Genomic DNA, 57,479 nt, shown 5'->3' with positions numbered 1-57,479 from the left:
GAATGGGCGATGAAAGGATCTGAGACAGGACTTCTACGCTTTATGGGGGGATATAGCGACCGCTATATCATTCCCGTGTACCAGCGACGGTACAATTGGCGGAAGGAAGAGTGTCGCCAGCTGTATCAGGATCTGCAGAAGATCGTTACGGAGAGGCGTGCAATTACAATGGAATCGTTCGGATGACGGGAAAGCATCAACGGTAACGATCTCGCTGGGAGATGTCAATCTCGAGGATGAAAAAGATTGGCCGACCATAGCAAATTTTCACGTGGAGTGGAGTCGCAAGTTCATGGATGTTCTTGTGCCAATTGTTAAGGACTATGTCAACACGGTCGCACTTCAGTCATAACGTAGAAAATGAGAATAGATATCGACATATTAAGCGAGCTGTCAGATAGCAGCTCGCTTAATATGTAAATTAGTGAATTTACTCTTGACAGTCTATGGCAAGAGGAGTACTATAAGAGCGTAATCAGAGTAAATTAGTAAATTTACATGGAGGTGGGCGATATGGTCCAGCTTGGTGAGCTGGCGGAGATTGTGTCTGGCAGCAACATTGTACGGTTGTCAGAGAGTCAGCAGGATCGGAAGTACACGACAGCGGACTTTGAGCATGACTTCTATACGATGAAGCTGGCGGATCCGCAGAATGCAATCATCTATCAGCAGTCCAGCAGCATGCCGCACATGTCGGCAACTATCTTGTCGGATGCGAATAAAGAGAAGGTTATTAGTCAAATCTTCGCCATCATACGGATTGACGTATCTCGACTCAATCCCTGGTATTTGTGCTATCTGCTGAATCAGTCTCAAGAGGTAGCACATAAATGCAGTCAATGTTTGCAGGGGTCTGTCATAGTGCGCCTATCTGCTCAGCTAATGAAGAGCGTGAGGATTCCGTTACCTGATATGACTGTGCAACAAAACATAGGGGAGCTGTATGCAACAGCACTCTACCAGAATCACTTAGAGATTATGCAGGCCAACCGTAAATTGACGGGGATTCTCGCTGTCCTGCGTAAAAAGATCGAACAGAAAAAGGAGATTATCAATCATGAGTAATGAAGAAAAGACCCTCGAACAGGTTCTCTGGGATTCGGCCAATGTCATGCGGCAGACGATGGGCGCTGCGGATTATATGGATTATGCCCTCGGCATCATCTTCTATAAGCATTTGTCGGATAAAGTATTGGAGTCGGCTGCCATGACGCTGGTAGATGCTGGCGAAGTGGAGGAAAGCGATGTTGAAACGGAGGCACAACGCCAGGCCGTCTATCAGAAGTACTACAGCGATGAGTCCTTCCGCGACGATCTGCTCGACTCGATGGACATGGACTATACGATCAAGCCAGAGGCGACGTTTACTGCCTTGATGGATGAGATTCGGGCGCAGAAATTTCAGCTGGAGCATCTGAACCAGGCGTTCACGGATATTGAGCAGTCGAATTCAGACTTGCTAGGCCATCTCTTTGACGATGTGGACCTGCACTCGACCAAGCTTGGCTCTACGCCGCAGAAGCGCAATGAGCTGATCGCCGATGTCATGACGGCACTGGCTCCGCTGAACCTCGACAGCCACAGCGGCGATATCCTCGGCGATGCCTATGAGTACATGATCAGTAACTTTGCATCGGACATGGGACAGAAGGCCGGTGAATTCTATACGCCGCAGTCCGTATCGACGCTCTTGACGCACATTGTCACGAGTGGCAACGAAGAGAAGAAGGGCTTCAGCGCCTACGATCCGGCGATGGGCTCTGGCTCACTGCTTCTGAACGTCAAGCACTATATCCAGGATGCGGACTCCATCGAGTACTATGGGCAGGAGATCAAGACCTCAACCTACAACTTGGCTCGCATGAACATGATCATCCACGGCGTCGCTGCGACGAATCAGCACTTGCACAATGCTGACACGCTGGACAAGGACTGGCCGGCTGATGAAGTCACGGACTTCGATGCCGTCATGATGAATCCGCCATACTCGCAGAAGTGGAGCGCCGACAAGGGTTTCTTGAGCGATCCGCGCTTCTCAGACTACGGTGTGCTGGCACCGAAGTCGAAGGCCGACTATGCCTTCCTGCTGCATGGCTTCTACCATCTGAAGTCAACGGGCACGATGGGCATCGTCCTGCCGCATGGCGTGCTGTTCCGCGGCGGCACGGAGGGCAAGATTCGTCAGAAACTCCTGGAAAAGGGCTATATCTATGCCGTCATCGGCCTGCCAGCTGGTATCTTCTATTCGACAGGTATCCCGACCATCATCATGGTCTTGAAGAAAGATTGTCCGGGCCGTGATGTTCTCTTCATCGACGGCAGCAAGGAGTTTGTCAAAGGCAAGCCGCAGAACACTTTGGCTGCTGACAACATCAAGCGCCTATTCGATGCCTATCAGGCAAGAGCAGATGAAGATAAGTTCGCCCATGTGGCAAGCTTCGACGAGATCAAGGAGAACGACTACAACCTGAACATCCCGCGCTATGTCGATACCTTCGAGCCTGAACCAGAAATCGACCTTGCCGAGCTCAATAAGGAAATGGCAGAAACCGATGCAGAGATTGCTAAGAATAAAGCCAAGCTATTAGCTATGATGCAGAAACTGACGACAGATGACGAGAAAAAAGCTAAAGACCTGCAGGATTTCCTTCGTTTGATGAAGTGAGGTAGTTCGTATGAAAAAGGTAACGAAAACAACGCCATCTGTGCGCTTTAATAGATTTACTGTTCCTTGGAAGTTGCGTAAATTCAGTGAACTGTATAGAAAGTCTAGTGAAAAAAATGATGGTAGCATTGGAATGGATAAAAACATAACTGTTGCAACCATGCAATACAAAGATGATGTCAAAGTTTCAACTCAGGAGTACTTAAAAACGTATTATACATTCAATGTGGGAGATATTGCATTTGAAGGACATCACAGCAAAGAATTTAAGTTTGGTAGATTTGTAGAAAATGATATTGGAGATGGTATTGTATCCCATATATTTATGGTGTTTAGACCTGTTTGTAACTATGATATTTGTTTTTGGAAATATGCCATTAATAATGAAAGAGTTATGCAGAAAATATTGTCACGATCTACTAAAGCTTCTACAATGATGCATGATTTAGTTACAAACGATTTTCTCAATGAATCTATTTTTGTTCCGTGTATAGAAGAACAAAAAGATATAGGATTCTATTTACGTAATATTGAAAAACTCATCACCCTTTATAAACAAAAACTAGAGCAGCAGAAGAAGATTAAGAAGTATTTTCTGCAAAATATGTTCCCGGCAAAGGGAGAAAAAGTGCCTAAGATTCGCATGAAAGGATTTATTGGTGATTGGAAGGAACAAAAAATAAATAATGTTATTGAGGTTTATACTAAAAAAACAACTATAGAGGATCAGTATCCAGTCCTCACATCTTCGCAACAAAAAGGGATTATTCTTCAAAATAAATACTTTTCTGGAGAATGGGTCAGTAAGAATGGTAATGTAGGTTATTTTATAATTCCGCGTGGATACTTTGCTTATCGTAGTAGAAGTGATAATGATGTATTCGTATTTAATCGAAATGATGCCGTAGACATAGGAATTATTAGTTACTTTTACCCTGTGTTTAAGCCTAAAGGTGTAGACTCTAATTTTTTACTTGAGAGATTAAATTATGGAATAGAAAAACAAATAATGCTTAATTCAGAAGGAACGGGACAACATGTCTTATCTTTGAAAAAATTTAAGAATATAAGTGCCCTATTTCCCTCGTATGAAGAACAGAAATTAATAGGATGTTATTTTCAACGAATAGAAAAAATTATTGAACTTTATCAATACAAGTTGGATGAGATTTGTACTTTGAAGAAGTATATGATACAAAACATGTTTATTTAAGGGGGCATAGACATGACTTCATATGAACCGGAGCTAAATATCGAGGAGCATCTGATTCAGCAGCTCACGGAGAAGCAGTCGCAGTGGACGCTTCGCGATGATATTCGCACAATGCAGGACCTCTGGGAGAATTTCCGTCATATCCTTGTCCTGAACAACAAGGAGCTCTTTGATGAGCATCCTTTGACGGACCTCGAGTTCTTGCAGATTCAGGACCAGCTGCGTTTTCCGACGTTCTACGATGCGGCCAAGTGGCTGATGGGCGAGAATGGCATTGCCCGTCTGCGTGTGCAGCGCGAAGATGCGGCGCTTGGAACGGTGTATCCGGTTGTCTTCAAGCGCGTGGATATTGCCGGTGGTTCGTCGGTCTATGAGGTCGTGCATCAGATTGAGTTCCCGCGCAAGGAGCAGATGAACCGCGACCGTCGCGGCGATGTGACGCTGCTCATCAATGGCCTGCCGATGATCCACATCGAGCTCAAGAATCGTCACCATCCGTACAAAGAGGCTTTCAACCAGATCAAGAAGTACCTCAAGGAAGGCGTCTTCCGTGATATCTTCTCGACGCTGCAGATGTTTGTAGTGTCGAACGGCTCAGATACGCGCTATATCGCAGCTGCGGCAGAAAGCGGCCTCAATGAGAAGTTCTTGTCGTCCTGGCTCGATGATGCCAATCAGCCGATCACGGATTACTTATCTTTTGCCAAGTCGGTCTTGTCGATCCCCGCTGCGCACAAGATGGTGTCGCAGTATACGGTTCTCGATAGTGAGCGCAAGGCCATCATCCTGCTGCGTCCGTACCAGATCCATGCGATTGAGTCCATCCGCAATGCCGTGAACCCCTACACGGATGGCGGCACGCAGTCGGGCTTCATCTGGCATACGACGGGCTCTGGCAAGACCTTGACCTCGTACAAGGTGGCGCACTACCTCACGCAGATTCCGAGCGTGGAGAAAGTCGTCTTTGTCGTAGACCGCAGGGACCTCGACAACCAGACGACGGGCTCGTTCCAGGCTTATGCAGAGTACGACACGATCGATGTCAATGAGACGGATAACACGGGCGACCTCGTGAAGAAGCTGCAGTCCGACAAGGGCGATGTCATCGTCACGACGATTCAGAAACTGCAGATCATCATGAAGCGCTATCCGGCTGGCTCCAAGAAGTATGAGAAGCTGCACAAGCTGCGCCTCGTCTTTGTCGTCGATGAATGCCACCGCGCTGTATCGCCGATGGCACAGGACCAAATCAACCACTATTTCACGAATCCGCTTTGGTATGGCTTCACCGGGACGCCAATCTTCAGCGAAGATGCCAAGGATAGCCCTGGCAACCTGCCCGCTACGACAGAGGAGCAGTACGGCGCGTGCCTGAACAAGTACACGATCAAGGAGGCCCTTCATGATGGTGCTGTACTGGGCTTCCAGGTGGAGTATCATAACACCTTTGACATGCGGGTGCTGGCCAAGCAGAACAACATCGAGAAGTGGACGCAGGACGATGATGGCTTCGGCCTCGAGACGGCGCTGCTGAAAGCGAAAGTCATCGATACTGCCTACGAAGATGAAGAGCACATGCTGCGCGTCGTGGACTTTATCGTCAATAAGGCGATCGGTAAATTCGGCTTGAAGCGTGGCAAGGGCAATACGTATACGGCCATCCTCACGACGAGTTCCATCAAGCAGGCACAGCGCTATTACCAGCTGTTCAAGCGTGTGAAAGCAGGTGCGGAGCCGCGCGTCACAATCAGCGATGACGTCAAGCGCCAGCTGGCCGACTTCCCGAAGGTCGCCATCACGTACTCCGTCAGCGAGAACGGCGATAACGACTCCTTCAACCAAGACCAGATGAAAGAGTCCATGAGCGACTACAACGAGATGTTTGGCACACAGTACACGATGGAGCAGATTGATGCCTACAACTGCAACGTCAACGACCGCTTGGCACGGAAGAAGAAACTGTATCAGGTACGTGAAGCACAGCTGGACCTCGTCATCGTCGTCGATCGCCTGCTGACGGGCTTCGATGCACCGTCTCTTTCGACCCTCTTTATCGATCGCAAGCCCATGCGCTCCTATGGCATCATCCAGGCATTTTCGCGCACGAACCGCCTCTATGACAGCCAGAAGCGCTTTGGCCAGATTGTCATCTTCCAGATGCCCGCTCACTTCAAGCGCGCCGTCGATCACGCGATGAAACTCTATTCCAGCGGTGGCGGCAGTTATGTCCAGGCACCGTCGTGGGAAGAAGCAGAGAAGAAGTTCCGTGAAGCCCTGCAGAAGCTTCGTGCCATTGCCAAGACGCCAGAAGAAGTCGATGCCCTCAGCAAGCAGCAGAAGCTTCAGTTCTTGAAGGCTTATCGAGCGCTTGACGATGCCTACTCCGATTTGCAGGTCTACTCGCAGTTCCAGGACAAGGATCTGGCGAAGGACTACAAGATTGACGAGAAGACCATCGAAGAGTACAGCGGGAAGTTCAACAACGTCAAGGAAGAGCTCAAAGAAGACAACGAAAGCGATGATCCAGAGGTCAACACCGCGATCAACTACGAGCTCCGCTGCTACCATGTCGACCAGATCGATGAAGATTACATCCTGAGACTCATGGAGGCCACCCGCTCGGATGAGTCGGCTCTCGTCATGGATGAGACCGCCAAGAACCAAAAAATCATCAAGGAGATCAACGAAGAAATTACCCGCTTCCGTAAGACGAATCCAGCACGCGCCGAGATCCTGGAGACCATCTGGAAGGAATATCAGGAGAGCCCAGCGAACTTCGTCAACAAGAACTTCGTCGACGTCCTCAACGACCGCGTCCAGGCCAAGGCAAGAGCCATGATCTCCGTCTTCGCCAAAGAGTGGTGTGTCGATCCAGACGCCCTGGCCTTCTTCGTTGAGACCTACGACGCAGCCAAAGACCCGCAGGACAAACAGGTCAACCAGGACGCCCTCAAGAAAGTCAGCAACGCCAAAGAGTACCGCAAGACCCATCCAAACATCGGCCTCAAGTACTGGCGCCTGCTCCTCGAAGGCATCCGGAAACTGTATATCGAGAAGCTGCAGAAGCTTATCGAGCGGTGAGGGAAAAATATCATATCTTGGAAGCTGGCAGACTCGCTCATTTTGTCAAATAAACGAACCGATGAGGTGAAAAGATATGAACTTAAGGGAAAACATTATCATCCCGGCTATTTTGTCAGGAATGCTGATCAGTGGTTTATGGGGAGATTACGTTTTAGCAAGACCTGTTTCCACAAATAAAACTGTCAGAATGAGAACATCTGATGGACCGGAACTTTATACCGTATGGGATAAGATTCCGGCCGAAAATGGATTAGAAAGATACGTTGCAACGAAAAAGATAGATTTAGTCAGTAAACCGCATGGCCTTAATGTTGTTAAGACAATCTATCCAGGGTATAGGATAAAAGGAATTTCTTGTGTTGTATATACGACTCCATCAAAACATGCGATAGAAGTCACCAGAAAAACGCGGGTTTTAAAAGCTTATGGAAGGTATGAAAATCAACAAGATTACGTTACATTGTATCCAGGAGAGCATCTTTATTTGGTCATGTATGTTGGAGAAGGATACTATTATGCCTTATATAGAAGCCAATTGCTTTCAGTCCCACCATGCATTGAGAATCTTGACGGATATCAAAATCCATGGGCAAAATATATTGGAGAGCAAACCGATAAAGCTCTTGGCGCTGATTTTTGGATGTGCTATCGAACTGATGATGGTACAGTTGGTTGGTCAACAGGCCTATATGGAGTAGAGCCTGAATGGCTGTATAATTCTCATCGCAAATATGGCCGGTAGATTTTATCAAAAGACTCCCAGTGAAAACGTCCTGAGAGTTTTTTGTTTGGCTAAAAATAAAAGTAATAGGAGGACTATTAATTACTGCTTCTTTGATGTATAATAAAAGTAGAATAGAAAGGGCGCTAAAGATGATTTAGGCAATGAGATTTTTTTAGTATAAGCCCTGTAGGTGTGAGGATGATTTCTGCTGGCTGCCTATCAGAATCGGGGATTAGGATAAGCCCGCATGTGCGGGGGTAATCCCTGTCTTGACGATTGATCAAGCAGAGTTCGAGAGTGAGCCTTGCATTTGCGAGGATGCCGGAATCCTATGTTAATCATGAGTTTTGACAAGAGTGTCAAATTTTGGGTTCGATGAGGGAAAACTGGTGCAAGTCAAGCAGGATAAGGATAATCGCACAAACAGCTCCTGTTAACTGCCGCATAGGCAGCTTAGAAATGAAACCAAAAGGATAGCCACCCTTGCACATAGTTAACTGCCGCATAGGCAGCTTGGAGGTTTCTATTTGTGAGAGCGTCGTACGACTGAGTACGAAATGGTAGACGACAAAAGAGAGGCTGCGGACAGTCAAAATAAAGTTGTAAAACAATATAAATAGCCTTGCTTAAAAACAATTTATCGGTAAAATAGTATTGAGGTGATACCATTGAAATACTATACAATCAATAAATTTGCTAAAATCATCGGGGTCACCCCACAAACTCTTAAAAACTGGGATAGAAGCGGCCATCTTCATCCTCATCATACTTCGACGAATGGTTTCAAGGAAAACGAGCGCATCAGGCAAAGAAGATGATTCGAGAGTTGGCAGGAGATGATTCAGATGATAAAGTCAATCCGAGTACAGCTGTTGCCGAATAACAAACAGAAGACGAAGCTATTTCAATTTGCTGGTGCTGCAAGATATGCTTACAATTGGGCGCTGAACAAGCAGATGAATCATTTCTGTGAGGGACACAAAATCCAGACGGACAGCGCACTTCGTAAAGAGTTCACTGTCCTGCGCCATGCAGAGGAAAACAAGTGGCTGCAGGATGTATCGAACAACGTCACGAAGCAGGCCATCAAAGACTTGTGCATTGCCTACAAGAACTTCTTCCGCAAGCAGAAGCAGCCTGGCTACATCAAGTACGCTTCAAAGAAGATTGCGCATTGTAACCGCATTGGCAAGAGTTTAACCGTCTATGACATGAACGGTCATCCCAAGTTCAGGAGTAAGAAGAACGGAGACTTCCGTTTCTATCAGGACAATGTCAAGATCCAGTTCACAGAGACACATGTCAAACTAGAAAGCCTTGCAGGAAGCAGGCGGAAGAACCGTCAACGGCTTAACTGGATCCGACTGGCCGAAAGGAATAGGATTCCTGTCCGGGCGAAATACACGAATCCACGGATTGCGTTCGATGGGGAGCGCTGGTGGCTGTCGGTAGGGATACAGACAGCCCGGAAATTGAAGCCTTTGCGCGGGCTGTCTTTTGCTTATAGGAAACGTCGATATACTCGCTCAGAAGGGATTGGCATTGATTTAGGCATCAAGGACTTGGCGGTACTCTCTGACGCCACTAAGGTCAGGAATATCAACAAGACCCGTGCAATAAGAAGACTCAAGAAGAAAAGACGCAGGTTGCAGCGTCAGGTATCTCGAAAATACCAAATGAATAAGAAAGGAGATCGTTACTGCAAAACGAGCAACCTTATAAAAAGTGAAAAACAGCTTTTACGGATTAATCACAGACTGGCAAATATTCGTCAGAACCATGTGCATCAGACTACGACGGCAATCATAAAGCGAAAACCAAGCTTTGTATGTCTCGAAGACTTGAATATCCGTGGCATGATGAAGAATCGATATTTATCCGAGAAGATCCAGGAACAGAATCTTTATGAATTCCGCAGACAGATTGAATATAAGGCACATTGGGCCAAGATATCTGTTATCATAGCAGATAGATGGTATCCGAGTTCCAAAACTTGTGTCATCTGTGGCTATGTAAAGAAAGACTTGAACCTGTCGGAGAGGATGTACGTTTGTCCCGTATGTGGCAATGTAATCGATCGTGACTTTCAAGCAGCACTGAACCTCAAACGTTATGGGGACGCAGAGCAAATGACATCTGCAAGCTGATAGAAAGAAGTCCATGTAGATAAGTACCGATTCGTTAGTCGGGAACAGACTTACTTCCTTGCGAGAGCAAGGAGTGTCATGTCAAAGCCTCCGGAGCATTATATCAAACGTAAGTAGCTTGTCCTTCGGGAGGGCAAAAACGGATGCGATGAACGAGGAACGAAACATAAAAGTCAGTTTTTCATCAACAGGATGTGGCTTTTTATAAGTTTTCAGTAACGGAATGTGAGATGTTTCGTGATCTGGCGCGCATGACAGCCAGCCTGAAGGGTGCGCGATATGAGGGGGCTTTGATTGGCCGGGCGGTCTGGCAGCGCAGGCGGGGGCGTGTGGGAGATGGCCTGCACATCCTGCGCGATCATCATGGCCTTCTGGACATTGTGGCTGCAGATGATTCGGGAGAACTGCGGCTCACCATGCTGCTCGGGCGCCGCGCTCCGCAGAGGGACGAGCGGGCCAGGCGGCCGTTGCAGATGCTGGCGGAGGGGGTGCCGGATGAGATGCAGCTATCCTTCTGCTTTTCGGCGGAGGAGGTGCACGCCTTCGTGGAAGATGTCGGGGACACGAATCCGCTTCATGCCGGTGATGCGCCGCTTGTCCCCGGTCTGGAGATCCTCGAAGCCGCTCTGTCCCGCGAGGAAATCTGCCGTGCGGCGCGCGTCGAGCTGCGCTTTCATGGCGCTTCGTTTGCTGGGGAAATGGTCTCGGTGCAGGTTCGCTCTCTTTAACGTTAACCTAATTACTGACATTGGTTGACATGACAGGATGGCCGTCCTATAATAAGACACATGCGCAGCACTGTCGCTGCCTTGATGTTTGAGCCCTCCGCGGGGATCGGGGAGGGGATTAGGGGGAATTCGTATGGATTTAACGGCAAGAGATATGACGAAGATGGCGCTCTGCGTGGCGTTCTGCTGCGTGACGGCGTATATTTCTTTTCCGCTGCCTTTTACACCCGGCATGGTCACGGCGCTGACGCTGGCGCTCGGCGTGACGGCTTTCGTGCTGCCGCCGAAGCAGACGTTCATCGCGCTCTTCATCTATGTCCTGCTCGGCTGCATCGGCCTGCCGGTCTTTGTCGGCGGCACGGCCGGCTTCGGCAAGCTCTTTGGGCCGACGGGCGGCTACATCATTGCCTGGCTCGTCGTCTATCCGATCATCAGCGCAGTGAAGGGCGCTACGCCGAACTTTAAGCGCTATGCGCTCGTCGACATCGTCGTCGGCATCCCGCTGACGTATGTCGGCGGCCTGATCTCCATGATGCTCGTCATGGATGTCAGCTTGGGCGCGGCGCTTGTCATGGCAGTGCTGCCGTACATTCCCGGCGACATCATCAAATGTCTCATGGCGGCGTTCCTCGGCGTCAAGGTCAATGAGGCGCTGGAGCGGGGCAGATGAGTCCGGCGGACGGCCCTTTGAGCCGGGCCTGTATTGCCGGCGGACTGCGGACGCCCATTGCGCATCGGGGTGGCGTGCTTTCGCGCATCCTGCCGGAGGATCTCGGCGCGTTCGTCATCCGGGCGATCCTGCAGCGGTATGGGATCGCGGGACGGGAGGTCTGCGGTGTGCTGGCGGGGAATGCCGTCGGGACGGGCGGCAACCTCGCGCGGCTGATGGCGCTGAAAGCGGGCCTGCCGGAGGAAGTCCCCGCCGTCACGATCGATGTGCAGTGTGCCTCGGCTGCGGCGGCTCTCTCGATAGCGGCCGCGAAGATCGCGAGCGGCCAGGGGGACTGCTATCTCGTCGGTGGGATGGAGAGCGCCTCGCTTCAGCCGCTGCGCATCTATGCGGAGCATGACCCGCGCCGTGCGCTCGTGCCGGACGGCGCGTACCGGACGGCGCAGTTCGCGCCTGGGGATGTGTCGGGCGATGCGATGCTGAGGGGCGCGGAACGCGTCATGGAGGCGGAGCAGGTGAGCCGGGCTGAACTCGATGCGTTCGTGCTGCGCAGCCATCGTCTGGCTGGGAAGGCGCGTCGGCTGCTGGCTGATGCGATCGTGCCGGTCGGGGACTGCCGACAGGACAGCGGTGTCCGCCCGCAGATCACGCAGCGCCTTCTCGACCGCCTGCCGCCGCATTTCGGTCCTGGGACGCTGCTCAATGCGGGGAATGCCTGTGCGGTTCACGATGGAGCGGCCTTCCTGCTGATGGCGAGCGATGCATTCCTGCAGCGGCACGGACTGCCACCTGAGGCGCGCGTCGTGGATGCGTGTGCGCTGGGCGGCAATCCGGCAGAGAGCCCGCGCGGCGCGATGCGCACGGCGGACTTCCTGCTCAAGCGGCGGGGCCTCTGCTATGAAGACTTGTCGGCCATCGAGTTCAACGAGGCGTTTGCGGTCATCGACGTGCTGTTTGACCGCGCACATCACGGATGCCTCGACCGCTACAACCGGCTCGGCGGAGCACTGGCCTACGGCCATCCGTACGGCGCAACAGGTGCAATCCTAGCCATTCACCTGCTGCGTTCCCTGCAGACGGCGGGCGGCGGACTGGGCATTCTCTCCATTGCTGGAGCAGGCGGCATGGGCGAAGCCGTTCTCCTGCATATGTGATGCGGGGCGGTATGGAATCGGACAGAGGGGAAGGTCATAGATGCATGAGGGCATGAGAAGACAGGACGTGCAGGAGGCAAAGGGCTGCCTGCACGATTATGCGGCACTGCTTCGCTGGCAGGCTGCCTGGCAGCCGCAGAGGGTGTTCCTGGTCGTGGATGAGGAGAAGCTGACGTACGATGCGCTGTGGCGGCGCGTCGCTGCTATGGCGGTTGAGGCGTCTTTTTTGGGCGTCCGCGGCGACATCCTCGTCCTGGCGGATGATTTTATCGGCCAGCTGGTCTCGTTTTTGGCGCTGCAGGCCATCGGGGTGCGCCCTATCCTGCTGCATCACGGGATGGCGTCTGAAGAAGTGCGGGCCGTCCAGCGGGAAAACGGCCTGCAGGGCATCTGGCGCTGTGCGGGCGCCTCGCATCTCTTTGAGCCGTCGGGGCTGGCGGAGCGCGCACATGGGGAGGCGGATGTCCTCGGCGTGCTGAGCTCCGGCTCGACCGGGACGCCGAAGGTCATGTACCGGACGTATGCGAGCTGGGCGGGCTTTTTTCCGGTGCAGGACGATATCTTCCGGGTCTGTGCGGACACGGTGATGTTCCTGCACGGCAGCCTGAGTTTCACGGGGAATATGAACAGCCTGCTCTCGGTGCTCTATGAGGGCGGCACGGTGGTGACGAGCGGTTTGATGCGCTGCCGTCATTGGGAAGACCTGATGCGCTGCCATGGCGTGAACTGCCTCTACCTCGTGCCGACAAAGCTCCATCTGCTGGGGCGCGCCATACACGAGCCGTATGCGGGTGTTTCGACGATCTTTACGGGGTCGCAGCTCCTGACGCCTGACATGCTGCGCCAGCTGCAGGCGGTCTTTCCGGTGGCCAGGATCTTGCTCTATTACGGGGCAAGCGAGCTCAACTACATCACGTACGCCGTCTGTGATGATCCGGAGCGCGACAGCGCCAATCTCGGGCGGCCGTTCCCCGGCATCGGGGTGAGCATCGGCGCAGATGGGCTCATCTACGTCACGACGCCGTACCATGTCAGCGGCATCGAGATACCGTTTTCGGTCAAGGACACAGGATCGCTGAACGAGCGGGGTGAGCTGATTTTTGGCGGCCGGCGCGAGGCGTGGATAAACAAGGGCGGCGTCAAGATCAGTACGGTGCATCTCGAGTTGGCGCTCAAGGCGCTGCCGGGCATTGCCGATGCGGTCGTGCTGCCGGTCTGCGATGCGCGGCGCGGTGATACGGCCGCCGCCTTCCTCGTTCCGGAAGACGGGGCAGAGCGCCCGCTGATCCGCCACATGGTCCGGCACGCAATCAAGCCGGTTGAGGTCCCCGACGTGATCGTGCTTCTCCCGCACTTACCGCTTAATGACCGCGGCAAGATCGACCGGACGGCACTGCACCGCATCCTCGGCACGCTGCAGAAAGCGGCGCGGGCCGGATGCGATTCCGATGCGAAATGTGAAGAAAAAACATGATCGGAGGCTTGACAAGGTCAGGGGAGGCTCCTATAATAAAGCCATCGACAAAAGCGATGCGGAAGACATGACCGCGGGGACGCTGCCTCAAGAGAGGGATGCATTTGCTGTGAGCATCTCAGGTGAGCGCCGGGGCTACCCCTTCTAAGCTGCTGTGCTGAACGAGAGTAGGCACTGCCGGAGCACATTCTCCGTTACGAAATGCTGAGTGGCTGTTTCCTGTCTGGCGATGGGGAGTGGCAATCAGGGTGGAACCACGATGCATGAGCTTCGTCCCTAAGCGGGACGGAGCTTTTTTGATTTCCTGAATTTAAGGAGGGCATATTATGTTAAAGATTACCATGAAAGACGGTGCGGTGCGCGAGGCAGAAGCTGGCATCAGCATCCAGGATTTCGTGAAACAGGTAAGCAACAGCCTGGCCAAGAAGGTGCTGGCTGCTAAGGTGGACGGCGAGACGAAAGATCTCACGACGGTCCTCGATAAAGATTGCAAGGTAGAGTTTTTGACGTTCGACGACGAGGATGGCCGCTGGGCACTGCGCCACACGGCTTCCCACATCCTCGCACAGGCCGTCAAGCGCCTCTACAAGGATGCCAATGTGCGCCTGGCCATTGGACCGGCCATCGAGAATGGCTTCTACTATGACTTCGACATCGACCGCCAGCTGACGGAAGCCGATCTCGCGGATATCGAGAAAGAGATGAAGAAGATCGTCAAGGAGAACCTCAAGCTCGAGCGCAAGGAAGTCAGCCGTGAAGAGGCACTGAAGTTCTTTGAGGAGAAGGGCGAGACCTACAAGGTCGAGCTCATCAACGATCTGCCGGAAGGCGAGAAGATCATGATGTACACGCAGGGCGAGTTCACGGATCTCTGCGCCGGCCCGCACGTCGTCTCGACGGGCAAGGTCAAGGCACTGAAGCTCATGAGCATTGCTGGTGCTTACTGGCGCGGTGATGAGCACAACAAGATGTTGCAGCGCATCTACGGCACGGCCTTCGAGAAGCAGGCTGACCTCGATGCGTACCTGCACATGCTCGAGGAGGCCAAGAAGCGCGATCACCGCAAGCTCGGCAAGCAGCTCGACCTCTTCAGCCTGCATGAGGAAGGCCCGGGCTTCCCGTTCTTCCATCCGAACGGCATGGTCGTTCGCAATGAGCTCATCAACTACTGGCGCGATGTCCATCGCCGCTACGGTTACCAGGAGATCAAGACGCCAATCATCCTGAACCGTCAGCTTTGGGAGACGTCCGGTCACTGGGATCATTACAAAGAGAACATGTACTTCACGAAGATCGACGGTGAAGACTATGCGATCAAGCCGATGAACTGCCCGGGCGGCATGCTCGTCTACAACTCCAAGCAGCACAGCTACCGTGACCTGCCGCTGCGCCTCGGCGAACTCGGCCTCGTCCATCGCCACGAGAAGTCCGGTGAGCTCCACGGCCTCTTCCGCGTCCGCAACTTCACGCAGGACGATGCGCATCTCTTCGTCACGCCGGATCAGGTAGAGGAAGAAATCCAGCACACGATCGACCTCTTCGATGAAGTCTACAACACGTTCGGCCTGACCTACGTGGCCGAGCTCTCGACGCGCCCAGATGATTCCATGGGCACGGATGAGGATTGGGAACTCGCGACGAATGGCCTGCGCAAGGCTCTTGAGCACCGCGGCCTCGACTACATCGTCAATGAGGGTGACGGCGCGTTCTATGGCCCGAAGATCGACTTCCACCTCAAGGATTCGATTGGCCGTACGTGGCAGTGCGGTACGATCCAGTACGACATGCAGATGCCAGAGAAGTTCAACCTGACGTACGTCGGCGAGGATGGCGAGAAGCATCGTCCAATCATGCTGCACCGCGTCGTCTACGGCTCCATCGAGCGCTTCATCGGCATCCTCATCGAGAACTACGCCGGTGCATTCCCGACCTGGCTCGCCCCTGTACAGGCACGCATCCTGCCGATCACGGACAAGCAGGCAGATTATGCCTACGAGCTGCGCAAGAAGATGTTCGACCTCGGTCTGCGCATCGAAGTCGATGACCGCAGCGAGAAGATCGGCAAGAAGATCCGCGAGAGCCAGATGCTCAAGACGCCGTATTCGCTCGTTGTCGGCGACCAGGAGATGGCCGATGGCACGGTTGCTGTCCGCAAGTATGGCGAGCAGCAGAGCGAGACGATGAAGGTCGAAGACTTCATCGCTTACCTGCAGGAGCAGATTGCGACGAAAGCAAAGAAATTCTGATCCGGAAAGAAATTCGGACGGATGACGAGATGAGGGGTTGACACGGTATCCATACCGTGTTATACTCATCAAGTACGCAACAAGAAGGAGCCACCGCTTCTCACCTGATGATGAACAGTCAGCCGGGTTTATAGTATGAATTGATGGAGGTGGCTTTGTGCCGCCTCCTTTTTAGTTATTTCTATTATAAGGTTGCAGACGTGATAATTGATCAGGAGGTGTTTCCACTATTAGCAGGGAATCGTTAAGAATCAACGAACAGATCCACATCCGCGAAGTCCGCGTGACGAGCGCTACGGGTGAGCAGCTCGGCATCATGCCGACGCGCGAAGCGCTGCGCATGGCCGAGGAACAGCATCTCGACCTCGTCGAGGTTGCGCCAAAGGCAAAACCGCCGGTCTGCCGCATCATGGATTTTGGCAAGTACCGCTATGAACAGCAGAAACGGGAGAAGGAAGCCAAGAAGAAGCAGAAGACCATCAACATCAAAGAGGTCAAACTTCGCCCGAACATTGAGCAGCATGACTTTGATGTCAAGCTGAAGAACGCACTTCGCTTTGTCGAGGAAGGGAATAAGGTCAAGGTCACGATCATGTTCCGCGGCCGCGAACTCTCGCATCCGGAGCTCGGCAAGGAAGTTCTCTCGCGTGTGGCTGCGGCCCTTGGAGATGCTGTCTCCATTGAGCGCAATGCCAAACTTGAGGGTAAGAATATGACGATGATCGTTGCACCGAAGGTACAGAAGTCATCGAAAAAGAAGTCGCAGAAGACGCAGACTAAGGGAGGAAATAGCAATGCCGAAAATTAAGACTCGCAGAGCTGCCGCAAAACGCTTTACCGTAACGGGCAGCGGTGAATTCAAACGCAACAAGGCTTTCAAGAGCCACATCCTGGAGAAGAAGTCCCCGAAACGCAAGCGCAACCTGCGCAAAGCTACGCTCGTAGCTGGCGCTGATTTTGGCCGCGTCAAGAACATGCTCCCGAACGGCTGAGCCGCGGGACAATCGATATAGATATTTAGGAGGATAAGAACATGCCAAGAGTAAAAGTCGGCGTGACTGCACATAGACGTCATAAGAAGATCCTGAAGCTTGCTAAGGGTTACAAGGGTTCCAAGAGCAAACAGTTCAAGAAGGCAAACGAGACTGTCATGAAGGCTCTCTACTACGCACGCCGTGACCGCCGTGCGAAGAAGGGCAACTTCCGTCGCCTCTGGATCGCTCGTATCAATGCTGCTGCACGTACGAACGGTATCTCCTACAGCAAGCTCATCAACGGCCTGACGAAGGCTGGCGTTGAAGTCAACCGCAAGATGCTGGCTGACCTCGCTATCTCCGATGAGAAGGCATTTGCTCAGCTCGTAGCTGTTGCAAAAGAGAATCAGTAATTCTTGAATTCTTGATTCCATGGCCCGACGGGCGGCACGCAGGTGCTCCCGCCGGGCTTTTGTATTAGGTCGTTTCAGGTTTCTGGTTTCGGGTAAGGGTAGAGCAGAGGAGAGAACCATGGTCATCGACAGTGCATCCAACAAGAAAATCAAGCTCATGGAGAGCTTGCGCCTGCGCAAGCACCGAGAGAGAGAAGGGCTTTTCCGCATCGAAGGCGTGCGCCTGGCGGAGATGGCGGCGGAGTCCGGCTGGGAACTGCGCTTTGGCCTCTACACGGCGGAGCTATTGGAAAAGGAGCGCGGCCGCCAACTGCTGGCAGGCCTCCGGGAGCGCTGTCCGCTCTATGAGATCAGCGCGCCCCTTGGGAAGAAAGTCGCAGCGACGGATACGCCGCAGGGCATCTTCCTCGCTGCAGCCCAGCAGAAGACGGACCTTTCAGAGCTGGCAGGCGGGGGGCAGAGCGGCCGGAAGCAGGATGGTGCAGAGCAGCCGCTCTTCGTCGTGCTCGACGGCGTGCAGGACCCCGGCAATGCAGGCACGATCATCCGCACGGCTGATGCCGTCGGTGCGACGGCTGTTATCCTGACGAAGGGATCGGTCGATGTCTTTGGCGACAAGGTGGTGCGCGCGACGATGGGCTCGCTCTTCCACCTGCCCATCGTGGCAGATGTCAGCGCGGCGGAGGTCGCTGCCTTTGCAGAGGCGGCAGACTGCCAGCTCCTCGCGACGGCACTCGATGCGCTGGCCAAGCCGCATTTTACGGTTGACTTCCGCAGGGGCTCATTGATTGCCTTCGGCAATGAGGGCAATGGCGTCTCGGAGGCCCTGCTGCGCGCGGCGGCGAAGGTCTACATCCCGATGTACGGCCGGGCGGAGTCGCTCAATGTCGGCGTATCGTCAGCCGTCGTGCTCTACGAGGCCGTGCGTCAGCGCCGCTTCTGCTGATCTTGTCATTCGCGCCAGACGAAGTAGACGCCGAGCAGGCCGTCTGTGAGTGAGACGGAGAGAGAGCTGCTGCCCTCGGCGAGCACGTTGCTGACCGCCCGCATGCTGCGTGCTTCCAGTGTCGCGCCCGCAAGCGGCCAGTGCATGCCCGTGAGGTTCACGCCCCGGCAGCTTCCTGTCAGCGGCAGCAGGGAGATGGCCTTGGGGGCTGATTCCGGGGTACATGTAACGGATTCCCCGCCGTGCACAAAGAAGATAGCCTCGCGCTCATCGGCGAGCAGGCACGGCAGCGGCGCAAAGGCGCAGCTCATCACGGTGGAGAGCGCGTGGTCGAAGCGCCCGCCGAATGCGCCGGTGACGATGGCTGCCGGGAATCCAGCTTCTTTTGCAATCCTGAGTGCAAGCTGTGTGTCGGTGTCGTCTTTCTCGGGCGGGAATTTCTCGATGGGGATGCCTTTTTTCTCGGCGAAGTGCCAGGCCGCGGGTGCGGCGCTGTCGCCGTCACCGATGAGGCGCTGCGGCACGATGCCGGCAGCTAGACAGGCATCAAGGCCGTGATCGACGGCCCAGACAATGCGCCCCTCAGATGCCTTGCGGAGCCATTCGACTTCCGGTGCGCGGCCGCCAACGACGAGCAGGCAGGCTTGCTGGAAACAGGAGAGGGCGCCCTGCAGGCAAAGCTGCGGCAACTGCAGGATGGCAGGGCGAGTAGCTGCGTTATCCCTGCCGTTCACGTCGTTCATATTGTTCATGTTGTTCATGGTAAGACCTCGATTTCACTAGGGGTGTGTGCTATAATCATAGCATAGATTGAAAGGAGTTGGAACAGATGCTCACGCTTACATATTATGGCCATTCTTGTTTCCTGCTGGATGACGGTCAGTACAAGGTACTCTTCGACCCATTCCTGACGGGCAACCCAAAAGCTGCTATCGCTGCCGCTGATGTGGACTGCGACTACATCCTCGTCAGCCATGCGCACAGCGACCATCTCGGCGATGCGCCGGAGATCGCGGCCCGCACGGGAGCGGCCATCGTCGCCATCCCCGAGGTGCTCGCGCTCTGCGAGGAGTGCAAGCCCGGCCTCAAGCAGTACCCGATGAACCTCGGCGGTTCGCTGACGCTGCCGTTCGGCAAGGTCCGCATGACGCTCGCGCAGCACAGCGCAGGCGTTGCAGGTGGTGTGGCCTGCGGTTACGTCGTCTACATGGGCGGCAAAGTCGTCTACTTTGCCGGTGATACGGCGCTGTTCCGCGACATGGAGCTCATCGGCCAGAAGGATGCGCTCGACTATGCCTTGCTGCCTATTGGCGACAATTATACGATGGGCCTTGAGGATGCCGCTCTTGCGGCGCAGCTCCTCAATGTGCGCCACGTCATCCCCATCCACTACAACACGTGGCCGATCATCAATCAGGATGTGCGCCACTACAAGGAGATTACAGAGGCGATGTCGCGCGCAGAAGTCCACATCATCGAGCCGGGCGGGAAACGGGTGCTCTGATGGGGCCTGTGTCAACCGTACCCTCAGCAAGGCGCGAGAAACTCATCGTCATCCTCGGGCCGACGGCTTCGGGCAAGACGGCACTGTCCGTCGAGCTCGCGAAGGCACTGCACACCGAGATCTTGTCAGGCGACTCGATGCTCGTCTACCGCGGTTTTGACATCGGCGCGGCTAAGCCGGATGAAGCGGAGCGTCAGGGCGTCGCGCATCATCTCATCGACATCTGTGCCCCCGATGAGGCCTATAGTGTGCCGCTCTTCCAGCAGCAGGCCAAGGCCATCATCCACAGCCTCAATGAGCGGGGCAGGGTGCCCATTCTCGCGGGTGGCACGGGCCTCTACGTCAAGGCGCTGCTCGAGGATTACCAGTTCAACGAGACGGGAGAGCACGCATCCTTCCGCCAGCAGATGAAGGAGTTCATCGAAAAGGAAGGCCTCGAGTCTGTCGTTGCGCGGCTCAAACGGGAAGACCCCGCAGCGGCGGCAACTGTCGATACGAAGAATCCACGGCGCGTCATCCGCGCGCTCGAGGTTGCGCATTTCGGCGAGACGATCTCGCGCGAAAAGGCGTTCGATGAGACGGCGGAGGACATGCAGGCGCATCTCTACTACGATGCATTCGTCATCGGCCTGCGCTGGGAGCGTGAGCTTCTCTACGCGCGCATCAACGAGCGCGTTGACCGCATGGTGGAGGCAGGCCTTGAGCAGGAAGTCCGGGGGCTGCTAGCCCGGGGCGTCACGCGCGAGATGCCCGCGATGAAGGGCATCGGCTACAAGGAGATGGCCTCCTATCTCGCGGGCGAGATCACGCGCGAGGAGGCCGTTGAGGCCATCAAGACGGGCACGCGCCACTTCGCCAAGCGCCAGATGACCTGGTACCGCAAGATGAAGTACATCCACTGGTACGAGCCGGAAGGTTGCACGGCAGATGAACTTTTGCAAAGGATTTTGACGGATATGGCAGGATTTTTGCCAGAATGAGCGAAAAGAAATAAAAGATGAGCAATGTCGGGCACGATGCCTGGCAGCATGCGTCGGGACTCGAACAAGAGAAGAACGTAGAGATTCAGAAATGTAGAAACGTAGAAAGGTGGGGTTTTATGCCCAACAAGGCAATCAATCTGCAGGATAGCTTCCTCAATCAGGTGCGCAAAGAGAATGTTCCCGTGACCATCCATCTGGTCAACGGTTTCCAGATCAAGGGCAGTGTGCGCGGCTTCGACAACTTCACGGTCGTGCTCGATGTCATGGGCAAGCAGCAGATGGTCTACAAGCACGCCATCTCGACGATCACGCCGGCGCATCCGATTGCGGGGATGTTTGGCGCGGAGCATCCGGAAAAGAAACCGGAGAATGCCTGAAACACGATGCCTCGATGTTTCTTTGAAGGTCCTTCCATTTCTGATGGGAAGGGCCTTTTGTCGTGTACTGGAAGCGACACAGCGTGAAACGATACAAGTGATAAAGGCGATAGAGATGAGCCGAGAACGAAAACGAAAGGAAGATTGAGATGAAGACGAGAGGTTTCGAGATCGTATCGAAGTATCAGGGTCGCGGCATCGATCTGCCGCAGCGCAAGACGGCGGCGAGTGCTGGCTACGACCTGCAGGCAGCGCGCACGGTCGTCGTCGAGCCGGGACAGTTGGCGATGGTGCCGACGGGACTCAAGGCGTACATGCAGAGCGACGAGGTGCTGACCATCCACATTCGCTCGAGCATGGCTATAAAGCGCGGCCTCATGCTCGCCAATCATGTCGGCATCGTCGATGCCGATTACTACAATAATGAAGAGAACGAGGGTCACATTTTCATCGCGCTCTGGAATCGCGGCAAGGCGGCCGTGACGATCGAGGGCGGCGAGCGCATCGCGCAGGGCATCTTCATGAAGTACCTGGCGGTAGATGGCGATGAAGCCGGTGCGGGCGAAGTGCGCAAGGGCGGCTTCGGCTCGACGGGACGCTGAGGTGAGCACCATGGATAACGACAAGGAAAGCCTGGATCTCTTTGCAGAGCCGCCCTTCAACCCGCGCGGCCCGAAGGGGAAGAAGGGGCAGGCGGCGGACAGCGGGGCCATGCGCGCCTTCCTGCCGCTTGCGCGCCGCATGCGTCCGCGCAACTTCGAGGAATTCATCGGCCAGCAGGAGGCTGTGGGCCGCGGCCATTTCCTGCGCCGCATGATCGAGACAGACCAGATTCCGTCCATTATCTTCTATGGCCCGCCGGGTACGGGCAAGACGACGCTCGCGCAGATGATCGCTGAGATGACGGACAGCGCCTTTGAGAAGCTCAATGCTGTCTCGGCTGGCATCAGCGACCTGCGCCGCATCGTCAAGGAGGCTGATGAGGCGCGCCGTTATTATCAGCGCCGCACGATCGTCTTCATCGACGAGATCCATCGCTTCAACAAGAGCCAGCAGGATGTGCTGCTGCCATACGTTGAGGACGGCAGGCTCATCCTCATCGGTGCGACGACAGAGAATCCGTTCTTCGAGGTCAACCACGCGCTGCTCTCGCGCGTGCGCATCGTCAGGCTCTATCCGCTGACGGATGCGCAGCTCGTCGAGGTCCTGCGCCGGGCGCTCGGCGACAGTGAGCGCGGCCTCGGCGGGCAGCATATCGAGGCTGCGGACGAGGTCCTGAGGGCCATGGCGCAGATGGCGGGCGGCGATGCCCGCATGGCGCTCAACCTGCTCGAGGGCGCGGCGGCGATGCTGCCGGTATCGGGCGGCGCCATCACGCTCGATATGCTCGAGGAAATCACGGGTGAGCGCGTGCAGCGCTATGACAAGACGGGCGACAATCACTACGACACAGCGTCGGCCTTCATCAAGAGCATGCGCGGCAGTGACCCGGATGCGGCACTCCATTACCTAGCGCGCATGCTCGCAGCGGGCGAAGATGTCAAATTCATCGCGCGGCGCATCGTCATCTGTGCGTCGGAAGATGTCGGCAATGCCGACCCGATGGCCCTGACACTTGCGATGGCCGCCGCGCAGGCTGTGCAGTTCATCGGCATGCCGGAGGCGCGCATCACGTTGGCGCAGGCTGTGACATACGTCGCCTCGGCGCCGAAGAGCAATGCGGCCTATTTCGGCATCGATGCGGCCCTGAAGGATGTGCGCACGAAGGACTGCGGCACGGTGCCAAAGCACCTGCGCGACTCGCACTACAAGGGTGCTGCGGCGCTCGGTCACGGCCAGTCGTACTGTTACCCGCACGACTACCCGGGCCACTTCAAAGAGCAGGCGTACTTGCCCGACAAGATCCGCACGGCGCATTACTACGAGCCGACAGACCTCGGCCGTGAGAAGGCGCTGCATGATTACCTCAAGAAGTGCTGGCCGGAGCGCTTCTGAATTTCCTCTTGCGTATACCTGTGGCAGGGGAAACCGGGATATTTTGACACCTTGGGTCATTTCTGCTATATTGTCAATATAAATCCAAGGTATTTACTCGGAATTCCGTTTCATTCTAGATATGAGGTGCATCATGAAGATATCGACGAAAGGAAGATACAGTGTGACGGCGCTCTACGAGCTGGCGCTGCGCTACGGCGAGGGTGCTGTATCCCTGAAGAGCATCGCGACGAGCCAGGGGCTCTCAGAGAACTATCTCGAACAGCTCATGGCGCCGCTGCGCAGGGCCGGCATTGTCAAGAGCGTGCGCGGGGCGCAGGGCGGCTATATGCTCGCGCGCGACCCGAAGGACATCACGATCGGCGAGATCATCACGACGGTAGAGGGGCCCATTGCGCTCGTCGACTGCCTGTTGACGAGCGCAGAGTCCTCTGAGCAGCCGTGTGACAGGGCCTGCGCCTGCGTGACGCGCGGCGTCTGGGAGAAGGTCTGTGACAGCATCAGCAATGTGCTCAACCACATCACGCTCTACGACCTCTGCGTGGATCAGCCGGACAATCCGAAGAAAGTAGGGTGCGCGCGATGAAGCCTGTCTATCTGGACTACGCGGCGACGACGCCGGTCGACGCGCGCGTGCTCAAGGCGATGCTGCCGTATTTCTGTGAGCAGTACGGCAATCCCTCGAGCCTTTATTCCTTTGGACGCGAGGCGCGTCAGGCCGTGAGCCAGGCGCGCCGCCAGCTTGCCTCGCTCCTAGGTGCGGAGCCGGATGAGATCTTCTTCACGAGCGGCGGCAGTGAGAGCGACAACTGGGTCATCCGCTCCTTGTCGGAAGAGGCACTGCGCCATGGCGGTGGCCATATCATCACGACGAAGGTCGAGCATCATGCAGTGCTGCGCGCTTGTGAGGCGTTGCCCTCTGGCATCGAGGTGACGTACCTCGATGTCGACAGCGAAGGGCGTGTACAGCCCGAAGCCGTCGAATCATCGCTGCGCCCTGATACCTTTCTCGTCTCGGTGATGGCGGCCAACAACGAGGTCGGCACCATCGAGCCCATCGCTGAGATCGGCGCCATCTGCCGGGCGCACGGTGTCTTCTTCCACACGGATGCCGTGCAGGCTGTCGGCCACATTCCCGTCTCGGTCAAGGAATGGCAGGTCGATGCGCTCTCGCTCTCTGGGCACAAGCTCTATGGGCCCAAGGGCATCGGTGCGCTCTACCTGCGCCGCGGCCACAAGCTCGCGCCGTTCATTCATGGCGGCGAGCAGGAGCGCGGCCTGCGGGCGGGCACGGAGAATACGGCGGGCATCGTCGGCCTTGGCGAGGCTGCTGCCATTGCAGCGGCGGAGCTTGCGGAGGAGAGCGCGCGCCTGCAGGGACTGCGCGACCATCTCTTCGAGAAACTGCTGGAAATCCCCGGCGTGCAAGGCAACGGCCCGCGTGAAGGCCGCCTGCCGGGCAACCTGAACCTCGCCATCGATGGCGTCGACCATGAGACACTACTCATACGCCTCGATCTCATGGGCTTTGCCGTCTCGGCGGGCAGCGCCTGCAGCGCAGGCTCCCTCGAGCCGTCGCACGTCCTGACGGCGATGGGGCAGGCACCGGCGCGGGCAGCGACAGCCATCCGCGTGACGCTCGGTCGCTTCACGACGGAAGAGGAGATCGAAGCCTTCAGCCAGGCGCTCTACCAGGCTGTCCATGATATCCGCAGGCAGGCAGTCTGATGCTTGCCTGTATTTTTGTCAACATAAATTTGTTTTCAGAAAAACAATCATGTATAATGAAATGAGGTGCGATGCGCACATCATTTCAAGGAGGAATATCACGATGTTAGGAGATACACTGCGCGAGGCGCGGGAAAAACAAGGTCTTACCTATAAGGATATTGAGAAGGGCACGAGCATCCGTGCGCTATACATTGAATACATCGAGAAGGGCGAGTACGATGAACTGCCGGGCGATGTCTACACGAAGGGCTTCATCCGCAGCTATGCGAATTTCCTGAAGCTCGACGCGAATGCGCTCGTGCAGGCGTTCACGGCAGAGCGCCACGAGGGCACGGCAACAGCAGATCCGGCAGCTCCGGCAGCGCCTGCAGCTCCCAAGAAGGCACCTGCCAAGCCTGTGCAGAGAGCGGCTGCTTCCGAGAAGGAAGCGCCGAAAGCCGAGAAACCCGAAGAAAAAGCCGAAACCCCGGTGAAGGCAGAAGCGCCGAAGCGCGAGAGGAAGGCACTGGCTCCTGAAGGGAAGGCGGCTCCCGCCCAGCCGAAGCATGTGAAGCCAATGGCTGCTGTCAAGCCACAGCAGACGAAGAAGGCGGCTCCGCGTCTCAAGGCGCAGGACTTCAACGAGCCGAAGCGCTCGAACGGCAAGCTCATCGCCATCGTGGCCGCTGTGCTCATCGTGCTCGCTGGTGCGGTCTATGCGCTGTCGGGCAGCGATGACAGCGCAAAGCCTGCTCCAGCTGCACAGCAGCAGGCGGAGACGCCGGCTCCGAAGACGTACGACGGCGTTGAAGTCACGGCTAACTTCACGGCTGACTGCTGGCTCGAGGTCAAGGCCGATGGCAAAGTCGTCTACGAGGGCACCCTGAAGAAGGGCGACAGCCAGACCTGGAAGGGCACGGACAAGGTCACGGTGCGCGTCGGCGATGCCGGTGCCGTTTCGTTCTCGGTCAACGGCAAGGACCTTGGCACGGCCGGCAAGACGGGTCAGGTTGCCAATAAGACGTTCACGAAGGATGACAACTGATGCAGGGATTCTTACCAATCTGCCGGCGCGACATGGAAGAGCGCGGCTGGCACGAGCTCGATTTCGTCTTCATCTCGGGTGATGCCTATGTCGACCACCCGAGTTTCGGCCCGGCCATCATCTGCCGTCTGCTCGAGAAGCACGGCTACAAGGTCGGCATCATCCCGCAGCCGGACTGGCATACGACGAAGGACTTTGACCGCCTCGGGAAGCCGCGCCTCGGCTTCCTCGTCTCAGCTGGCAACATGGATTCCCTTCTCAACAAGTTCACGGCGGCCAAGAAAGTCCGCCATGAAGATGCTTACTCGCCGGGCGGCCAGGTTGGCCATCGGCCAGAGCGCGCGACGATCGTCTACTGCAACCGCCTGCGTGAGCTCTACCCCGATGTACCCATCATCATCGGCGGCATCGAGGCGAGCCTGCGGCGCATGGCGCATTACGACTACTGGTCGAATGCGATACGCCGCTCCATCCTCGTCGACAGCCAGGCCGACCTCCTGATCTACGGCATGGGGGAACGTGCTATCATCGAGATTGCTGCTGACCTCCAGCAGGGCATCGAGGTGGAGAATATCCAGGACGTCCAGGGCACGTGCTACCGTGTGCCCAATAAGGATTATGCCTGGAACTATCTCGAACTGCCGTCCTTTGCGGAGGTGCGCGCGGACAAGAAGCGCTTTGCTGAGGCATTCAAGCTCGAGTACCTCGAGCAGGATCCGATACGCGGCAGGCGCTTCGTGCAGCAGAATGATGAGTGGTGCGTCGTGCAGAATCCGCCGGCTCTGCCGCTCACGGAGGAGCAGATGGATGAGGTCTACGACCTGCCCTACATGCGCACCTATCACCCCATCTACGAGAAGGCCGGCGGCGTGCCGGCCATCAAGGAAGTCCAGTTCAGCCTTGTCTCGCAGCGCGGCTGCTTCGGCGGCTGCAACTTCTGTGCGATCATCTCGCATGAGGGGCGCATCATCCAGCGCCGCAGCCATGCATCGCTCCTGCGCGAGGCGAAAATCCTGACGAAGCTCAAGGGCTTCAAGGGCTACATCCACGATGTCGGCGGCCCGACGGCAAACTTCCGCCGCACCTCATGCGATGGCCAGCTCAAGCGCGGCACCTGCCGCGGCAAGCCGTGCCTCTCGCCGGAGCCGTGCAAGATGCTCGTGGCCGACCACAGCGACTACATCAAGCTGCTGCGCGAACTGCGCAGCCTGCCGGGCGTCAAGAAGGTATTCGTGCGCTCCGGCATCCGTTTCGACTACCTGCTGCTCGCCAAGGACGATTTCCTCTACGAGCTCTGCAAGTACCATGTCAGCGGTCAGCTCAAGATTGCGCCGGAGCACATCTCCGACCGCGTGACACGACTCATGGGCAAGTCGAACCGCGCCGTCTACCTGCGCTTCGTCGAGAAGTTCCGCCGCATGAACGAGCGGCTCGGCAAGAAGCAGTACCTCGTGCCGTACTTCATGTCAAGCCATCCGGGCTCGGAGCTCAGCGATGCCATCGAGCTCGCCGAGTTCATCCGCGACATGGGCTACCATCCGCAGCAGGTGCAGGACTTCATCCCGACGCCGGGCACGCTATCGACCTGCATGTGGTATACAGGGATAGACCCGATGACGAGCGAGAAGGTCTACTCGGCTAAGAGCTACGAAGAGAAGAGGATGCAGCGGGCCCTCATGCAGTACTGGCTGCCGAAGAATCACGAGATCGTCCGCAAGGCCCTGCATCTCGGCCATCGCGAAGATCTCATCGGCTACGGGCCGAAGTGTCTCGTGCGCCCGCGCAGACAGCCAAAGCCGGTAAAGAAGGTGTAAGTATGAGATGTCCCTATTGTAAACACGAAGACAGCCGCGTCATCGACTCGCGCGCGACGGATGACGGCATGACGATACGCCGCCGCCGCGAGTGCAGTGCCTGCGGCAAGCGCTTCACGACGTACGAAGTCGTCGAGAAGCTCCCGCTCATGGTCATCAAGCACGATGGCCGCCGCGAGGTATTCAAGCGTGACAAGATCCTCAACGGCATCATACGGTCGTGTGACAAGCGCGATATCTCGATGGAGCGCATCCTGAACCTCGTCAATGAGATCGAGCGCGATATCCGCAACACGATGGACCGCGAAATCTCCTCGCAGGACATCGGCCGCCTCGTCATGGAGCACCTCAAGGACTTCGATGACGTCGCTTACATCCGCTTTGCCTCTGTCTACCGCAAGTTTGCCGACATCTCGAGCTTCCTCGAAGAGCTGCAGAACATGCAGCAGCGCAAGCAGCGCGAGCACGGCAAGGGTGCCGAGGTGCATGAAACGCATGAACCGCATGAAAAGAAATGAGAAATGATTGGCCGGGGTACGGGGCAGCACGGAGGATGATCACTTGGATTGGGAATTGAAACGAGAGCTGAAGGAACAGCTGCAGGAGGAGCAGGGATACTATGTCTATCCCGTGGGCACGAGGACGCGCTTTGCCCTCGTCTATCCCAATTCCTACTTCGTCGGCATGTCGAATCTCGGCTTCCACATCATCTATGACCTCTTGAACAAGCGCGGCGATACGGCCTGTGAGCGCGTCTTCCTGCCGGAGCGCACGAAGATCGCGCGCTATGAGAATACGCGCACGCCAATCATGAGCATGGAGACACAGTCTCCGCTCTATGACTTTGAGGTGCTGGGCTTTGCCGTTTCGTTCGAGATGGATTACTTCAACATCCTGCAGCTGCTCGCTTTGGGCAAGGTCAAGGCGAAGGCCGCGGAGCGCGGCGAACGCGATCCCATCCTCATCGCGGGCGGTCCGTGCCCGACGTTCAACCCCGAGCCGCTCGCGGCGATCTTTGATGCCTTTATCATCGGCGAAGGCGAGGTTGTCGTGCCGGCCTTCATGGACGTCTACCACGAGGCAAAGCGAGAGGGGCTCTCGCGCTGGGAGACTTTGCAGAAGCTCGCCGCCGTGCCGGGCGTCTACGTGCCCTCGCTCTACGCGCATCATTACGATGGCGAAGGGCATCTGACGGCCATCGAGCCGCTCCCCGGGGCGCCGAAGGCTGTCGCGCGCCAGTGGGTGCACGATCTCGACGCGTATCCTGCGCACACCGTTGTCGTCACCGACAATACGGAGTTCAACTTCTATCTCATCGAGACGGCGCGCGGTTGCGGCCGCCACTGCCGCTTCTGCATGGCGGGCTACTGTTTCCGCAAGCCGCGCAACCGCTCGCTTGCCGTCATCAACGAAGAGGTGCAGGAAGCGCTCAAGTATCGCAAGCGCATCGGCCTCATGGGCGCGGCCATTTCCGATTATCCCGAGATTGATGCGCTCTGCAAGGATATCTTAGGGGAAGGCCTCTCGATGTCCGTCGCCTCGTTTCGCGCTGACTCAGTGACGAAGGAGCTCGTCGACTCGTTGGCCGAGTCCGGCCTCAAGACGCTGACGATGGCGCCAGAGGCCGGCAGTGACCGCATGCGCGCCATCATCAACAAGGGCATCGAGGAGCACCATCTGTTCCACTCGATGGATCTCGGCCTCTCGGCCGGCATCCGCAATTTCCGCCTCTACATCATGGTCGGACTGCCGTTCGAGCAGGAGGAGGATATCGATGCCATCATCGACCTCGCTGAGCGCCTCAAGGACTACATGGAAGAGCGCGGCAGCAAGGGCACGCTGACGCTCTCCGTCAATCCCTTCATCCCGAAGCCGTTCACGCCGTTCCAGTGGGAGCCGATGGCCGACCGCAAGGTTGTCGAGAAGCGGCTGAAGCGCCTAGAGAAGACGCTGCGCCGCCGCAAGCACGTCGTCGTCAATATCGAGTCGCCGAAGGAAGCCTATATCCAGGGCGTGCTCTCGCGCGGCGACCGCCGCGTCGGCGAGGCGCTTGTGCTCGCGCATGAGCTCGGTGGCAGCAAATCGTTCAAGCGCGCGATGAAGGAGATGCGCCTAGACCCGGCGTTCTATCTCTACCGCAAGCGGCCTGAGTCGGAGATTTTCCCGTGGGAGCGCCTTGACATGGGCTTCAAGAAGTCGTACCTTTATGAGGAACTGAGGCGGGCGGCAGAGCTGAAGCCGACCATCCCGTGTTTTGAGGGATGCCACCGCTGCGGCGTCTGCTGATCGGTGAGACCATCCTGCCATCCTGTCATTCTGTCATCTTGTCGTTCTGGAGGTGTTTCGATGAGCTTTTCTCTGATTGAGATAGACCCTGTCCATCGCATATACAGCGGTCATTTCTCCTCGTTCCCCGAGGATATTGCCGTCCATGGCGTTTCCTGCCGCAGGGGCGGCGTCAGCAAATCCCCGTGGGATTCGCTGGACCTCGCCCTCCATGTCGGGGATGATCCCGCCGATGTCGCCGAAAACCGCCGCCGCTACCTCGCGGCACTCGGCCTCGACGCTTCGCAGCTCGTGACACCGGAGCAGGTGCACGGCGAGGCGATACAGCGCGTCGGCCGCAGCGATGCCGGCCGTGGCGCTCTTTCTTATGCGGACTCTATCGCCAAGACGGATGCGCTGATCACAGACGAGCCGGGACTGCCGCTCCTGCTCTGCTTTGCTGACTGCACGCCCATCCTGCTGCTCGACCCCGTTCATCGGGCTGTCGGCATCGCGCACGGCGGTTGGAAGGGCACGGTGCGCCGCATCGCGGCGAAGACCGTCCTGCGCATGCAGCGGGAGTTTGGCACGCGGCCAGAGGATGTCCTCGCGGCCATCGGCCCATCGATCGGCCCGTGCTGCTACGAGGTCGGTCCTGAGGTCGAGCGCCAGTTCCAAGAGGCCTTCTCAGGCCATGAGGCGGCGCTCTTCTCGCATCCAGATGCGGTGGGCGGCACGCACCTGAGCCTCTGGGCGGCCAACCGCCTGCAGCTCGAGGAGATTGGCGTCCTGCGGGAGCATATCGACGAGGCGCGCACCTGCACGGCCTGCCACCACGAGGATTTCTTCTCCTATCGCGCAGATGGCGGCCAGACGGGGCGTCTCGGCGCCGTCATCGCTCTGCGCAGCTGAGCGGCGCTCCTGCCAATGGAATCATTTTATTTTTCTTTTATACCAGTTACCAATACAAACGGGGGAAGTCTCATGATTGCAGAAAATCTCCATCAAGTTGAACAGAATATCCAGGATGTCATGGCGCGCCGCACGCGCGTGCCGAAGGACACGCCTGTGAAGCTCGTCGCTGTCACGAAGAACCACGATGTCGAAGCGATGCGCGAGGCCATTGACGCCGGTGCCACCGATATCGGTGAGAATCGCATCCAGGAGGCTAAGAGCAAATTCGATGTCCTCGACCGCGATGTCACCTGGCACCTCATCGGCCACCTGCAGACCAACAAGGCCAAGCAGGCTGTCAAGTACTTCAGTCTGATCCACTCGGTCGACACAGAGCACCTCGCGCGCGCCCTCGACAAGGAAGCCCGCAAGATCGGCAAGTGCCAGGATATCCTCGTGCAGGTCAATCTCGCGAAGGAGGATAGCAAGTCGGGCATCTACAAGGAGGATTTGCGCCCGCTCTTAGACCTCGTCGATGAATTGCCGAACCTGCGCTTGCGCGGCCTCATGTGCATCGCGCCGAATTACGATGATGTCGAGAAATGCCGCCCGCTGTTCCACGAGATGTATGAAATTTTCCAGCAGGTAAAGGAGATTCCCTTCAAGACAGCGAATATATCCTATTTATCGATGGGTATGACGCATGATTACCAGATTGCCGTAGAAGAAGGGGCCAACATCGTCCGCGTGGGAACCGCAATCTTTGGCCCGCGTCAGTACTAGACCATACAAAGAGAAATCGAGGAGTGTTTCAGATGAATGTGATCGATAAGATTTGTGGCAAGTTTGGCCTCTCGGATCCAGATGAGGACGAAAAGCTGGCCTTGGCCGAAGAAGAAGAGAGAGAGCGGGAGCGCAGCCAGAAGCGCGCTGCAGAGCAGAAGGAGGAAGAAACGTTGGGGAGCAATCGAGATCATCAGGAGAAAGAGACAAGCAATGTAGTCAATCTTCATTCTGGTGCTTCGGTCCGAGAGAATGTCGTGGCGGCGCAGATGAAGGTCATCATCATCGAGCCGAAGACGTTTGACGATGCACAGCAGGTCGCGAACAATCTGCGCGAGCGCAAGCCAGTCGTCATCAACTTCGAGCACACGGATGCTGAGGCAGCTAAGCGCATCATCGACTTCATCAGCGGCACGACGTATGCCCTGAACGGCGAGATCAAGAAAGTCGGTCACAATGTCTTCCTCTGCGCGCCGAGCAATGTCAATGTGACGTATACGGAAGAGGAGCGCAAGGTGTCGGCAGAGATGCCCTGGCTCAAGAAGTGAGTGCATCGCATCCGCAAGAATACTCAAGAATACTAGGGATACTGTAAAGTCTGAGGGGGCTTTTCTATGAGCATGGATTTGCGCGTCGGTTTCATCGGCGGCGGCGCGATGGCAGAGGCCATCGTCGCCGGCATCACGCAGGGGACAGTCAGCCGCGAGAACATCTACGTATCGGACCACAAGGCAGCGCGCTGCCAGCAGCTCGCTGAGCAGTACGGCATCCACGCGAGCGTGGGAGCGGACTCGTTCCTCGGCCATGTCGATGTCCTCTTCCTCGCCGTCAAGCCGCAGGCCGCGGCTAAGGCTATCGCAGAGGTCAAGGACAAGGTGAAGGGCACGACGCTGATCCTCTCAATCGTCGCAGGACTGACGCTCGATGTATTGGAAGCGTCGTTTGCGGAGCAGCCTGTCGTGCGCATCATGCCGAACACGCCGCTCTCTGTCGGCGCCGGCATGTCGGCCTTTGCCTGCGGCACGCGCGCGGGAGAGGCGGAGTCCGCCATCGTCGCGGAGCTCTTGTCTTCGGTCGGCCGCGCCATCGAAGTCACGGAGTCCGCGATGGACGCCGTGACGGGGCTCTCAGGCAGCGGTCCGGCCTACGTATTCCTGCTCATCGACGCATTGTCGGACGGCGGCGTGGCCGCGGGCCTCAAGCGCGACGATGCGACGCTCTTGGCGGCGCAGACCGTCTACGGAGCGGCAAAGATGGTCCTCGAGACGGGGAAGCATCCGGACGCCCTGCGCGACCAGGTCACGAGTCCGGCCGGCACGACGATTGCCGGTGTGCGCGTGCTCGAGAACCGCGGCCTGCGCGGCGCGCTGATGGACGCCGTGATCGCTGCAACGGAGAAGTCGAAGGACTTAGGGAAAAGTAAGAAGTAAGAAAAGAAGTAAGAGAAGCATATATGGCAAGTGAACAGAAAGAAAAACTCATACGGTTTTACAAGGGCACGGAAGGCGAGGAGACGGTCGTCAAGCTCGTCGACCTCGCAGAAGCCGTGCAGCGCAGCCAGAAATTCCGCCTGAGCGGCTTCCTAGACCCGTACGGCCAGGAAATCGCAGAGACGGTGGCAGCCAACTATCCGGGGCTGTGCGTCGATTTCGGCGGCGGCTATCAGGGTGCGGAACGTGCGCGTGCGATGTACATCCACGAGGACTTCGCCGGCACGCCCGCTGGCTTTGACATCGCCTGCCTCAAGGCATCGTGGAACGGTCAGTTTGCACGCCTGAGCCACCGCGATGTGCTCGGCGCCCTGATGGGGCTTGGCATTGAACGGGACCGCCTCGGTGACCTCTTGGTGACAGCGGATTCTGTGCGCATACTCTGCGACAGCAAGATGGCAGAGTACTTGCTCCAGAACCTCACGAAGATCGGCGCCGTTGGCGTCAGCTGCGAGATGGCAGACCTTGCGGACATTGCGCCGCGCGAGGAGCGCTGCAAGGAGATCCGCGCGACGGTCGCCTCGCTGCGCATCGACTCAATCGCGGCCTCGGGCTTCGGTTCGTCGCGCAGTCGCGCGGCCGCTGACATCGCCGCTGACAAGATGAAGCTCAACTGGCAACCGGTCAAGAGCGCGTCGCAGACGGTCAAAGAGGGCGACATCATCTCGATGCGCGGCCGCGGCCGCCTCGAGGTCGCGGAAGTCCGCGGCCAGACGAAGAAGGGCCGCACCGTCGTCGTGCTCAAGCGCTACATCTGACGAGTACAGACGGGCCACAGATGCATGGATTCACAGACTCATTCATATAGATGGGAGATCTTGATTTTGCTTACACCACTCGATATCCACAACAAAGAATTTAAGCGCAGCTTCCGCGGCTACAACGAAGATGAGATCGATGACTTCCTCGACCAGGTCGTCAACGACTACGAGAAACTCTTCCGCGAGAACGACAACCTCAAGGAAGAACTCGCCCGCATGAAGAAGGACAATGCGCAGTACCAGAAGCTCGAGAACAATCTCAAGGAGACGCTGCTGATTGCGCAGAAGACGGCCAATGAGGTCACGGACACGGCCAAGCAGCACGCAGAGAACCTGCGCGAGAGCACGGCGAAGGAGTGCCAGAACATGCGCCGTGATGCTGAGATCTCGGCGCGCCAGATGGTGGAGGCAGCTGACCACCAGGTCAAGTCCGCCACTGTCGAGTACTGCCGCCTCGTCGAGGCCAAGTCGCAGTTCCTCTATCAGATCAAGGCAGCGCTTGAGTCGGAGCTCGCTGTGCTCCATGATGCCATCGACCGTCTGCCGCGCCAGCAGACCACTGCGCCGCAGCAGGAAGAGAAGTCTGAGGCAAATCCAGCTGCGCCACAGGAGAATGCCCCTGCAGCTGATGCTGTACAGAAGGGCTGAGACAGCGCCATGGCGTTTGTATTATTTGTCCTGATCCTCGTCGCCGACCAGCTGACGAAGTACGCCATCAGCGCGAACTTCCTGCCCGGTGAGAGTCTGCCCGTCGTGCCACATATCTTCCACATCACCTACGTGCTGAATCCTGGTGCCGCCTTCGGCATGCTGCCGCAGGCGCGCTGGTTCTTCGTCCTCGCGGCGGTGGCGCTCTTTATCGCCTTCATGGCCTACCACAGGCAGCTTAAAAGGCAGCCCGCAGCGTTCTACTACGGCTGTGTTGCCATGCTTGCCGGGGCCGTCGGCAATCTCATCGACCGCATCCGCCAGGGCCTCGTCATCGATTTCTTCGATTTCCGCATCTGGCCCGTATTCAATGTGGCCGATGTTGCGATTGTGCTCGGCGTTGCAGGCATGGTCTTTGCCATACTGTTCCGCATGAAAGATGCGTGAGCGCACAGAGTGCGCGATGGATGGTAGGCATGAGATAGGAGCAGGCGTGGAGCTGGAGGAGAAGAAAGGGATGGATGAGTGAATATGTCAGATTCTACGAAGGTGTTTACAGCAGACCAGGACGATGAGCGTCTCGACCGCTTCCTCACGCGCATGGAGCCCGCGCTCTCGCGCGCCCATGTCCAGAAGGTCATCGCAGAGGGGCAGGCACTCGTCGGCGGTCGTGTGCGCAAGTCCAACTACAAGCTGCAGGCAGGGGAGGAAGTCATCTTCCATCTGCCGGAGGCAAAGCCCGTCGAAATCCTGCCGGAGGATATCCCGCTCGCCATCCTCTACGAGGACAGCGACATCATCGTCGTCAACAAGGCGCGCGGCATGGTCGTGCATCCGGCAACGGGCATCTACACCGGGACGCTCGTCAATGCACTGCTCTATCACTGCAAGGATCTCTCCGGCATCAACGGCGAGATCCGTCCGGGCATCGTCCACCGCCTCGACAAGGACACGTCGGGCGTCATGGTCGCGGCCAAGAACGACGCGGCGCATCTCGACCTCGCGGAGCAGATCCGCACAAAGGCGGCGCACCGCATCTACTGGGCCATCGTCTGCGGCAACATCCGCGAGGAGGCAGGCGTCATCAAGGGCGACATCGGCCGTCATCCGACGGACCGCAAGAAGATGGCCATCGTGCATGAGCACGGCAAGCCGGCTGTCACGCACTTCCGCGTGCTCGAGCGCTTCGGCGACTACACGCTCGTCGAGTGCCGCTTGGAGACGGGCCGCACGCACCAGATCCGCGTGCACATGGCGAGCATCGGGCATCCCGTGCTCGGCGATCCCAAGTACGGGCCGCGCAAGGCCTGCCCGTTTGCCATCAAGGGGCAGGCGCTGCATTCCATGCAACTCACGCTGACCCATCCGCGCACGCGCGAGAGTATGACCTTCACGGCACCTCTGCCTGAGGACATGGAGAAGATCCTCAGGGCACTGCGTGCCAAGTTCCAGCGCTGATCGCACGTTTAGCAGCTGCAAGAGTGTATCGTGCTTTGCAGTCGTAACGATCAACGGATTGTGTTTGGGAGGGATTTTTATGCCAGTATTGACCGACAAGACCGTCATCATGGATTCCGAGGGGATTCGCCGCGCCCTGACGCGCATCTCGCATGAGATCGTCGAGCGCAACAAGGGCGTCGACAACATCGTCATCGTGGGCATCCGCACGCGCGGCGTGCCGATTGCGGAGCGCATCGCTGCCAATATCGAGCATATCGAGGGCAAGAAGCCGCCAGTCGGTGTCCTCGACATCACGCTCTATCGCGATGACCTCTCGTCACTCTCGTATCAGCCGATTGTTCATCAGACGGAACTGCCTGTCGACATCACGGGCAAGACAATCGTGCTCGTCGATGACGTGCTCTACACGGGCCGCACGATCCGCGCAGCGCTCGATGCCATCATCGACATGGGTCGCCCGAAGGCCATCCAGCTCGCAGTCCTCGTCGACCGCGGCCACCGCGAACTGCCGATCCGTGCAGACTTCGTCGGCAAGAATGTGCCGACCTCCTCGCACGAGGTCGTCAGCGTCCAGCTCAGCACGATCGACCAGGCCGAGAAGGTCGTCATCCGCGAATTCCGCGACGAGAAATAAAAATGAACCTGCTTCATTTTTTGCTTGACAGCGGCCCTGCGGATGCGTTATGATGAATACAACAAGCAGAATAGTGAACTCACATCCAGAGCGGCGGAGGGACTGGCCCAATGAAACCGCGGCAACCATTGACGCTTTGTCAAAACGGTGCCAATTCCTTTAGGTTCAGCCTATAAGATGAGAGTGCGATAGAAAGCTCTCTTTTATAGAGAGCTTTTTCTGATGTACGGGAAGAGCGGTGAGCTTGCTGGTCCGTGCAGGCCGTTCTGGAGCTGAGTGGATTCGTCCGTATTTCAGTAGTATGGATTCAACAGAAGGAGGTTTCTCTCTTGAGCAAGAAACGCATGTTATTTACCTCGGAATCGGTCACGGAGGGTCATCCGGACAAGATGGCCGACCAGATCTCGGACAGCATCCTCGATGCTATCCTCGCTAAGGACCCGAATGGCCGCGTGGCCTGCGAGACGCTCGTGACGACGGGGCAGGTACACGTCGTCGGTGAGGTGTCGACGCACTGCTACGTCGACATCCCGAAGATCATCCGCGAGACGGTGCGCGAAATCGGCTACACGCGCGCCAAGTACGGCTTCGATGCCGACACCTGCGGCATTCTCGTCTCGCTTGACGAGCAGTCGCCGGATATCGCACAGGGCGTCGACAAGGCACTCGAGGCGCGTGAGGGCGATATGGACATCGAAGATGCCATCGGCGCCGGCGATCAGGGCATGATGTTCGGCTATGCGACGAATGAGACGAAGGAGTACATGCCGCTGACCATTGCGCTGGCACACCGCCTCGCACGCCGCCTCGCCGAGGTCCGCAAGGACGGCACGCTCTCCTATCTTCGTCCGGACGGCAAGACGCAGGTCACGGTGCTCTATGAAGATGGCAAGCCGGTCGCCGTCGACACGATCGTCATCTCGACGCAGCACGACGAGAATATCGAGCTCAAACAGATCCGCAAGGACCTCATCGAGCATGTCATCAAGGCCATCGTGCCGGCCGAACTCCTGACGGATGCGACGAAGATCTTCATCAATCCGACGGGCAAGTTCGTCATCGGCGGACCGCAGGGCGACTCGGGCCTGACGGGCCGCAAGATCATCGTCGACACGTACGGCGGCTGGGCACGCCATGGCGGCGGCGCTTTCTCGGGCAAAGACCCGACGAAGGTGGACCGCAGTGCTGCCTATGCGGCCCGCTACGTCGCCAAGAACATTGTCGCCGCCGGTCTCGCTGACCGCTGCGAGATCCAGCTGGCCTACGCTATCGGTGTCGCACATCCTGTCTCCATCATGGTCGATACCTTCGGCACCAACAAGGTCGATGAGGATACGATCGAGGCGCTTGTCAAGAAGCACTTCGACCTGCGCCCGGCCGGCATCATCAAGATGCTCGACCTCCGCCGCCCCATCTACAAGCAGACCGCTGCTTACGGTCACTTCGGCCGCACTGACGTCGACCTGCCGTGGGAGCACACCGACAAGGCTGCCATCCTGCGCGAGGAAGCTGGACTGTAATAACTGTAATAACAGATATAAAGTCATAGAAGGGGAAGTCGCCTTTTTGGGGCGGCTTCCTATTCTTTTTTATTTTTTGTATTGACATTGCATGACATTTAGTAGTATACTACATACAGCGAGAGGAGAAAGAAGTGTGATCAAGAAAGTCTCGTATAAAGATCAGGTATATCAATACTTGAAACACGCTATCATCAAAGGAGAGCTGCAGACGGGTGTCATTTACTCAGAGCAGCAATTTGCTGACAAGCTCGAGGTATCGCGTACGCCAGTCCGTGAGGCTGTCATTCGCCTGACGAATGAGGGGATGTTGGAAGTATTCTCCAATCGCGGCTGGGGCGTCAAGCCTGTCCTGCCTGAAGATCTGCAGAAGATCCTGCAGGCGCGCATCGCGATAGAGGGCTACAGTCTCCGTTATCTCGTCCGTCATCGCGATGAAGCAGCGTTCCAGAAGGTCATTCGGGAAATGCAGGCCTGTCAGTCCGACAGCGAGAGCTTCGCACAGGATGAGTCACATCATTTCGAGTACATGAAGGCCGATACGGACTTCCACTGCCTGATGGTATCGTGTACGGACAATGCTTATCTGAAGCGCATCAACGATCAGATGCGCACAAAGATTGAGCAGGCCACATATAATTCTCTTCACATGAGCCGCCGCAATGCAAAAGCGTGCTTGGAACATCATCAGATCCTGCAGGAAATCCTGCATGGAGACGAAAATTCCGCGATGCGTGCTTTTATGCAGCATATGCAGGAAACCGCCATGGCTTTGGGGACGACATTGCTGGAGTAAGTATCCGTACATACAGAAACATACAAAAGAAAGATTCATGCTAGTCATGAATTTTCTTATAGATTTTAGTAGTATACTACACACTACAAAGTAGTATACTACATGCAACATGCTATTTAGGAGGAGTACATCATGAAGAAGATTGGTTTTGTAGGACTGGGCATCATGGGCAAACCGATGGTTCGCAATCTCTTGAAAGCAGGCTTTGCTGTGACTGTCTACGATATCGTGGAGGATGCAGTCAAGGCACTGGTAGAAGAGGGGGCAAAGGGTGCTTCTTCAGCAAAGGAAGTTGCAGCGGATCAAGACGTCGTCATCACGATGGTACCGAGTGGTCCGATTGTCCGCTCGTTGCTCAAGGGCGATGACGGCATCCTGGCTGGTGTCAAGGAAGGCACGGTCATCGTGGATATGAGCTCCGTCACGCCGGTGGAATCGAAGGAATTTGCTGAACTGGCAGCAGAGAAGGGATGCGCGTTCCTCGATGCACCGGTCAGCGGCGGTGAGCCGGGTGCAGTTGCAGGTTCGCTGGCCATTATGGTCGGCGGTGAAGAAGCTGTCCTCAATCAGGTTCGCGATGTCTTTGAAGCGATGGGATCTTCCATCACACTGGTCGGACCGACGGGCAGCGGCTCGGTGACGAAACTGGCCAATCAGGTCATCGTCAACCTCAATATCGCAGCGGTAGCCGAAGCGCTCATCCTTTCGACCAAGGCCGGCGCGGATCCGAAGAAAGTCTACGAGGCAATCCGCGGCGGTCTGGCTGGCAGCACGGTGCTGGATGCTAAGGCACCGATGATGTTCCGCCGCAATTTCAAACCGGGCGGACCGATCAAGATTAACCTCAAGGACATCACGAATGTCATGGATACGGCCAAGAAACTCGACCTGCCACTCGTCATGACGGGGGTGCTGGAGCAGATCATGCACAGCTTGAAGGCGACGGGCCATCTGATGGATGATCACAGTGGCATTGTCCAGTTCTATGAGAATATTTCCGGTGTCGTAGTCAAGACGCATGAAGAGTGAGGATAAAGTCATGAAGGTACTCAAAGAAGAATTGTTCAAGGATATCCCCGCTGGCGACGAGGAACGAGTCGATATGATGCTGGCAAAAGAGCGCGAGGATTTCCACAAGAAGATCATCGTGCTGGACGATGATCCGACGGGGGTGCAGACAGTCAACGGCATCCATGTCTACACGGACTGGTCGGAAGAGAGTATTGCGGCCGGTTTTGCTGAGGAACAGGACATGTTCTTCATTCTGACGAATTCCCGTGCATTCTCTGCCCAGTATACGAAAGAAGTCCATCAGACGATTGCAGAACGCGTCATGGCAGAGTCCAAGAAGACCGGGCGGGAGTTTATGATCATCAGCCGCAGCGATTCGACGCTGCGCGGCCATTATCCGCTTGAGACAGAGACGCTCTGCAAGACGCTGGAGCAGGAATCGGGCAAGACGATTGATGGCGAAGTCCTGATGCCGTTCTTCAAGGAAGGCGGCCGCTTCACGATTGGCGATGTCCACTACGTGCAGGAGGGTGATTACCTTGTACCGGCTGGAGAGACGGAATTTGCGAAGGATAAGACGTTCAGCTACACGAAGTCGAATCTTGCGGAGTATGTAGAGGAAAAGACGAAGGGGGCTTTCAAGGCTGCTGCGGTCACGTGCATCTCGCTGGATGATCTCCGTGCTGTGGCTGTCGATAAGATTGTCGAGCAGCTCATGGCGGTCAAGGACTTCAATAAGGTGATTGTCAATGCTGTGGATTATGTCGATGTCAAAGTCTTTGCGATTGCCATGATCCGTGCGATGAAGGCAGGCAAGACGTTCATGTTCCGCACGGCGGCAGCTTGGACGAAGGTCATCGGCGGCGTGCCGGACAAGGCACTCCTGACGAAGGAAGAACTCGTCGTGCCGGGCAATACGAATGGCGGCCTCATCATCATCGGCTCGCACGTCAAGAAGACGACGGATCAGCTGGCCAAGCTCAAGGAGCTCAAGGATGTCAAGTTTATCGAGTTCAATCACATGCTCGTCTTAGAGCCGGAGAAGCTCGAAGCAGAGCTGAGGCGAGTCGTAGGCGATGTGGAGCAGGCCATCGAGAACGGTCAGACCGTAGCGGTCTACACGGGACGCAAGCGCTTTGACGCTGGCTCGGAAGAAGAGTCGCTGCGTGTCTCTGTCAAGATATCGGAGGCCATCACGAGCATTGTCAGCCGTCTCTCCATCCAGCCTGCCTTCCTTATCGCGAAGGGTGGCATCACGTCGAGCGATGTCGGCACGAAAGGACTCTCGGTCAAGCGCGCTCTTGTCCTTGGTCAGGTTGCACCGGGCATCCCTGTCTGGAAGACTGGTGCTGAAAGCAAGTTCCCGGGCATGAGCTACATCATCTTCCCTGGCAATGTCGGCGCTGTCACTACCCTGCGCGACATTGTAGCGAAGCTCGAGGAGAAATGATATGCTGGTCAATCTTCAGGAAATCTTGCGCCTGGCGGAAGAACGCCATTGTGCCATTGGTTCATTCAATGTCTACAATGTCGAATCCGTCCAGGCTGTCCTGAAGGCTACGGATGGCAGTCACCCTGTCATCCTGGCCTTTGGGGAAAAATATGACAGGCACATGCCGCTCGAGGCAATAGCCGCTCTGGTGAAGTCGTATGTAGCGGCGACTCCGCAGCCAGTTGTGCTCCATCTTGACCACACGAAGCAGGAGCAGACCGTCCTGCGGGCGATACGCGCCGGTTTTACTTCCATCATGTTTGACGGCTCGTCGAAGCCGCTTGCGGAAAATATCTGCTCGACTGCAAGAATCGTGGACATAGCGCATCTCGTCTCCGTCAGTGTGGAAGGTGAGCTCGGCTACCTCAATGATGAAGACGGCTCTGGTGACCCGGGTGATCCGAGAAGCTATACGACTCCGCAGGAAGCACAGGCATTCTCAGAAGGGACGGGTGTCGATGCGCTGGCCATCTCGATTGGCAATGCACATGGCCTCTATAAGGGAACGCCGCATCTGGACCTTGCGCGCCTGTCTGCCATCGCGCAGTCTGTGGAGACGCCCCTCGTCCTGCACGGCAGTTCGGGTATCTCGCGCGACACTTTGCAGGAGGCCATCCGCCGCGGCATTCGGAAGATCAACATCAATACGGAGGTGTCGACAAGCGGTGTCCGCGCGGCTCGGGAGTATCTCACTGCACAGGATGACCCGAATCTCCGCTTTGAGCAGGTTGCCAAGCAGGCAGAGTCGGCGATGGAAAACGTCGTGCGGGAGTATCTCGACTGGTTTGACCTGAAGTGAGTGCCGCGTAGCCGGCCTTTATAGAGGGCGTACCAGATATTGCAGAAAGAAATGGGGGAACGATTTTGGAAACGGCTTTCTTAGTAGGCACATTGCTTTCAGCCATCATGCTCGTCGTATTCTTGATCATGCGGGCGCATATACAGGCATTTGTCAGCCTGGTCATCGTCTGTTTCTATGTGGGCTTCGTGACAGGGATGCCGCTCAATGGCATCTGCAAGTCCATTGAGGCTGGTATGGGAAGCACACTGGGCTTCTTGGCGACGGTACTCGGATTTGGCAGTATCCTCGGCAAGATGCTCGAGACTTCCGGCGGCGCTGAGCGCCTGGCACGTACTTTGATCGCTCGCTTTGGCCAGAAGCGCGCGAACTGGGCCATGATGGTCGTCGGCCTAATCACGGGCATCCCTGTGTTCTTCCAGGTTGGCTTTGTCCTCCTGATTCCACTTGTCATCAGCGTGGCGCGCGCTACGGGCCTTTCCATCGTGCGCATCGGCGTGCCGATTGGCATCTCGCTGCAGGTCGTCCACTGCATGCTGCCGCCACATCCGGCTGCCATGGCCATCACGGCGACACTCGGTGCCGATGTCGGTGAAGTCATCCTGCTCGGCCTCGTTGTCTGCACCATCTGTGCAGCTGTGGGCGGCCCAATCTGGACGCGCTTTGTTTCCAAGGGCATCCATTCGGACCTTGACACGCTGCGCGAGGGCGAGAAGCCAGTGCCGGATAGTGAGCTGCCGAATTTCGGCATCACGCTGTTCACGATTCTCTTGCCGATGCTCATCATGGTGTCAAAGACCATCTTCGCGCTGTCTCCCTGGAAGGATTCGCCAGTTGGCGTATAGGTCGACTTCATCGGCAACCCGATTACGGCTCTCCTGATCTCGGCATTCTTCGCTTATTGGTCGCTCGGCATCTGCCGTGGCAAGACGATGCAGGACCTATTGAAGTACACGGAACAGTGCTTTGGTCCGGTCGCAGGCATCCTGCTTGTCATCGGTGCAGGCGGTGCCTTCAACAAGGTGCTGCTGGACAGCGGCCTCGGTGTCAAGCTCGGTGAGATCCTGACTTCCCTTGACATGAATTCACTGCTGCTGGCGTGGTTCGTAGCAGCAATCATGCGCTTCTCTGTCGGCTCGGCGACAGTCTCGATGATGACCTCTGCTGGCATTGTCCTGCCGATGCTTCCGCAGTATCCGAATCTCGACCCGGCTATCGTCTGCCTGGCAGTCGGTTCCGGTGCCATCTGCTTCTCGCACGTCACGGATTCCGGCTTCTGGATTGTCAAGGAGTATTTCGGCCTGACGGTGCAGGGTGCCCTGAAGTCGTATACGGCAGCGACATGCGTGGCCTCGCTGACGGCAATTAGCCTGACCTTGCTGATTGCTCAGATCTTGTAATCCTTGGAGGTATAACCTATGAAATACGAAGCGACTGTAACGGCTATCGGAGATTCTGTACTGTCGTTCATGAAGATCCGCGACAGTCTGATCTTGTTCGATAAAGATGTTCCACCCGCCTATGAGAACATGGTCATCTCCCATACGAAGGGAAATCTGACGGAAGACATCGTGCCGGGTGACCGCTTGATCATTGCAGACCGGGAGTACACGGTCACGGATGTCGGCCAGATTGCGAACCAGACCTTGCGCGAGCACGGCCATGTCACCTTGATCTTCAATCAGGAAAAGACGGAGATGCCAGGCCAGATGGCGCTCAAGGGCGGGCACGCCCCGCGGCTCATGGTCGGCGATACAATCCTGTTCATCTGATTTCCATACATATATGAAAAGGCCTGCACGTGGTCTGTGCAGGCCTTTTTGTCATATGCATGGGGGGGGCTATATTCTCATTGATGCTTCTTGGAGGGCAGCAGGAAGGTGGCTGCGGCGCAGATGGCGGCAATTAGGACGAGCAGGGCCATGACGGCGGTGATGCCGTAGGTGTCGGCGTAGTGGCCGAGGGCGGGGGCGATGATGCCGCCGATGCTCATCGAGATGCCGAGCGTGACGCCGGAGGCGAAGCCGATGTTCTTGGCGAGGTACTCCTGGCCGATGACGACGAAGGAGGAGTACGGCGCGAGCATGGCAAAGCTCATCGGCAGCAGCATGGCGTAGACGGCGTAGATGCTGTGGGAGAAGACGGCGATGGCGAGGAACGGTACGAGCAGGACACTGCCGAGGCGCAGCGTCTTGCGGTAGCCGTGGCGGTCGGCGAACCAGCCGCCGAAGAGCGTGGCGGCGACGCCGGCGATGCTGATGATGGAGAGCGTCATCGAGCCGATGGCCTCGCTCGTGCCGAGCGCCTGGATGCAGAAGAGCGGCAGGAAGCTCGAGAGGCCCGTGAAGACGGTCGAGCGGAAGAGGATGACGAGGAAGAGGCGGCCGAAGGCGTGCCAGTCGTTCGTGGCAGCAGGGCGGTCGTCGCTCTGCCCCGCGCCGGTCTTAACAGCCGTCTCTTTCTTGTTGCGCTCAATGGCGCGGCGCAGGTGCGGGGCCGCGATGAGCAGCAGGACGCTCATGCAGATGGCCGTGATGCCGTAGAAAGCGAGGCCGTGCATGCCGAAGGTCGTGACGAGGAAGACGGCGAGGAGTGGCCCGAAGCCGAAGCCGCCGTTGCCGCCGACGCTGAAGATGCTCATGCCCTTGCCGCGCGCGCCCTGCGAGACGCCGTTGACGCAGCGGGCGGCCTCCGGATGGAAGATGGACGTCGCGATGCCCATGACCGTGACGGCAGCGAAGATTAGCCAGTAGTCGGAGACGAAGCCCGTCAGAGCCAACGAGGTGCCGGCAAAGAAGACGCCGACGGCCATGAACCACTGGCGCGAGCCCTTGTCGGCCAGATAGCCGAACAAGGGCTGGATGATGGAGCTCAGGAACGAGGAGGCGAACATCAGGCCCGAGATGGCCGTGTAGTCCATGCCGTAGAAGCTGACGAAGAACGGCAGCAGGGCGGGCAGCGAACCCGTGTTGATGTCATTGCTCAGATGCGCCGCAGCGAGCAGATAGAGGTATTTCTTGTTCAGAGAATCAAGTCCTTTCATGAGAGTATTTTTTTATTATACCACACATCATGCCAGATGTTGGCGAGTCACTCCTGCTTGACTGAAAGGTACATTTCAGGTGGCGTTGAAAAGTGCGTTTTAGGTACAACGTGCGGTTCCTTCTGACTCTTCTCTATGATACAATAGAAGAAATACGATGGAATGGGAGGGAGTGCGATGATTGACATCCTGCTCGTGGACGACCAGAGGATCTTGCTGGAGGGGCTCAAGAAGGTCTTTGAGCCGGTGCCGGACATTGCCGTCTGCGCGACGTGCGCGCTGGCCGAGCTGGCGGAGGAGGCATGCCTGCGCTATCGGCCGGACCTGGTGCTCATGGATATCTGCATGGAGAGCCGCACGAGCGGCATCCGGATCTGCCGCAGGCTCAAAGAGCGCTTCCCCGAGATCCGCGTCGTCATGATGACGGGCATGTCGGAGCTGGCCTTCGTCGGCTGGGCGAGGGATGCCGGTGCAGACAGCTTCATCTATAAGGAAGCCGCGGGGGAGGCGTTCCTCGACTGCATCCGGCGGACGATGGCGGGCGAGCACGTCTTTCCCGTCATCCGCGGCCGGGATACGTTCGGTGCGGCGGAAGCCAACCTGACGGAGCGCGAGCTCGAGATCCTGCAGCTCATCTGCCGTAGCAAGTCGCGCGAGGAGATTGCCGAGCTGCTCGGCATCTCGAAGCGGACGGTCGGCTTCCACATCACCAATATGCTCGAAAAGACCGGCCACAAGAGCGTGGTCGGCCTTGCCGTAGAAGCGGCTGAGAAGGGGCTGACGAGCGCGGAGACACAGAATGAATGCGAGCGCGACGATACGGTCATCTCCTGATTGTACCTAAGACGCACTTTTGCATTGATGGGAATGTATCTAGAACGCATTTTTGCGCGAGATGTCAGAAGTAGGCCGTGACGCTCGTGCCGAGGATGTACTCGTGCATGTTGCGCACCAGAGCCCCCTCACTGCGGTTCTCAAGGCGGAATCCCTCGACGGCGCAGCTGAGGCCCGGCGTGATGACGTAGTCAGTGCGCACACCCCAGCCGCGGAAGCCCTGGCGCCGTAAGAAGGTGCTGTCAGCATCCATCGTCGGGTAGAGGACGGACGACGATGGTTGGTCGTAATAGCGGAGCCAGGTCGAGAAGCTGCCGGTGCGCGCTTCATCGAGCACCCCGTACTGTACGAGTGCGACGAAGCCGCGCTCTGATTCGCGGTAATCGTCGGCGTTGTGGCGGCCGTCTGAATGCAGGACCTCGAGCCCGAGCTCCCATTTTTCGGTGGGATGGTAGTGGGCGGCGAGCGAGGCAATGTGCTGGCGGTCGAAGCCATCGCCATCGCGGCCTGCCTTTATCCCAGACTTATGGAGTTTTGGCAGGCTGGTCGGCAGGTCCTCGCGCTGGCGGAAATCGAGATAGGCGGCACTGGCGTCCATCTTGCCGAGGCGCTTCTTCCAGAGCAGCGAGACACCGTCTTTCTGTTTGTCCGGCTCACCTGTCGTGCGGCCGACAAAGACGGCCAGGCTGCCCTGCGGCCAGTCGACGTCTCCTGTGCGGAAGCGCAGGCCGTCGATGCGCTTGTCGATGACATTGCCGTCCATGAGGTAGTAGTTGAAGCGGCCTGTTTCGAGCTTCGTGTGGGCGTTCTCATGCTGTACGTAGAGGCGTGAGAGCTTCAGGCGCTGCCGGCGCGATTCGTCCTTGCGGTCGCGCTTGTCCTCAAGCATCGTGCGGATGCTCGTGCTCCCGCTCGTTTCGAGGAACGGGAAGATGCGCAGGCGCTGTTCGGCGCGGAAGTGATCCTGGTCGACGCGTCGGTATGGCCCGCCGAGGTCCTGGGGTACATCTGCGTGGAAGCGTCCCTTGCCGTAGAGGAAGCGGTAGTCGCCGTGCAGCACAAGGCGCGGATAGTTTTTTCCGTCATCCGCACGGGCAGGCTCTCGTTTGTCAAGCGTGCCCTGCTGCTCGAGTTCTTGGAAGCTGGCATCTGCTCCGGCGGCTGTGGAGGAGGCGCTCAACAGCAGGGCGAAGGCGCCGAGGCATTGGCAGAGATTTCGTGTGGTCAGGCGTGCCTTCTGGTGGGTCATCATACGTATCCCCTTTCTTGGTGCGCGAGGGTGGATTCTCGTTCAAATTGGGTTATTCTCATTGTATCATAAGAGATGCAGCGAGGGAATGTTCGAGAGTAGGAATGTGGAATGGAGGTGATGGTATGGATGTCGTCTGGTTGCGCCATCTTGCATATGTGCTCATGCCGGCTCTGACCGTGCTCTGGGGTGAATCGCTCCGGGCGCGCTTCCTCCACCGCGGCGCGCGCCGGGCCATCCGGCTGCTCCTTGCCGCGCTGCTCGCCTGGCAATCCGTGCGCCTCTTGAAGTACATGGCCGAGCCGGCTGTGCTGGATGCGGATGAGACATTGCTGAGGCTGCTCTGGTATCTCTATTACATCTTCCGCGCGGCCCTGCCTGTCGCACTGCTATGGATTGCGCATGTGGCCGACCGTGATGCTGTCGCGCAGAGGCTTCCGGTGCATCTTTTCGCACTGCTCGTCCTGAATCTCGCACTGGCCATCGCCATCCTGACGAATGACTGGCATGAGCAGTTCTTCTCGTTCCCGCAGGAAAGGGAGGGCAGCGACTGGGAAGAGGAGGTTGAATGGGGTGCCTATGCCTACTGGACCCTCTGGTTCCTGGAAGTCTTTACGGCATTGGCAATCCTCTGGATCAAGGCGAAGCTGCAGAAAATCTGGCGCTTCCAGATGGTGCTGCCTGTCGTGTGCTGCATCCTGTTCCTTCTCTATTCTATCTTTTACAATTTTCTGCCTGCCGTGCGCATCGACGTGACGCTCACGACGACGGGCTTCTTTCTGTTGTTGCTCGAACTCTGCCTGCGGACGGGGCTCATGCCGTCGAATCACGATCACGAGGTATTCTTCCGCGAGGCATCGCTTGGTCTCATGCTGTTCGATGCAAGGGGGGCTGTGCGCCTCGTCTCGAAGGCAGCACCGGAGCAGGGGGCACGGCGTGACTGCCGCATCTCCAAGATGGAGGTGCCGGGTGGCGGCACCTTCGTCTGGTATGAGGACATGAGCCTGCTGCATGAACGCCAGCGCAGTCTCGCGCAGGCAAACCGCGCACTAGAGCGCAGGAGCCGCTATCTGCGGCGCACGGTGCATCTCCGCCGCCAGCAGACAGCAGCGGCGATGCACCAGCGCCTGCGCCGGGAGGTCGAGGCACTTCTTGAAGAACTGCGGCCGTACTTCCGGGAGTTCCGCGAGGAGATCCTGCGCACCGAAGGGCAGGAGAGAGAGCATGCGGTCCACAAGCTCAACCTGCTCGCGACATATACGAAGAAGCGCTGTGTGCTCTTCCTGAAGAGCGAGGAGAGCGGGACAATCGCGATCGAAGAACTCGAGATGGCTGCCTCGGAAATCTGTTCGGCACTGCGCGCCTTCCATGTGCATGCGGCCATCACCTGGAGTATGCTGAAGGTACTGCCGGCACAGGGGGCGCTTCTGGCCTTCGATGCACTGGTGACGTTCCTCGCCGAGGCGGCGCGCAGCCGGCCCGAGCAGGAGGTGTATGTGACGATGGGAGAGAAGAGCGTGACGTTCCTCGTGGATGAGCACGACACGTGGGTGGACAGGTGGCAGTCCCTCTGGCAGGAAAAGCATGGGGAAGGCTGTATTTCTTGCCGAGATCTCGGCTATGCCGTGTCTGTTACCTGTGATATCTCCCGCGGGGAGGTGGCGCCATGAGCGATTACGGTTTTGCCTTTGCCATGCTGCCGCTTGCCTTCCTGGCTGTCATCTGCACCGCATCTGGGCTGCGGGCAGCCTATGTGTGCCGCGTGCCCGGCGATGCCTCGGTCTGGTTTGAGGGAACGGCGGTGCTGCTCGCCTGTGATTTACTGCTCGACTGCCTCGATATGCGCGCCGCTGCGGTCCATATCGCGGTCCGGGGACTCCATCCGCTCTTGCTCATCCCGGCTCTAGGACTCTCTTTCGCAGGCCTCTGGCATCTGTGCAGGCGAGAGATGCGCACGATCATCAAGGGCCGCTGCATCGCGCAGGCTGCACTGCTCTTTGCGGCAGTTGTGCTAGCTCTTGGCGCGCTGTCCAATCATTTCCCGTGGAGCACACCGATGGCGGCGCTGCTGCTCATCGTGCGCTGGCGATTTCTCTGGCAACGCACGCGAGCAGAGCGCGAACGGATACGCGAAGGACTCGACACGTTGCCGGAGGGCATTCTCTTCGCACACGGCGATGGGCGCATCGTCCTGGCAAATCTCTCGATGCTTGACTTCATGGAAGGGATTGCCGGTGTGCAATTCCGCAATGCCGAGGCCTTCTGGCAGTGCCTCGAGGCCATCGCCGGGAAGCGTGTTTCGGCCAAGGCCTCGGGGACGCTGATCTTCCGCTTCCGTCACAGCGCCTGGCTCCTGCGGCGCAAGGCCATGAAGGGCGGCTGCATCGAGGCCTCCAATGTGACAGAGCTCGACGCCGTCACGCGCGAGCTCGAGGCGAAGAACGCCGTGCTGGCCGAGCAGGCTGCTGAGACAAAGCGCCTGCTGCAATCGGCTGTCGAGCAGGAGCGCCTCAAGACGCTCGAGAAGGTGCGCGTCCGCGTGCACGACATCATGGGCAGCCGCATCAGCATGCTGCAGAGACTGCTGACCGCGCCGGAGCCCTTGGAGGCGGCCAAGCTTGTGCCCACGGTCGACATGGTGCTCGAAGAGATCTGGCTCGAGGAAGAATCGCCGCAGGAGCTCCTGGAGGATCTCATTCGGGCCTATGAGGCATTTGGCGTGAAAGTCCAGCTCACGGGACAGCTGCCTGCGCAGCGCACGACGGCGCTCGCCTTCGTGGAGATCCTGCGCGAGGCAGCGACGAATGGTATCTGCCACGGCCATGCGGATACCGTCGAGGTGACGCTGAGCGAGACAGGTCTGCGCATCGCCGACAACGGCTGCGGTGCGCCGCCGGACTTCCACCCCGGCAGCGGCCTCTCGGCCATCATCCGGCGTGTCAAGTTGCTGGGCGCACACATGACCATATCGCCGCAGCCTTCATTCACGCTGACAATAGAAGGGGTCTGCCCTGCCCCGAGAGATTGAGGGATCATCATAGTGAGAAGCTGATAGCCCAGCTTCTTTTTTTTGCCTACCTGTCATTTATGACAGTACGGTCGCACCTCCCTTGGCAGTATACTGATAACGAAAGGGGATGAGAGCGATGGATAGAAAGAGCTTACTTCAAAGCCGCTCTTATGTGGTTGGCATAATCTTGATGCTGCTCATCGCGCTTGCCGCCGTGGTTGCGGCCGCGCCGGCAGTCCTGCCGAAGCCCGCTCAGATGACGTACGTGGCCGATACGGCTGCGATGATCTCAAATGAGGATGCGGCAAAGATTGCGGAGATGGGCAGGGGGCTTGATGCGGCGACGGGGGCTCAGGTTGTCGTCGTGACCATCTCCTCTCTTGATGGCGCTTCCATTGAGGAATACGCGACAACGCTTTTCCGCAACTGGGGCATCGGCGATGCCGAGAAGAACAACGGCGTGCTATTGCTCATCGCCAAGGAGGACCGCAAGTTCCGCATTGAGGTCGGCTACGGCCTCGAAGGTGCCATCACCGATGGCTATGCGGGTTCCGTGCTCGATGGCATGAAGGCAGACTTCAAGAGTGAGAACTACTCCGAGGCCATTGTCGTGGCCTATGCAAAACTCACACAGAAGGCGTATGAGGAGTACGGTGCCGAGGTCCCCGAGAATGTCAAAGAAGAGGCGGACGCCTCGTTCTGGAGTATCCTGCTCGGCGCAGCCATCTTCTTCGGCCTCATGGCGCTGCTCGTCTACGCGGTCTGGGACACCCTGAAGGGCATCCTGCATCTCCTGTCGTCTGGCCACCTCTTTTCGGATTCGGTTGGCGGCACGGGAGCGGGGCGGTCGGGCAATGACGGTAGCAAGTGGCACAGCTCCGGTGGCTCGGGCGGGTCCGGCGGCTCCTTTGGCGGGGGCCGCAGTGGCGGCGGCGGTGCTTCGGGGGGATGGTAAAGCATAAGAGTCCGATTAGAATGCAAGATAGCGACAGCAAAGGGAGCGTCCGGATGGGCGTCGGGAAGGAGGATATATATGAAAGGTGGGACAATTCTTATAGGGCTGTTCCTCGTCTTCTGCCTGTTCTTCGGGTACCAGTACAACTCGGTGAAGAGCGCGCGGCTCAATGTCGATGCGGCTTACGGTCAGGTGGAGAATCAGATGCAGCGGCGGGCTGATCTCATCCCGAATCTCGTCAACACGGTCAAGGGCTACATGAAGCATGAAGAAGCCCAGATCAAGGCCGTCACGGATGCGCGTGCAAGGCTCATGAACGCTGGCTCTCCGGAAGAGCTCGGCGCAGCCGATGCGGAGCTTACAGGTGCGCTCGGCAAGCTCATAGCCATCGCAGAGAACTACCCGGACCTCAAGGCGAACACGCAGTTCACAGAGCTCATGCGCGAGATCAGCGGCACGGAGAACCGCATCGCCGTCGCGCGCATGGACTACAATGAGGCCATCCGCTTCTACAACATCAAGATACAGACATTTCCGGGGACGTTCTTCGCCGACATGATGGGCATGCGGCCGCTTCCGCAGTTCCGGGCGGAGGAGAAGGCGAAGGAAGTCCCGCAGGTCGCATTCTGAGCCGTTGTTCTGACTAGTTAGAAAAGGAGGATTATCATGGGTCTCATCAAGGCAGCAATGGGCGCAGCAGACGGCGTCATGGCCGATCAGTGGAAAGAATTCCTCTACTGTGACAGCCTCGACAAGGACACGCTGGCCGCAAAAGGACAGAAGCGCACGAGTTCGCGGGGCAGGAGCTCCAATACCTCGGGCGAGGACAATATCATCACGAAGGGCTCGGTCATCGTCGTCAATGAGGGCCAGTGCATGATGATCGTCGAGCAGGGCAAGGTCGTCGAGATCTGTGCCGAGCCGGGCGAGTACATCTACGACAGCTCGACAGAGCCGACTGTCTTTGGCGGCGACCTGGCGAGTGACCTCAAGGCTGTCTTCCGCAATATGGGCAAGCGCTTCACGTTCGGCGGCGATGCGCCGAAGGATCAGCGCGTCTACTACTTCAACACGAAAGAGATCATGGGCAACAAGTACGGCACGCCACAGTCTATCCAGTTCGAGACGATGATCGGACCGTACATGCTGAACGTCAACATCCGCTGTTTCGGTGAATACAGCTATCGCATCGCGAATCCCATTCTGTTCTACACGAACGTCTGCAGCAACTTCGACACCGTCTACGAGCGCTCGGAGATCGACTCGCAGCTAAAAAGTGAGCTCCTGACGGCCCTGCAGCCGGCCTTCGGGCGCATCGCGGCCAAGGGCATCCGCTACACCCAGCTCATCAACTACACGAAGGATATCCGCAATGAGCTCAGCGAGGAGCTCTCGGAGGACTGGGGCAAGAAGCGCGGCATCGAGATCGTCTCGTTCGGCGTCTCGTCGGTCAAGGCCGAGGAAGAAGATGAGCGCCGCATCAAGGAGATCCAGGATAGCGCCATCATGAGCAATCCTGACATGCGGGCCGGGCGCCTGGCGACGGCGACGGCCGATGCGATGCGCACGGCAGCCGGCAATGAGGCTGGCATGGGCGGTGCCTTCGGCTTCATGGGCATGGGCATGGCCGGGCAGGTGGGTGCCGGTGCGATGGGCGCATTCAGCCAGGGGGCGCCCTCGCAGGGCAATCCGCTGACACCGCCCATGCAGCAGGCACCGGCATCGCAGCAGGCAGCGCCGCCGCAGGCACAGGCAGTCTGGACCTGCTCGTGCGGCCATGCGGGCAATGCGGGAAAGTTCTGTGAGGAGTGTGGCAAGCCGCAGCCAAAACCCGCTTCTGATGGCTGGACCTGCAGCTGCGGTACGGTCAACAAGGGCAAGTTCTGCATGGAGTGCGGCGCGAAGAAGCCAGCGGGCGAGCCGCTCTACCGCTGCGACAAGTGCGGCTGGGAACCGAAGGACCCGAAGCACCCGCCGAAGTTCTGCCCGGAGTGCGGCGACCCGTTTGATGAGAGTGACAAGCAGTGATGCATAGCGTCTGCAATGCATCGATAAAGAATCGATAGCGAGAGCAGATGAAGAGAGAAGAAGGTGAGTATCGTGGCCGAATCGTCAGTCAGCTATAAATGCCCGAAGTGCGGTGCGCCGCTTTCCTTCCAGCCGGGACGCGATACGGTCAGCTGCGAGTACTGCGGCACCGAATTTGAGATCGCGGCCATCGAGGCGATGTTCGCCCGGGATCAGGAAGCCGCCAGGCGCGCTGCCGAAACAAAGGAAGCCGAATTTGACACTGCCGCAGCGGGCGGCGAGTGGTCGCCAGAGGAGAGCAGCGCCATGGCCATGCAGACCTGCTCCTCGTGCGGCGCCGAGCTCGTTTCCGATGGCAATACGATGGCGACAGAATGTGCCTACTGCGGCAGCCCCAACATGATGCCAGCAAAATTCGAGGGAATGGTGAAGCCGGACTTCATCCTCCCGTTCAAGAAGACGAAGAAAGAGGCGCAGGAGGCGCTGCAATCCTTCTACAAGGGCAAGTATCTGTTGCCCGACGGCTTTGCCGGGGCCAATCGCACGAAGGACATCCAGGCGATGTACGTGCCGTTCTGGCTCTTTGACGCCGATGTCTTTGCCAGGGCCAATTTCCGCGCCGAGAACGATGTGCGCCGCGAGACGGCGGATGAGATCATCACGGAGACGAGCGTCTACCAGTGCGAGCGCGCCGGTTCCATGCACTTCGCGCGCATCCCTGTCGATGGCAGCGAGCGCATGGACGATGCGTACATGGACAGCATCGAGCCGTTCGATTACGCAGAACTCGTGCCGTTTTCCTCGGCCTACCTCACAGGCCATCTGGCCGACAAGTACGATGTCGATGCGGAGGCGAGCATCCCGCGCGCCGACGACCGCATGCGCTCGACGGCCATCGACACGCTGCAGAAGACTGTCAAGGGATACGACCGCTGCTCGCTTACAGGCGACCCGTCCTTCCTGCGCGAGAGCGCCGCGATATCCTACGCGATGATGCCGGTCTGGATCTTGACGACGCGCTACGAGGGCAAGCCCTACACCTTCATGATGAATGGACAGACGGGCAAGTTCGTCGGCAGCCTGCCGATCGACAAGCGCAAGTCGTGGCTCTATCCCGCCATTGCACTCGCTGTATTCTGGCCGGTGCTTTACTTCATCGTGCAGTATTTCATGACGACGTAAGGGGGGCTCTTTATGACTGCAAAGATCCTAGGGATTTCCTTCGTGCTGGCACTCGGCGCCGCTTTCCTCGTGCGCTATATCCTGATTGCCGGCATGAGCAATGTGCACAAGGCCGTCAAGGCTGACTCCTACCTTGAGGAAGAAAGTTTCTCTCTCGTCGACAGCAACGATACCTTCCTTTACACCCAGATCAAGCGCCAGCCGAAGGCAAAGAAAGAATCGTGAGATGTGATGGAAAAGAAGAAAAAGAAGGGGAGGATGACCATGAGGAAGTTGCAACGCGCTGCCGCCCTGATAATCGGACTGCTGATCGCTGTGCTCGTGCTCGGCTGCGACAACTCGAGTACAGACAAGCCGAAGGATCCAGAGCCGCAGAAGCCAAAGATCACCCTGAACTACGAGCCGGTGAAGCTGGAGCAGGGCAAGGAACTCTCGCTGGCTAAGATCAACAACACCGACAAGATCGTCATCACGAAGACGTTCCACCGCACCGGCGCTATGACGAAGATTGGGGATACCATCTACATCCGCAATGCCAACACGGGGACCATCCTCGAGGCGAAGCTCGAGGATGATAACCTCAAGATCACGAATGCGGAATTCGTCAAAGATGTGCCGGAAGAGAGTTTCCTCTCCAATGACGGCAAGGAACTGATCTACACCGATGCCAAGCGCAAGGTCAATGCTGTCGCTTCGGATGGAACCAGCAAGCCGTTCTACGAGAAGAATGTTCGCGGCATGGTTGGCGTACCGGGCAAGGATGAAGCTGTGTCGTTCTACAATGCGCAGGCCATTGTGCGCTATGCCGTTGCGGATGGAAAAGTCTCGCAGGAGATTGGCACCGTCATCCCGAAAGAGCGCGATAAACTGCTCACGACGCCGGACGGTCTTGCCTGCGATGGCCAGAATGTCTATCTGTTCGGCAGCACCCTGGACGGCAAGATGAGCGTCGGCGCTGTCGCCGCCTACAGCCTGGACGGCACACAAGCGTATATCCTCGGCCGCAAGGATGACCCTGACCGCAAGCCGGGCTTCCTGGCCAGCGCGTTTGACGTCGCCGTCACGGATGACTACCTTTTCGTATTCGACGGCAACATCCGCAAAATCAATATCTTCAATAAGAAAGACGGTTCCTTTGTCGACAGGATCAGTGCGGACAAGCTGTTTGACGGCCAGAACGACGTCCAGATGATGCCTTATGGAGGGAATCAGGTGTTGGCCATCGTGAAGGAAAGCTCCAGCAAAGCCAAGGAGGCGGGGAGCGGCGACAAGGTGTTCATGCTCAAGCTCTGATTGTCAGGAGAGTGACTATTCCTTCGCAGGCGTGTCAAAGCCTCTTCGCGCATCTGCTGCGGAAGAGGCTTTTTGACTGAGCTACTTGTATTTTGAAGGCCGGACTTGTATACTAGAAGCGTTGGAATACGGGAACCTCCCACAAGAAAGAAGGAACATTCATGAAGATCATGAAGTTGAGCTTTTTGGCGATGCTCGTCGCAGCAGTCGCGGCTGTCTATGTGCCGACGGCCTGCTCGGCGGCCTATGTAACGGCGTATGAGCAGCACGTCGACGAGAAGTACGTCGTCGACACCTCGACGGTCTACCGCCCGGACGCAGAGCACATCAATGTCGGCGTCTACTACACGGACAACATCAAGAACAAGACGTATCCGTACGTCTACAAGTTCTGGTACAACACGGGGCGCGGGGCCTGGTACATCCTCGAGCAGAAGAATGCCGCCGAGTCGGGCGACATCTACGAGGATGATACGCACTACTGGTCCATCGTCGAGGAGAAAAGCATCGCGCAGGATGTCCTCAAGGTCGTCCTGGCCTACGCGGGCTGAGCCTGACGCCAATCGGATAAGACTGCTGAGTTTGCTGGAAAAGCGCTCAGCAGTTTTTTTATGCCTGTATGACCGATATCGCGGCAATATGCCTGTTGTTTTATTGTGATTTTTAGAAAGATTTTTTTATCGCGCAATAGCTTGCATTTTGTATTCAAGTGATGTACACTAGGGTCCATCAACATTACAGAGCGTCGCATATACTTAAAAGATAATGCATTCATAAAAGACGTTTGAATTATGGAGGTGTACAGTAACGATGAGGAATTGGGGAAAGAAAGGAATCATTTGCTTGTTGTCTATTATGGTGGGCTGTTCCCTGCTGCTATCGGGCTGTGGACTCGGCAAGATGGCTCGCGAACATCAGGCCGCACAGGGTGGACCTGTCGAGCTGAAGCTCGCCTACCACTTGCCACAGGATCATTACCTATCGCAGGGCATGGAGCGCTTTGCACAGCGCGTCAATGAACGTTCGAATGGTAGCATTAAGATCACGACGTACCCGGCCGGTCAGCTCTACACCGACAAGAGCATGAACGATGCCATCATGACGGGCGGCCTCGACATGGGCCTGAACTCCACGGCGATGTGGACGACCGTCGTGCCCGCACTCAATGTGCTCGATGTGCCGTTCCTGCTGAACAGCTACGAAGCCGTCGGACGCGCGATGGACGGAAGTCTCGGACGCACGCTGACGAGCGAGATGGAGCGCAAGGGCGTTCATCCGCTGATCTGGGTAGATTACGGCTACGTGCAGTTCTGCAACAACCAGCGTCCGCTCAAGGAACCGGAGGATTTCAAGGGATTGCAGCTGCGCGGCTACGGCCAGATCCCGGCTGAGACGATCAAGGCGCTCGGCGCCTCGCCCGTCACGATGAGTTCGAGTGAGGTCTACATGGCCATGCAGCGCGGCA

General features: G+C 57.3%; 56 protein-coding genes, 2 pseudogenes and 1 riboswitch (1 of these 59 running past the window's edge). Of the genes and pseudogenes, 55 read left to right on the top strand and 3 right to left on the bottom strand.

Annotated features, from left to right (window positions below; translation table 11 throughout):
* Positions 1 to 157: 157 nt before the first annotated feature.
* From QDI87_RS11755 to QDI87_RS03365, 17 genes and pseudogenes are all read left to right on the top strand, one after another.
* Complete coding sequence (locus QDI87_RS11755; protein ID WP_423791161.1) at positions 158 to 352, top strand: DUF4268 domain-containing protein; 195 nt, start codon at positions 158 to 160, stop codon at positions 350 to 352.
* A 161-nt stretch (positions 353 to 513) separates the two neighbouring features.
* Complete coding sequence (locus QDI87_RS03440; protein WP_278742236.1) at positions 514 to 1,065, top strand: restriction endonuclease subunit S; 552 nt, start codon at positions 514 to 516, stop codon at positions 1,063 to 1,065.
* Entirely contained in the window at positions 1,058 to 2,665 is a 1,608-nt protein-coding gene (locus QDI87_RS03435) for a type I restriction-modification system subunit M (RefSeq protein WP_278742234.1), read from the top strand. The genes QDI87_RS03440 and QDI87_RS03435 overlap by 8 nt, the downstream gene beginning before the upstream one ends.
* Positions 2,666 to 2,675: 10 nt before the next feature.
* Positions 2,676 to 3,878, top strand: a complete 1,203-nt coding sequence (locus tag QDI87_RS03430) for a restriction endonuclease subunit S (RefSeq protein WP_278742233.1) — start codon at positions 2,676 to 2,678, stop codon at positions 3,876 to 3,878.
* A gap of 12 nt (positions 3,879 to 3,890) precedes the next feature.
* Positions 3,891 to 6,959, top strand: coding sequence for a type I restriction endonuclease subunit R (locus QDI87_RS03425; protein WP_278742231.1), 3,069 nt, complete (start codon positions 3,891 to 3,893; stop codon positions 6,957 to 6,959).
* A 76-nt stretch (positions 6,960 to 7,035) separates the two neighbouring features.
* Positions 7,036 to 7,704, top strand: coding sequence for a hypothetical protein (locus QDI87_RS03420; protein ID WP_278742228.1), 669 nt, complete (start codon positions 7,036 to 7,038; stop codon positions 7,702 to 7,704).
* A 650-nt stretch (positions 7,705 to 8,354) separates the two neighbouring features.
* Positions 8,355 to 8,474: pseudogene (locus QDI87_RS03415) on the top strand (MerR family DNA-binding transcriptional regulator); the annotation flags it as partial.
* A gap of 57 nt (positions 8,475 to 8,531) precedes the next feature.
* On the top strand, positions 8,532 to 9,833 hold the full coding sequence (locus tag QDI87_RS03410; protein ID WP_278742224.1) for an RNA-guided endonuclease InsQ/TnpB family protein: 1,302 nt from the start codon (positions 8,532 to 8,534) through the stop codon (positions 9,831 to 9,833).
* A 230-nt stretch (positions 9,834 to 10,063) separates the two neighbouring features.
* Positions 10,064 to 10,561, top strand: a complete 498-nt coding sequence (locus QDI87_RS03405; RefSeq protein WP_278742221.1) for a hypothetical protein — start codon at positions 10,064 to 10,066, stop codon at positions 10,559 to 10,561.
* A 133-nt stretch (positions 10,562 to 10,694) separates the two neighbouring features.
* Positions 10,695 to 11,231 (top strand): biotin transporter BioY, encoded by a 537-nt coding sequence (locus QDI87_RS03400; RefSeq protein WP_278742220.1) that lies wholly within the window; start codon positions 10,695 to 10,697, stop codon positions 11,229 to 11,231.
* The gene (locus QDI87_RS03395) at positions 11,228 to 12,385 is read left to right on the top strand and encodes a thiolase family protein (protein ID WP_278742218.1); all 1,158 of its coding nucleotides are present in this window, start codon (positions 11,228 to 11,230) and stop codon (positions 12,383 to 12,385) included. The genes QDI87_RS03400 and QDI87_RS03395 overlap by 4 nt, the downstream gene beginning before the upstream one ends.
* Before the next feature lie 52 nt (positions 12,386 to 12,437).
* Complete coding sequence (locus QDI87_RS03390) at positions 12,438 to 13,859, top strand: AMP-binding protein (protein ID WP_278742217.1); 1,422 nt, start codon at positions 12,438 to 12,440, stop codon at positions 13,857 to 13,859.
* Positions 13,860 to 14,185: 326 nt separating this feature from the next.
* A complete protein-coding gene (gene thrS, locus QDI87_RS03385; RefSeq protein WP_278742216.1) occupies positions 14,186 to 16,105 on the top strand; it encodes a threonine--tRNA ligase in 1,920 nt (639 codons plus the stop codon).
* Between the two features lie 229 nt (positions 16,106 to 16,334).
* The gene (infC, locus tag QDI87_RS03380; protein ID WP_036377034.1) at positions 16,335 to 16,913 is read left to right on the top strand and encodes a translation initiation factor IF-3; all 579 of its coding nucleotides are present in this window, start codon (positions 16,335 to 16,337) and stop codon (positions 16,911 to 16,913) included.
* Positions 16,900 to 17,097 carry a 50S ribosomal protein L35 gene (gene rpmI / locus QDI87_RS03375; RefSeq protein ID WP_005842446.1) on the top strand — a complete coding sequence of 66 codons (198 nt, stop codon included), beginning with the start codon at positions 16,900 to 16,902 and terminating at the stop codon, positions 17,095 to 17,097. Before infC ends, rpmI begins: the two co-directional genes overlap by 14 nt.
* A gap of 41 nt (positions 17,098 to 17,138) precedes the next feature.
* Entirely contained in the window at positions 17,139 to 17,492 is a 354-nt protein-coding gene (gene rplT / locus QDI87_RS03370) for a 50S ribosomal protein L20 (protein WP_005842448.1), read from the top strand.
* A gap of 118 nt (positions 17,493 to 17,610) precedes the next feature.
* Positions 17,611 to 18,438 carry a TrmH family RNA methyltransferase gene (locus QDI87_RS03365; RefSeq protein ID WP_278742215.1) on the top strand — a complete coding sequence of 276 codons (828 nt, stop codon included), beginning with the start codon at positions 17,611 to 17,613 and terminating at the stop codon, positions 18,436 to 18,438.
* A 5-nt stretch (positions 18,439 to 18,443) separates the two neighbouring features.
* Here QDI87_RS03365 and QDI87_RS03360 read toward each other — a convergent pair whose 3' ends face one another.
* Entirely contained in the window at positions 18,444 to 19,199 is a 756-nt protein-coding gene (locus QDI87_RS03360) for a thiamine diphosphokinase (RefSeq protein ID WP_244881898.1), read from the bottom strand.
* Between the two features lie 68 nt (positions 19,200 to 19,267).
* Here QDI87_RS03360 and QDI87_RS03355 point away from each other — a divergent pair, with 68 nt between their 5' ends.
* The 27 genes and pseudogenes from QDI87_RS03355 to QDI87_RS03225 all read left to right on the top strand — a co-directional run bounded on the left by QDI87_RS03355 (position 19,268) and on the right by QDI87_RS03225 (position 44,192).
* Complete coding sequence (locus QDI87_RS03355) at positions 19,268 to 19,942, top strand: metal-dependent hydrolase (protein WP_278742214.1); 675 nt, start codon at positions 19,268 to 19,270, stop codon at positions 19,940 to 19,942.
* Positions 19,942 to 20,922: a tRNA (adenosine(37)-N6)-dimethylallyltransferase MiaA gene (gene miaA, locus QDI87_RS03350; RefSeq protein ID WP_423791160.1), complete on the top strand. Its 981-nt coding sequence runs from the start codon at positions 19,942 to 19,944 to the stop codon at positions 20,920 to 20,922. Before QDI87_RS03355 ends, miaA begins: the two co-directional genes overlap by 1 nt.
* A 119-nt stretch (positions 20,923 to 21,041) precedes the next feature.
* On the top strand, positions 21,042 to 21,302 hold the full coding sequence (gene hfq, locus QDI87_RS03345) for an RNA chaperone Hfq (RefSeq protein WP_055161965.1): 261 nt from the start codon (positions 21,042 to 21,044) through the stop codon (positions 21,300 to 21,302).
* A 149-nt stretch (positions 21,303 to 21,451) separates the two neighbouring features.
* Positions 21,452 to 21,904: a dUTP diphosphatase gene (gene dut / locus QDI87_RS03340; RefSeq protein ID WP_055161968.1), complete on the top strand. Its 453-nt coding sequence runs from the start codon at positions 21,452 to 21,454 to the stop codon at positions 21,902 to 21,904.
* A gap of 109 nt (positions 21,905 to 22,013) precedes the next feature.
* Positions 22,014 to 23,297 (top strand): replication-associated recombination protein A, encoded by a 1,284-nt coding sequence (locus tag QDI87_RS03335; protein ID WP_278743367.1) that lies wholly within the window; start codon positions 22,014 to 22,016, stop codon positions 23,295 to 23,297.
* Positions 23,298 to 23,430: 133 nt separating this feature from the next.
* Entirely contained in the window at positions 23,431 to 23,883 is a 453-nt protein-coding gene (locus QDI87_RS03330; RefSeq protein ID WP_036377018.1) for an RrF2 family transcriptional regulator, read from the top strand.
* Complete coding sequence (locus tag QDI87_RS03325; RefSeq protein WP_278742211.1) at positions 23,880 to 25,025, top strand: cysteine desulfurase family protein; 1,146 nt, start codon at positions 23,880 to 23,882, stop codon at positions 25,023 to 25,025. Before QDI87_RS03330 ends, QDI87_RS03325 begins: the two co-directional genes overlap by 4 nt.
* 103 nt (positions 25,026 to 25,128) lie before the next feature.
* A complete protein-coding gene (locus QDI87_RS03320; protein ID WP_278742210.1) occupies positions 25,129 to 26,052 on the top strand; it encodes a helix-turn-helix domain-containing protein in 924 nt (307 codons plus the stop codon).
* Positions 26,052 to 27,866, top strand: coding sequence for a YgiQ family radical SAM protein (locus tag QDI87_RS03315; protein WP_278742209.1), 1,815 nt, complete (start codon positions 26,052 to 26,054; stop codon positions 27,864 to 27,866). Before QDI87_RS03320 ends, QDI87_RS03315 begins: the two co-directional genes overlap by 1 nt.
* A gap of 2 nt (positions 27,867 to 27,868) precedes the next feature.
* Positions 27,869 to 28,384, top strand: coding sequence for a transcriptional regulator NrdR (gene nrdR, locus QDI87_RS03310; protein ID WP_278742208.1), 516 nt, complete (start codon positions 27,869 to 27,871; stop codon positions 28,382 to 28,384).
* 43 nt (positions 28,385 to 28,427) lie between these two features.
* Positions 28,428 to 30,152, top strand: a complete 1,725-nt coding sequence (locus QDI87_RS03305; RefSeq protein WP_278742207.1) for a TIGR03960 family B12-binding radical SAM protein — start codon at positions 28,428 to 28,430, stop codon at positions 30,150 to 30,152.
* A gap of 60 nt (positions 30,153 to 30,212) precedes the next feature.
* Positions 30,213 to 31,043, top strand: coding sequence for a peptidoglycan editing factor PgeF (pgeF, locus tag QDI87_RS03300; RefSeq protein WP_278742206.1), 831 nt, complete (start codon positions 30,213 to 30,215; stop codon positions 31,041 to 31,043).
* 72 nt (positions 31,044 to 31,115) lie between these two features.
* A complete protein-coding gene (locus tag QDI87_RS03295) occupies positions 31,116 to 31,808 on the top strand; it encodes a YggS family pyridoxal phosphate-dependent enzyme (RefSeq protein ID WP_278742205.1) in 693 nt (230 codons plus the stop codon).
* A 32-nt stretch (positions 31,809 to 31,840) separates the two neighbouring features.
* The gene (locus QDI87_RS03290) at positions 31,841 to 32,356 is read left to right on the top strand and encodes a cell division protein SepF (protein WP_036376997.1); all 516 of its coding nucleotides are present in this window, start codon (positions 31,841 to 31,843) and stop codon (positions 32,354 to 32,356) included.
* 66 nt (positions 32,357 to 32,422) lie between these two features.
* Positions 32,423 to 33,238, top strand: coding sequence for a pyrroline-5-carboxylate reductase (proC, locus tag QDI87_RS03285; RefSeq protein WP_036376994.1), 816 nt, complete (start codon positions 32,423 to 32,425; stop codon positions 33,236 to 33,238).
* Positions 33,239 to 33,261: 23 nt separating this feature from the next.
* Positions 33,262 to 34,056, top strand: a complete 795-nt coding sequence (locus QDI87_RS03280) for an RNA-binding protein (protein WP_036376991.1) — start codon at positions 33,262 to 33,264, stop codon at positions 34,054 to 34,056.
* 66 nt (positions 34,057 to 34,122) lie between these two features.
* On the top strand, positions 34,123 to 34,707 hold the full coding sequence (locus tag QDI87_RS03275; protein WP_036376988.1) for a DivIVA domain-containing protein: 585 nt from the start codon (positions 34,123 to 34,125) through the stop codon (positions 34,705 to 34,707).
* Between the two features lie 9 nt (positions 34,708 to 34,716).
* The gene (lspA, locus tag QDI87_RS03270; RefSeq protein ID WP_036376986.1) at positions 34,717 to 35,154 is read left to right on the top strand and encodes a signal peptidase II; all 438 of its coding nucleotides are present in this window, start codon (positions 34,717 to 34,719) and stop codon (positions 35,152 to 35,154) included.
* 84 nt (positions 35,155 to 35,238) lie between these two features.
* Positions 35,239 to 36,165, top strand: a complete 927-nt coding sequence (locus QDI87_RS03265) for an RluA family pseudouridine synthase (RefSeq protein WP_036376983.1) — start codon at positions 35,239 to 35,241, stop codon at positions 36,163 to 36,165.
* Positions 36,166 to 36,244: 79 nt separating this feature from the next.
* A complete protein-coding gene (gene pyrR, locus QDI87_RS03260) occupies positions 36,245 to 36,802 on the top strand; it encodes a bifunctional pyr operon transcriptional regulator/uracil phosphoribosyltransferase PyrR (protein ID WP_036376981.1) in 558 nt (185 codons plus the stop codon).
* A 78-nt stretch (positions 36,803 to 36,880) separates the two neighbouring features.
* Positions 36,881 to 36,986, top strand: a riboswitch (SAM riboswitch).
* 160 nt (positions 36,987 to 37,146) lie between these two features.
* Entirely contained in the window at positions 37,147 to 38,322 is a 1,176-nt protein-coding gene (gene metK / locus QDI87_RS03255) for a methionine adenosyltransferase (protein WP_036377111.1), read from the top strand.
* 91 nt (positions 38,323 to 38,413) lie between these two features.
* Positions 38,414 to 39,118 carry a GntR family transcriptional regulator gene (locus QDI87_RS03250; RefSeq protein WP_051652225.1) on the top strand — a complete coding sequence of 235 codons (705 nt, stop codon included), beginning with the start codon at positions 38,414 to 38,416 and terminating at the stop codon, positions 39,116 to 39,118.
* A 132-nt stretch (positions 39,119 to 39,250) separates the two neighbouring features.
* Positions 39,251 to 40,147: a 2-hydroxy-3-oxopropionate reductase gene (garR, locus tag QDI87_RS03245; RefSeq protein ID WP_081828448.1), complete on the top strand. Its 897-nt coding sequence runs from the start codon at positions 39,251 to 39,253 to the stop codon at positions 40,145 to 40,147.
* Positions 40,148 to 40,157: 10 nt separating this feature from the next.
* Complete coding sequence (locus QDI87_RS03240; protein ID WP_278742204.1) at positions 40,158 to 41,579, top strand: four-carbon acid sugar kinase family protein; 1,422 nt, start codon at positions 40,158 to 40,160, stop codon at positions 41,577 to 41,579.
* Position 41,580: 1 nt separating this feature from the next.
* Entirely contained in the window at positions 41,581 to 42,420 is an 840-nt protein-coding gene (locus tag QDI87_RS03235; RefSeq protein ID WP_036376975.1) for a class II fructose-bisphosphate aldolase, read from the top strand.
* 65 nt (positions 42,421 to 42,485) lie between these two features.
* Positions 42,486 to 43,820, top strand: a pseudogene (locus tag QDI87_RS03230) (gluconate:H+ symporter).
* 18 nt (positions 43,821 to 43,838) lie between these two features.
* Positions 43,839 to 44,192 carry a PTS glucitol/sorbitol transporter subunit IIA gene (locus QDI87_RS03225; RefSeq protein WP_036376972.1) on the top strand — a complete coding sequence of 118 codons (354 nt, stop codon included), beginning with the start codon at positions 43,839 to 43,841 and terminating at the stop codon, positions 44,190 to 44,192.
* 77 nt (positions 44,193 to 44,269) lie between these two features.
* Here QDI87_RS03225 and QDI87_RS03220 read toward each other — a convergent pair whose 3' ends face one another.
* Entirely contained in the window at positions 44,270 to 45,463 is a 1,194-nt protein-coding gene (locus QDI87_RS03220; RefSeq protein ID WP_051652224.1) for an MFS transporter, read from the bottom strand.
* Between the two features lie 177 nt (positions 45,464 to 45,640).
* On the opposite strand from QDI87_RS03220, the gene QDI87_RS03215 reads away from it, so the two are divergent.
* Positions 45,641 to 46,297: a response regulator transcription factor gene (locus QDI87_RS03215; RefSeq protein ID WP_278520290.1), complete on the top strand. Its 657-nt coding sequence runs from the start codon at positions 45,641 to 45,643 to the stop codon at positions 46,295 to 46,297.
* A 64-nt stretch (positions 46,298 to 46,361) separates the two neighbouring features.
* Here the strand turns inward: QDI87_RS03215 and QDI87_RS03210 are convergent, their stop codons facing one another.
* Positions 46,362 to 47,549, bottom strand: coding sequence for a hypothetical protein (locus tag QDI87_RS03210; protein WP_255240412.1), 1,188 nt, complete (start codon positions 47,547 to 47,549; stop codon positions 46,362 to 46,364).
* Positions 47,550 to 47,671: 122 nt separating this feature from the next.
* Here QDI87_RS03210 and QDI87_RS03205 point away from each other — a divergent pair, with 122 nt between their 5' ends.
* The 10 genes from QDI87_RS03205 to QDI87_RS03160 form a co-directional block, all read left to right on the top strand.
* Positions 47,672 to 49,216, top strand: coding sequence for a hypothetical protein (locus QDI87_RS03205; protein ID WP_051652222.1), 1,545 nt, complete (start codon positions 47,672 to 47,674; stop codon positions 49,214 to 49,216).
* A complete protein-coding gene (locus tag QDI87_RS03200; protein ID WP_278742201.1) occupies positions 49,213 to 50,574 on the top strand; it encodes a sensor histidine kinase in 1,362 nt (453 codons plus the stop codon). The genes QDI87_RS03205 and QDI87_RS03200 overlap by 4 nt, the downstream gene beginning before the upstream one ends.
* Positions 50,575 to 50,746: 172 nt before the next feature.
* The gene (locus QDI87_RS03195; RefSeq protein ID WP_036377088.1) at positions 50,747 to 51,511 is read left to right on the top strand and encodes a TPM domain-containing protein; all 765 of its coding nucleotides are present in this window, start codon (positions 50,747 to 50,749) and stop codon (positions 51,509 to 51,511) included.
* 78 nt (positions 51,512 to 51,589) lie between these two features.
* Positions 51,590 to 52,141 carry a LemA family protein gene (locus QDI87_RS03190; protein ID WP_036376965.1) on the top strand — a complete coding sequence of 184 codons (552 nt, stop codon included), beginning with the start codon at positions 51,590 to 51,592 and terminating at the stop codon, positions 52,139 to 52,141.
* A gap of 36 nt (positions 52,142 to 52,177) precedes the next feature.
* Entirely contained in the window at positions 52,178 to 53,539 is a 1,362-nt protein-coding gene (locus QDI87_RS03185; RefSeq protein ID WP_036376963.1) for an SPFH domain-containing protein, read from the top strand.
* 72 nt (positions 53,540 to 53,611) lie between these two features.
* Positions 53,612 to 54,721 (top strand): zinc finger domain, LSD1 subclass subfamily, encoded by a 1,110-nt coding sequence (locus tag QDI87_RS03180; RefSeq protein WP_036376960.1) that lies wholly within the window; start codon positions 53,612 to 53,614, stop codon positions 54,719 to 54,721.
* A 12-nt stretch (positions 54,722 to 54,733) separates the two neighbouring features.
* Positions 54,734 to 54,946, top strand: a complete 213-nt coding sequence (locus QDI87_RS03175; protein WP_036376958.1) for a hypothetical protein — start codon at positions 54,734 to 54,736, stop codon at positions 54,944 to 54,946.
* 39 nt (positions 54,947 to 54,985) lie between these two features.
* Positions 54,986 to 56,014, top strand: a complete 1,029-nt coding sequence (locus QDI87_RS03170) for a hypothetical protein (protein ID WP_148485472.1) — start codon at positions 54,986 to 54,988, stop codon at positions 56,012 to 56,014.
* 161 nt (positions 56,015 to 56,175) lie between these two features.
* Positions 56,176 to 56,565: a hypothetical protein gene (locus QDI87_RS03165; RefSeq protein ID WP_036376952.1), complete on the top strand. Its 390-nt coding sequence runs from the start codon at positions 56,176 to 56,178 to the stop codon at positions 56,563 to 56,565.
* 292 nt (positions 56,566 to 56,857) lie between these two features.
* On the top strand, positions 56,858 to 57,479 hold the 5' portion of the coding sequence (locus tag QDI87_RS03160; protein WP_255240409.1) for a DctP family TRAP transporter solute-binding subunit. Its footprint extends 389 nt past the window's final position; the window shows 622 of its 1,011 coding nt (coding positions 1-622); its start codon is at positions 56,858 to 56,860; its stop codon lies beyond the right edge, outside the window.

It is taken from the genome of Mitsuokella jalaludinii (assembly GCF_928722185.1).
Lineage (GTDB): Bacteria > Bacillota > Negativicutes > Selenomonadales > Selenomonadaceae > Mitsuokella > Mitsuokella jalaludinii.
The sequence above is the reverse complement of the archived record's forward strand: the minus strand, read 5'-3'. Positions and strand labels throughout refer to the sequence as shown.

Bases quoted from the DNA above. Each gene is read 5' to 3' on its own strand.
- QDI87_RS03190 (WP_036376965.1), top strand. From the start codon at position 51,590: ATGAAAGGTGGGACAATTCTTATAGGGCTGTTCCTCGTCTTCTGCCTG.
- QDI87_RS03430 (WP_278742233.1), top strand. From the start codon at position 2,676: ATGAAAAAGGTAACGAAAACAACGCCATCTGTGCGCTTTAATAGATTT.
- nrdR (WP_278742208.1), top strand. From the start codon at position 27,869: ATGAGATGTCCCTATTGTAAACACGAAGACAGCCGCGTCATCGACTCG.
- QDI87_RS03425 (WP_278742231.1), top strand. From the start codon at position 3,891: ATGACTTCATATGAACCGGAGCTAAATATCGAGGAGCATCTGATTCAG.
- QDI87_RS03320 (WP_278742210.1), top strand. From the start codon at position 25,129: ATGTTAGGAGATACACTGCGCGAGGCGCGGGAAAAACAAGGTCTTACC.
- QDI87_RS03410 (WP_278742224.1), top strand. From the start codon at position 8,532: ATGATAAAGTCAATCCGAGTACAGCTGTTGCCGAATAACAAACAGAAG.
- QDI87_RS03360 (WP_244881898.1), bottom strand. From the start codon at position 19,199: ATGAACAACATGAACAATATGAACGACGTGAACGGCAGGGATAACGCA.
- rplT (WP_005842448.1), top strand. From the start codon at position 17,139: ATGCCAAGAGTAAAAGTCGGCGTGACTGCACATAGACGTCATAAGAAG.
- QDI87_RS03280 (WP_036376991.1), top strand. From the start codon at position 33,262: ATGGCAAGTGAACAGAAAGAAAAACTCATACGGTTTTACAAGGGCACG.
- thrS (WP_278742216.1), top strand. From the start codon at position 14,186: ATGTTAAAGATTACCATGAAAGACGGTGCGGTGCGCGAGGCAGAAGCT.
- QDI87_RS03195 (WP_036377088.1), top strand. From the start codon at position 50,747: ATGCTGCTCATCGCGCTTGCCGCCGTGGTTGCGGCCGCGCCGGCAGTC.
- QDI87_RS03175 (WP_036376958.1), top strand. From the start codon at position 54,734: ATGACTGCAAAGATCCTAGGGATTTCCTTCGTGCTGGCACTCGGCGCC.
- QDI87_RS03290 (WP_036376997.1), top strand. From the start codon at position 31,841: ATGAATGTGATCGATAAGATTTGTGGCAAGTTTGGCCTCTCGGATCCA.
- dut (WP_055161968.1), top strand. From the start codon at position 21,452: ATGAAGACGAGAGGTTTCGAGATCGTATCGAAGTATCAGGGTCGCGGC.
- QDI87_RS03315 (WP_278742209.1), top strand. From the start codon at position 26,052: ATGCAGGGATTCTTACCAATCTGCCGGCGCGACATGGAAGAGCGCGGC.
- QDI87_RS03215 (WP_278520290.1), top strand. From the start codon at position 45,641: ATGATTGACATCCTGCTCGTGGACGACCAGAGGATCTTGCTGGAGGGG.
- lspA (WP_036376986.1), top strand. From the start codon at position 34,717: ATGGCGTTTGTATTATTTGTCCTGATCCTCGTCGCCGACCAGCTGACG.
- QDI87_RS03435 (WP_278742234.1), top strand. From the start codon at position 1,058: ATGAGTAATGAAGAAAAGACCCTCGAACAGGTTCTCTGGGATTCGGCC.
- QDI87_RS03395 (WP_278742218.1), top strand. From the start codon at position 11,228: ATGAGTCCGGCGGACGGCCCTTTGAGCCGGGCCTGTATTGCCGGCGGA.
- QDI87_RS03210 (WP_255240412.1), bottom strand. From the start codon at position 47,549: ATGATGACCCACCAGAAGGCACGCCTGACCACACGAAATCTCTGCCAA.
- QDI87_RS03405 (WP_278742221.1), top strand. From the start codon at position 10,064: ATGTTTCGTGATCTGGCGCGCATGACAGCCAGCCTGAAGGGTGCGCGA.
- rpmI (WP_005842446.1), top strand. From the start codon at position 16,900: ATGCCGAAAATTAAGACTCGCAGAGCTGCCGCAAAACGCTTTACCGTA.
- QDI87_RS03400 (WP_278742220.1), top strand. From the start codon at position 10,695: ATGGATTTAACGGCAAGAGATATGACGAAGATGGCGCTCTGCGTGGCG.
- QDI87_RS03205 (WP_051652222.1), top strand. From the start codon at position 47,672: ATGGATGTCGTCTGGTTGCGCCATCTTGCATATGTGCTCATGCCGGCT.
- proC (WP_036376994.1), top strand. From the start codon at position 32,423: ATGAGCATGGATTTGCGCGTCGGTTTCATCGGCGGCGGCGCGATGGCA.
- QDI87_RS03330 (WP_036377018.1), top strand. From the start codon at position 23,431: ATGAAGATATCGACGAAAGGAAGATACAGTGTGACGGCGCTCTACGAG.
- garR (WP_081828448.1), top strand. From the start codon at position 39,251: ATGAAGAAGATTGGTTTTGTAGGACTGGGCATCATGGGCAAACCGATG.
- QDI87_RS03390 (WP_278742217.1), top strand. From the start codon at position 12,438: ATGAGAAGACAGGACGTGCAGGAGGCAAAGGGCTGCCTGCACGATTAT.
- QDI87_RS03355 (WP_278742214.1), top strand. From the start codon at position 19,268: ATGCTCACGCTTACATATTATGGCCATTCTTGTTTCCTGCTGGATGAC.
- QDI87_RS03200 (WP_278742201.1), top strand. From the start codon at position 49,213: ATGAGCGATTACGGTTTTGCCTTTGCCATGCTGCCGCTTGCCTTCCTG.
- QDI87_RS03440 (WP_278742236.1), top strand. From the start codon at position 514: ATGGTCCAGCTTGGTGAGCTGGCGGAGATTGTGTCTGGCAGCAACATT.
- QDI87_RS03165 (WP_036376952.1), top strand. From the start codon at position 56,176: ATGAAGATCATGAAGTTGAGCTTTTTGGCGATGCTCGTCGCAGCAGTC.
- QDI87_RS03420 (WP_278742228.1), top strand. From the start codon at position 7,036: ATGAACTTAAGGGAAAACATTATCATCCCGGCTATTTTGTCAGGAATG.
- miaA (WP_423791160.1), top strand. From the start codon at position 19,942: ATGGGGCCTGTGTCAACCGTACCCTCAGCAAGGCGCGAGAAACTCATC.
- QDI87_RS03250 (WP_051652225.1), top strand. From the start codon at position 38,414: ATGACATTTAGTAGTATACTACATACAGCGAGAGGAGAAAGAAGTGTG.
- QDI87_RS03295 (WP_278742205.1), top strand. From the start codon at position 31,116: ATGATTGCAGAAAATCTCCATCAAGTTGAACAGAATATCCAGGATGTC.
- QDI87_RS03265 (WP_036376983.1), top strand. From the start codon at position 35,239: ATGTCAGATTCTACGAAGGTGTTTACAGCAGACCAGGACGATGAGCGT.
- pgeF (WP_278742206.1), top strand. From the start codon at position 30,213: ATGAGCTTTTCTCTGATTGAGATAGACCCTGTCCATCGCATATACAGC.
- QDI87_RS03325 (WP_278742211.1), top strand. From the start codon at position 23,880: ATGAAGCCTGTCTATCTGGACTACGCGGCGACGACGCCGGTCGACGCG.
- metK (WP_036377111.1), top strand. From the start codon at position 37,147: ATGTTATTTACCTCGGAATCGGTCACGGAGGGTCATCCGGACAAGATG.
- QDI87_RS03235 (WP_036376975.1), top strand. From the start codon at position 41,581: ATGCTGGTCAATCTTCAGGAAATCTTGCGCCTGGCGGAAGAACGCCAT.
- QDI87_RS03185 (WP_036376963.1), top strand. From the start codon at position 52,178: ATGGGTCTCATCAAGGCAGCAATGGGCGCAGCAGACGGCGTCATGGCC.
- QDI87_RS03170 (WP_148485472.1), top strand. From the start codon at position 54,986: ATGAGGAAGTTGCAACGCGCTGCCGCCCTGATAATCGGACTGCTGATC.
- QDI87_RS03365 (WP_278742215.1), top strand. From the start codon at position 17,611: ATGGTCATCGACAGTGCATCCAACAAGAAAATCAAGCTCATGGAGAGC.
- pyrR (WP_036376981.1), top strand. From the start codon at position 36,245: ATGCCAGTATTGACCGACAAGACCGTCATCATGGATTCCGAGGGGATT.
- hfq (WP_055161965.1), top strand. From the start codon at position 21,042: ATGCCCAACAAGGCAATCAATCTGCAGGATAGCTTCCTCAATCAGGTG.
- QDI87_RS03335 (WP_278743367.1), top strand. From the start codon at position 22,014: ATGCGCGCCTTCCTGCCGCTTGCGCGCCGCATGCGTCCGCGCAACTTC.
- QDI87_RS03225 (WP_036376972.1), top strand. From the start codon at position 43,839: ATGAAATACGAAGCGACTGTAACGGCTATCGGAGATTCTGTACTGTCG.
- QDI87_RS03240 (WP_278742204.1), top strand. From the start codon at position 40,158: ATGAAGGTACTCAAAGAAGAATTGTTCAAGGATATCCCCGCTGGCGAC.
- QDI87_RS03220 (WP_051652224.1), bottom strand. From the start codon at position 45,463: ATGAAAGGACTTGATTCTCTGAACAAGAAATACCTCTATCTGCTCGCT.